Source organism: Pedobacter alpinus (genome assembly GCF_042684645.1).
Classification (GTDB): Bacteria; Bacteroidota; Bacteroidia; order Sphingobacteriales; family Sphingobacteriaceae; genus Pseudopedobacter; species Pseudopedobacter alpinus.
In genome coordinates, this window is the sequence record NZ_JBHULV010000025.1 from 67,015 (window position 1) to 112,029 (window position 45,015).

Annotated in this window: 40 protein-coding genes and 1 pseudogene (1 of these 41 only partly in view); 20 read left to right on the forward strand and 21 right to left on the reverse strand. The window is 32.0% G+C overall.

Going from position 1 to position 45,015, the window contains the following annotated elements; genetic code table 11:
- Both ACFSSE_RS08605 and ACFSSE_RS08610 read left to right on the forward strand, forming a co-directional pair.
- A protein-coding gene (locus tag ACFSSE_RS08605) for a sodium:solute symporter (protein WP_379042020.1) crosses the window boundary here: on the forward strand, nt 1-1,332 show its 3' portion. The gene continues 147 nt to the left of window position 1, outside the view; 1,332 of the gene's 1,479 nt are visible here — the last part of the coding sequence; its start codon lies off the left edge, out of view; it ends in the stop codon at nt 1,330-1,332.
- A gap of 18 nt (nt 1,333-1,350) precedes the next feature.
- On the forward strand, nt 1,351-4,179 hold the full coding sequence (locus ACFSSE_RS08610) for an FAD-binding and (Fe-S)-binding domain-containing protein (RefSeq protein WP_379042018.1): 2,829 nt from the start codon (nt 1,351-1,353) through the stop codon (nt 4,177-4,179).
- A gap of 43 nt (nt 4,180-4,222) precedes the next feature.
- Here the strand turns inward: ACFSSE_RS08610 and ACFSSE_RS08615 are convergent, their stop codons facing one another.
- The 6 genes and pseudogenes from ACFSSE_RS08615 to ACFSSE_RS08640 all read right to left on the reverse strand — a co-directional run bounded on the left by ACFSSE_RS08615 (nt 4,223) and on the right by ACFSSE_RS08640 (nt 7,312).
- Nucleotides 4,223-4,804, reverse strand: a complete 582-nt coding sequence (locus ACFSSE_RS08615) for a YqaA family protein (RefSeq protein ID WP_379042016.1) — start codon at nt 4,802-4,804, stop codon at nt 4,223-4,225.
- Between the two features lie 181 nt (nt 4,805-4,985).
- Nucleotides 4,986-5,861, reverse strand: a complete 876-nt coding sequence (locus ACFSSE_RS08620; protein ID WP_379042014.1) for a pirin family protein — start codon at nt 5,859-5,861, stop codon at nt 4,986-4,988.
- Nucleotides 5,862-5,877: 16 nt separating this feature from the next.
- Nucleotides 5,878-6,093: pseudogene (locus ACFSSE_RS08625) on the reverse strand (zinc-binding dehydrogenase); the annotation flags it as partial.
- A gap of 21 nt (nt 6,094-6,114) precedes the next feature.
- Nucleotides 6,115-6,375, reverse strand: coding sequence for a zinc-binding dehydrogenase (locus tag ACFSSE_RS08630; protein ID WP_379042126.1), 261 nt, complete (start codon nt 6,373-6,375; stop codon nt 6,115-6,117).
- Nucleotides 6,376-6,384: 9 nt separating this feature from the next.
- Complete coding sequence (locus ACFSSE_RS08635) at nt 6,385-6,894, reverse strand: alcohol dehydrogenase catalytic domain-containing protein (protein ID WP_379042012.1); 510 nt, start codon at nt 6,892-6,894, stop codon at nt 6,385-6,387.
- 19 nt (nt 6,895-6,913) lie between these two features.
- Nucleotides 6,914-7,312, reverse strand: a complete 399-nt coding sequence (locus ACFSSE_RS08640; RefSeq protein WP_379042010.1) for a DoxX family protein — start codon at nt 7,310-7,312, stop codon at nt 6,914-6,916.
- Between the two features lie 236 nt (nt 7,313-7,548).
- On the opposite strand from ACFSSE_RS08640, the gene rpiA reads away from it, so the two are divergent.
- The gene (rpiA, locus tag ACFSSE_RS08645; protein ID WP_379042008.1) at nt 7,549-8,214 is read left to right on the forward strand and encodes a ribose-5-phosphate isomerase RpiA; all 666 of its coding nucleotides are present in this window, start codon (nt 7,549-7,551) and stop codon (nt 8,212-8,214) included.
- On the opposite strand, the gene ACFSSE_RS08650 is transcribed toward rpiA, so the two are convergent.
- The 6 genes from ACFSSE_RS08650 to pdxH form a co-directional block, all read right to left on the reverse strand.
- Nucleotides 8,211-8,819, reverse strand: coding sequence for a histidine phosphatase family protein (locus tag ACFSSE_RS08650; RefSeq protein WP_379042007.1), 609 nt, complete (start codon nt 8,817-8,819; stop codon nt 8,211-8,213). The genes rpiA and ACFSSE_RS08650 overlap by 4 nt on opposite strands.
- A 539-nt stretch (nt 8,820-9,358) precedes the next feature.
- A complete protein-coding gene (locus ACFSSE_RS08655) occupies nt 9,359-9,604 on the reverse strand; it encodes a hypothetical protein (protein ID WP_379042005.1) in 246 nt (81 codons plus the stop codon).
- A gap of 32 nt (nt 9,605-9,636) precedes the next feature.
- Entirely contained in the window at nt 9,637-10,317 is a 681-nt protein-coding gene (locus tag ACFSSE_RS08660) for a DUF3291 domain-containing protein (protein WP_379042003.1), read from the reverse strand.
- Between the two features lie 229 nt (nt 10,318-10,546).
- Nucleotides 10,547-11,671 carry an NADH-quinone oxidoreductase subunit D gene (locus tag ACFSSE_RS08665; RefSeq protein WP_379042124.1) on the reverse strand — a complete coding sequence of 375 codons (1,125 nt, stop codon included), beginning with the start codon at nt 11,669-11,671 and terminating at the stop codon, nt 10,547-10,549.
- An 84-nt stretch (nt 11,672-11,755) separates the two neighbouring features.
- Complete coding sequence (locus ACFSSE_RS08670) at nt 11,756-12,256, reverse strand: NADH-quinone oxidoreductase subunit C (RefSeq protein WP_379042001.1); 501 nt, start codon at nt 12,254-12,256, stop codon at nt 11,756-11,758.
- Nucleotides 12,253-12,906, reverse strand: a complete 654-nt coding sequence (gene pdxH, locus ACFSSE_RS08675) for a pyridoxamine 5'-phosphate oxidase (RefSeq protein ID WP_379041999.1) — start codon at nt 12,904-12,906, stop codon at nt 12,253-12,255. The genes ACFSSE_RS08670 and pdxH overlap by 4 nt, the downstream gene beginning before the upstream one ends.
- A 119-nt stretch (nt 12,907-13,025) precedes the next feature.
- On the opposite strand from pdxH, the gene ACFSSE_RS08680 reads away from it, so the two are divergent.
- From ACFSSE_RS08680 to ACFSSE_RS08695, 4 genes are all read left to right on the forward strand, one after another.
- Entirely contained in the window at nt 13,026-13,505 is a 480-nt protein-coding gene (locus ACFSSE_RS08680) for a hypothetical protein (RefSeq protein WP_379041997.1), read from the forward strand.
- A gap of 94 nt (nt 13,506-13,599) precedes the next feature.
- Entirely contained in the window at nt 13,600-13,911 is a 312-nt protein-coding gene (gene rplU / locus ACFSSE_RS08685) for a 50S ribosomal protein L21 (RefSeq protein ID WP_379041995.1), read from the forward strand.
- A gap of 47 nt (nt 13,912-13,958) precedes the next feature.
- Entirely contained in the window at nt 13,959-14,390 is a 432-nt protein-coding gene (rpmA, locus tag ACFSSE_RS08690; protein WP_379041993.1) for a 50S ribosomal protein L27, read from the forward strand.
- 167 nt (nt 14,391-14,557) lie between these two features.
- Nucleotides 14,558-15,673 carry an adenylate/guanylate cyclase domain-containing protein gene (locus tag ACFSSE_RS08695; protein ID WP_379041991.1) on the forward strand — a complete coding sequence of 372 codons (1,116 nt, stop codon included), beginning with the start codon at nt 14,558-14,560 and terminating at the stop codon, nt 15,671-15,673.
- A gap of 90 nt (nt 15,674-15,763) precedes the next feature.
- Here ACFSSE_RS08695 and ACFSSE_RS08700 read toward each other — a convergent pair whose 3' ends face one another.
- The 3 genes from ACFSSE_RS08700 to ACFSSE_RS08710 form a co-directional block, all read right to left on the reverse strand.
- Nucleotides 15,764-16,231 carry an ankyrin repeat domain-containing protein gene (locus tag ACFSSE_RS08700; RefSeq protein ID WP_379041989.1) on the reverse strand — a complete coding sequence of 156 codons (468 nt, stop codon included), beginning with the start codon at nt 16,229-16,231 and terminating at the stop codon, nt 15,764-15,766.
- Between the two features lie 52 nt (nt 16,232-16,283).
- A complete protein-coding gene (locus ACFSSE_RS08705; RefSeq protein WP_379041987.1) occupies nt 16,284-18,452 on the reverse strand; it encodes a catalase in 2,169 nt (722 codons plus the stop codon).
- 92 nt (nt 18,453-18,544) lie between these two features.
- Nucleotides 18,545-19,003 carry a PA2169 family four-helix-bundle protein gene (locus ACFSSE_RS08710; RefSeq protein WP_379041985.1) on the reverse strand — a complete coding sequence of 153 codons (459 nt, stop codon included), beginning with the start codon at nt 19,001-19,003 and terminating at the stop codon, nt 18,545-18,547.
- A 221-nt stretch (nt 19,004-19,224) separates the two neighbouring features.
- Between ACFSSE_RS08710 and ACFSSE_RS08715 the strand changes: the two genes are divergently transcribed.
- The 5 genes from ACFSSE_RS08715 (at nt 19,225) to ACFSSE_RS08735 (ending at nt 26,986) form a co-directional block, all read left to right on the forward strand.
- Complete coding sequence (locus ACFSSE_RS08715) at nt 19,225-20,907, forward strand: FAD/NAD(P)-binding protein (RefSeq protein WP_379041983.1); 1,683 nt, start codon at nt 19,225-19,227, stop codon at nt 20,905-20,907.
- 77 nt (nt 20,908-20,984) lie between these two features.
- Nucleotides 20,985-21,752, forward strand: a complete 768-nt coding sequence (gene ku / locus ACFSSE_RS08720; RefSeq protein WP_379041981.1) for a non-homologous end joining protein Ku — start codon at nt 20,985-20,987, stop codon at nt 21,750-21,752.
- 3 nt (nt 21,753-21,755) lie between these two features.
- Complete coding sequence (ligD, locus tag ACFSSE_RS08725; protein ID WP_379041979.1) at nt 21,756-24,242, forward strand: DNA ligase D; 2,487 nt, start codon at nt 21,756-21,758, stop codon at nt 24,240-24,242.
- 307 nt (nt 24,243-24,549) lie between these two features.
- Nucleotides 24,550-25,710 carry a DUF2817 domain-containing protein gene (locus ACFSSE_RS08730; RefSeq protein ID WP_379041977.1) on the forward strand — a complete coding sequence of 387 codons (1,161 nt, stop codon included), beginning with the start codon at nt 24,550-24,552 and terminating at the stop codon, nt 25,708-25,710.
- A 43-nt stretch (nt 25,711-25,753) separates the two neighbouring features.
- The gene (locus ACFSSE_RS08735; protein ID WP_379041975.1) at nt 25,754-26,986 is read left to right on the forward strand and encodes a nucleoside recognition domain-containing protein; all 1,233 of its coding nucleotides are present in this window, start codon (nt 25,754-25,756) and stop codon (nt 26,984-26,986) included.
- A 291-nt stretch (nt 26,987-27,277) separates the two neighbouring features.
- Here ACFSSE_RS08735 and rlmH read toward each other — a convergent pair whose 3' ends face one another.
- Together rlmH and ACFSSE_RS08745 are read right to left on the reverse strand one after the other, a co-directional pair.
- Nucleotides 27,278-27,751 (reverse strand): 23S rRNA (pseudouridine(1915)-N(3))-methyltransferase RlmH, encoded by a 474-nt coding sequence (gene rlmH, locus ACFSSE_RS08740; protein WP_379041973.1) that lies wholly within the window; start codon nt 27,749-27,751, stop codon nt 27,278-27,280.
- Between the two features lie 72 nt (nt 27,752-27,823).
- Nucleotides 27,824-28,204: a response regulator gene (locus ACFSSE_RS08745; RefSeq protein ID WP_379041971.1), complete on the reverse strand. Its 381-nt coding sequence runs from the start codon at nt 28,202-28,204 to the stop codon at nt 27,824-27,826.
- A 213-nt stretch (nt 28,205-28,417) separates the two neighbouring features.
- On the opposite strand from ACFSSE_RS08745, the gene ACFSSE_RS08750 reads away from it, so the two are divergent.
- On the forward strand, nt 28,418-29,011 hold the full coding sequence (locus ACFSSE_RS08750; RefSeq protein WP_379041969.1) for an OmpA family protein: 594 nt from the start codon (nt 28,418-28,420) through the stop codon (nt 29,009-29,011).
- A gap of 75 nt (nt 29,012-29,086) precedes the next feature.
- A complete protein-coding gene (locus ACFSSE_RS08755) occupies nt 29,087-30,892 on the forward strand; it encodes a MutS-related protein (protein WP_379041967.1) in 1,806 nt (601 codons plus the stop codon).
- A gap of 75 nt (nt 30,893-30,967) precedes the next feature.
- Here the strand turns inward: ACFSSE_RS08755 and ACFSSE_RS08760 are convergent, their stop codons facing one another.
- Entirely contained in the window at nt 30,968-34,213 is a 3,246-nt protein-coding gene (locus ACFSSE_RS08760; RefSeq protein ID WP_379041965.1) for an amidohydrolase family protein, read from the reverse strand.
- 504 nt (nt 34,214-34,717) lie between these two features.
- Between ACFSSE_RS08760 and ACFSSE_RS08765 the strand changes: the two genes are divergently transcribed.
- Nucleotides 34,718-36,607: a RecQ family ATP-dependent DNA helicase gene (locus ACFSSE_RS08765; RefSeq protein ID WP_379041963.1), complete on the forward strand. Its 1,890-nt coding sequence runs from the start codon at nt 34,718-34,720 to the stop codon at nt 36,605-36,607.
- A gap of 226 nt (nt 36,608-36,833) precedes the next feature.
- Nucleotides 36,834-38,033 (forward strand): sodium/glutamate symporter, encoded by a 1,200-nt coding sequence (gene gltS / locus ACFSSE_RS08770; protein WP_379041961.1) that lies wholly within the window; start codon nt 36,834-36,836, stop codon nt 38,031-38,033.
- Nucleotides 38,034-38,279: 246 nt separating this feature from the next.
- On the opposite strand, the gene ACFSSE_RS08775 is transcribed toward gltS, so the two are convergent.
- Nucleotides 38,280-39,158, reverse strand: a complete 879-nt coding sequence (locus ACFSSE_RS08775; protein ID WP_379041959.1) for a glycosyltransferase family 2 protein — start codon at nt 39,156-39,158, stop codon at nt 38,280-38,282.
- Between the two features lie 279 nt (nt 39,159-39,437).
- Here ACFSSE_RS08775 and ACFSSE_RS08780 point away from each other — a divergent pair, with 279 nt between their 5' ends.
- The 4 genes from ACFSSE_RS08780 to ACFSSE_RS08795 all read left to right on the forward strand — a co-directional run bounded on the left by ACFSSE_RS08780 (nt 39,438) and on the right by ACFSSE_RS08795 (nt 42,561).
- Nucleotides 39,438-40,751, forward strand: a complete 1,314-nt coding sequence (locus tag ACFSSE_RS08780) for an aspartate kinase (RefSeq protein WP_379041957.1) — start codon at nt 39,438-39,440, stop codon at nt 40,749-40,751.
- A gap of 2 nt (nt 40,752-40,753) precedes the next feature.
- Entirely contained in the window at nt 40,754-41,926 is a 1,173-nt protein-coding gene (gene lysA, locus ACFSSE_RS08785) for a diaminopimelate decarboxylase (protein WP_379042122.1), read from the forward strand.
- 127 nt (nt 41,927-42,053) lie between these two features.
- Nucleotides 42,054-42,281 (forward strand): hypothetical protein, encoded by a 228-nt coding sequence (locus ACFSSE_RS08790; RefSeq protein ID WP_379041955.1) that lies wholly within the window; start codon nt 42,054-42,056, stop codon nt 42,279-42,281.
- Complete coding sequence (locus ACFSSE_RS08795) at nt 42,265-42,561, forward strand: hypothetical protein (RefSeq protein WP_379041953.1); 297 nt, start codon at nt 42,265-42,267, stop codon at nt 42,559-42,561. Before ACFSSE_RS08790 ends, ACFSSE_RS08795 begins: the two co-directional genes overlap by 17 nt.
- 280 nt (nt 42,562-42,841) lie before the next feature.
- Here the strand turns inward: ACFSSE_RS08795 and ACFSSE_RS08800 are convergent, their stop codons facing one another.
- A complete protein-coding gene (locus ACFSSE_RS08800; protein WP_379041951.1) occupies nt 42,842-43,618 on the reverse strand; it encodes an amidohydrolase in 777 nt (258 codons plus the stop codon).
- Between the two features lie 30 nt (nt 43,619-43,648).
- Nucleotides 43,649-44,803 carry a methionine aminotransferase gene (locus tag ACFSSE_RS08805; protein ID WP_379041949.1) on the reverse strand — a complete coding sequence of 385 codons (1,155 nt, stop codon included), beginning with the start codon at nt 44,801-44,803 and terminating at the stop codon, nt 43,649-43,651.
- Nucleotides 44,804-45,015: the final 212 nt, after the last annotated feature.

Genomic DNA, 45,015 nt, shown 5'->3' on the forward strand with positions numbered 1-45,015 from the left:
ATGATAGGGACTGCTTTATCAGGAGTAACTTTTATATCTGTACCTGGTGCGGTAGAAAAGAGTGCATTTGGTTATTTTCAGTTTGTATTAGGCAATGCGGTAGGTTTTATATTTATAGCAACCGTATTATTGCCGTTGTATTATAGAATAAATCTGATATCTATTTACACCTATTTAGAGAAAAGGTTGGGGTACTGGAGTTACAAATCTGGTTCTATGATTTTTTTAATCTCTCGTACAATAGGTTCTGCATTCAGACTTTATTTAGTAGCAATTGTACTTCAAAAATTCATTTTTGATGCTTGGAATGTTCCTTTTTGGGTAACTATTGTTATCTGCTTGTTATTAATTTGGTCTTATACTTTTAAAGGAGGTTTAAAAACAATCATCATAACAGATACCCTACAAACGGTATTTCTACTGTCATCAGTAGTGCTTTCAATTTATTTTATTTCTAGCAGTTTAGATTTAAATATTGCACAAACCTTTGAAACCATTAAAGAAAGTTCGTATTCAAAAATATTCTTTTGGGATAATTTCGCCACCAACAAAAACCACTTTCTAAAGCAATTTTTAGGTGGTTTGTTTATCACTATAGCCATGACAGGGCTTGACCAAGATTTGATGCAAAAAAACCTAAGCTGTAAAAATATTGGCGAGGCACAAAAAAACATGCTCACTTTTACAGGTGTTTTTGTTTTGATAAACCTGTTTTTCTTAAGTGTTGGTGCACTGTTATACATTTATGCACAAAATAAAGGAATTGATGTTACTCAATTGGCAACACCAGATCATCTTTTTCCAGAAATTGCTTTAAATCAGTTAGGTGCTTTACCTGCTACAGTATTTATGTTGGGTTTAACAGCAGCAACTTTTGCCACTACAGACTCGGCTTTAACAGCTTTAACTACATCTTTTTGTGTAGATTTTTTGCATTTTGATAAAAAGGAAGATTATAATTCAAAGCAATTAATAAACACTCGCCATACCGTTCACGTAGTTTTCTCTTTCCTTATTTTTTGCGTGGTTTTGGTTTTTAAACTAATTAATGATGATTCTGTTGTTAACGCAATTTTTAAAGCTGCTGGTTACACTTATGGGCCACTATTAGGTTTATTTGCGTTTGGTATGTTATGTAAACGGTCCGTTAAAGATGTTTTAGTGCCATTTATTTGCATTTTAGCGCCCGTTTTAACTTTTGTGATTGATAAAAATTCAATAGCATGGTTTAATTATGCAGTTGGGTTCGAATTAATTATTATTAATGCAACAATTACAGCAATATGCTTGTTATTAATTAGTAAAAAATCAACAACTGCAACTAATTTTTAATTTCTCATTTTATAATTAATGCTTTCCATACCTCAACTTTTAAATTCTGTTTTACCAGAAAATAGAATAAAATCGAGATTGATTGACGTTGTAGCTTATGCTGCTGATGCTGGTTTTTATCATTTGCAGCCAATCGCGGTAGTTCAGCCAGTTTCAGAATTGGAAATAGTTAATTTGTTTAAATTTTCTCATCAGTACCAAATCCCATTAACTTTTAGAACTGGCGGTACAAGTTTATCAGGTCAATCAATTACAGATGGTATTTTGGTTGACTTAAGTCAGCATTGGAATAAGATTTGGATAGAAGAAAGCGGTACTCATGTTAGGGTACAACCCGGCATTATTGGAGCTACCGTAAATCATCATCTTCATAAATACGGTAAAAAAATAGGTCCCGATCCTTCAAGTATTAGTGCCGCAATGATGGGCGGTATATTGTCTAATAACTCAAGCGGAATGTGCTGCGGAGTGCACCACAACTCTTACCATACCACCAAGCATATCAAATTTATTTTGCCAAACGGTAAAACTTATTCAACCGAGTTTGAAGCTGATTATGATCGTTTTTATGAAGAATGTCCAGAAATATTCAATCAATTACAAGCTTTAAAAACTAAGATTGAAGCAGATGATGAACTAAAATCACTCATCAGAAATAAATACAAAACAAAAAACACCGTTGGTTATGCTGTAAACGCTTTTATAGATTATGAAAAACCTTTAGATATACTTGCCCATTTGTTAATTGGTGCCGAAGGTACTTTAGGTTTTATTAGTGAAGCCGTTTTAAATACCGTTGATGATTATAAAGAAAAAGCATCAGCTTTATTGTATTTCCCTGATATTTACGAGGCTTGCAAAGCAATTCCTTCATTAACTTTAAGCGGTGCAGAAGCGGTAGAACTAATGGATAGAGCTTCTTTACGTTCTATAGAGCATATAATTGGTGTGCCAGATATTCTTAAAACTTTACCAGCATCAGCAGCAGCTTTATTAATTGAATATCAAGCAAATGATATAGATCAGTTAAATGAAAAGATTAATTACTTTTTAAAGGTTGCGCCAGAACTTACTTTATTAAATGACGCTGTTTTTTCTTATGACGCTAACGAGCAAGCCTTTTTATGGAAACTAAGAAAAGGAATGTTTCCGTCTGTTGGGGCAGTAAGAGCAAGTGGTACAACAGTAATTTTAGAAGATATTGCTTTTCCTGTAGATGTTTTAGGCGATGGTATTTTAGCATTGCAAGATTTGTTTAAAAAGCATGATTACGAAAACGCAATTATTTTTGGACATGCAAAAGATGGAAATATACATTTTGTTGTAACACAAGCTTTTAATACTCCTGATGAAATTAAAAGATACGATGCTTTTTTAAGAGATGTTGTTAATTTGGTGGTTAAAAAGTTTAATGGTACGCTAAAAGCAGAACACGGAACTGGCAGAAATATGGCTCCTTTTGTTGTAACCGAGTGGGGTGAAACTATTTATGGGATTATGAAAACTTTGAAAGAAGTGATAGACCCAAAAGCTTTATTAAACCCAGGTGTAATTATCAATAGCGATGCAAATGCGCATATAAAAAACTTGAAAGATTTGCCAAGTGTTGAGGAAGAAGTTGATAAATGTATGGAATGCGGTTATTGCGAGCCTGTTTGTCCAAGTAGAAATCTTACTTTAACGCCACGCCAACGTATTGTAACGCGTAGAGCATTATTAAATTTCAAAAAGAGAGGTCAAACAGAAAAACACCAAGAATTATTGGGGCAATACCAATATGATGGTTTAGAAACTTGTGCAGTAGATGGTTTATGTGCAAGTGCTTGCCCAGTAGATATTAATACGGGAGATTTGGTAAAACGATTGAGAAGAGAAAGCCATAACGATTTTGCTAAAAAAGCAGCTTTAACAGTGGCTAAAAACTTTGCTTTTATACAAGGAGTTGCTGGTTTAGCGGTACAAACAGGAGTAGGTGTAAATAACTTATTGGGTAAAAATACCATGTACCAATTTACCAAAGCAATAAAAAAGATAGTTCCAGTATTTCCTATATGGAGCAACCAATTAAGGCCTTTAGGTAAAAATCAAATACAGACAATAGCAGGAGAAAACGCTAAGGTTGTTTATATGCCAACTTGTATCTCTCGGATGATGGGAGGGTCAGTTACAAATCCAGAAGATAATATAATTACAACGATGGCTAAAATATCTGCTAAAGTTGGAATAGAATTTAAGTTTCCTAAAAATTTGAGCGCATTATGCTGCGGACAAATTTTTAGTTCAAAAGGTTACCATGATGCTTACGTATATAGCACCAACAAAACCATTGAAGATTTATGGGAAACAACTAACTTTGGTCAATTTCCGATAGTTTTAGATGTGAGTTCTTGCACCCAAACTTTATTAGCCAGCAGAAAAGTACTGTCAGAAATTAATATAAAAAGGTTCGACGATTTAAAGATTATTGATAGTATTACTTTTATTGCCGACTATATAGTACCTAAAGCTAAGGTATTAAGAAAAAAGAAAAACATAGTTCTGCATCCGGTTTGTTCTTTAAAAAAGATGGGTTTACAAAATCAGTTTTACAATATTGCTAAAGCTTTTGCCGATGAAGTAACCATTCCTTTTAATGCTGGTTGTTGTGGTATGGCTGGCGACAGAGGTTTCCTTTTTCCTGAACTTACAGCATCCGCAACACATTTTGAAGCCAAAGAAGTAATGGCAAGTGGCGATTTTGATGGACATTACTCTAGCGCAAAAACTTGCGAAATGGCAATGTCTGAAGCGGTTGGTAAAAACTATGAGTCAATAGTTTATTTGGTGAAAGAATGTATTGTTGATTAGGCTTTGAAGAAGTTAACTGTTAGTAAATGTGATATAATCATTTTTATATCACATTAAAAATTACAACTCCGTAAATATAAAAGCGTAAAAATCTAAATAAAGCCCATAACAGGTAATGTTTAAAATCGTATTTAATCAATCCACAGGCAAAACTAACAATGGAGTGGGGTAAAGGCAGCATGGCACCCACAACTACAAAAATACTTCCCCATTTTCTTAAATTAACTAAATGAATGGCTATTTTATTTTCCAAATAGTTTTTAACTACCGGAATTTTGAAAGTTAATTTTCCTAAGTAATAAGCTGTGATGCCTCCTAAATAAGATAGGGAAGCTAAACCAGTAAGGTAAAGCCACGGATTGCTCATTTTGGCACTCCAAGCTATAAAAATTTCTGGAGGCAATAAACCTAAAATAGTTTCGGATATGTAGAAAACTAAAAAAATAAATTTAGGAGAGTAATCATTTACCAAAGATTCAAATATTGCTCTGGTATCTAAAAAGAAATAATCTACAATAATAAAAATCAACAAAAAGATAGCTATAGTAATAGCACCTTTTATTGCCGTTTCTCTTAAAAAATTATAAAACTTTGTTATTTTGTAGTAGCGATTTAGTGCTACCATTTTATTCATTTTACTCACGATACGATATTCAAATAAAGGTAAATCATTAAAATATAACTAATTTAATGTTAATTTTTTTGTTCATATAAAAGCTATTAATAAACTTATTAATAGAATTTTATATGTACTTATCAAATAGGTTTTTTTTATTTTCCTTAAAGCTTTTAATTTAAAATCTTAGCTATGCTAAATAACCAAATTTACCTGCTCTAAAATCCGAATTGGCTTGTGCTAGTTCTTCTCTTGTATTCATTACAAAAGGTCCTTGATTAGCAATCGGTTCTTTAATTGGTTCTCCACTTAACACTAATACAATCGCATTTTCACTTGCTTCTATTGTAAAATTTTCACCCTCATTTGCTAATAAAGCTAAATTATCTGTAGGCACTTCTATGGTTTCATTAATAAAAATACTTCCTTCTATAACTAAAACAGCAGTATTAAAATCAGCTGGAAAACTAAAGTCTGCAATTGTTCCCTCTTTTAACTTTGCATTTAACATATTTATTGATGAAAATGTTGAAGCAGAACCTTTAACACCTTTATAACTTCCTGCAATTACCTCTATTTCTCCACCAATATCTGGTAAAACATATCTATTAATATTTTTATTATCTAAAGCTTGATATTTAGGAGTACTCATTTTATCTTTTGCTGGCAAGTTAACCCAAAGCTGTACCATCTGAAATAAGCCGCCAGTTTTACTAAAGTTTTCTTCGTGGTATTCTTTATGTAAGACGCCTGATGCAGCAGTCATCCATTGTACATCACCTTCGCCAATTATCCCGCCACCACCACTGCTGTCATGATGAGCAATTTTGCCTTGGTAGGCTATGGTAACAGTTTCAAAACCACGGTGTGGATGTACTCCAACACCTTTTGGAATATCGCTTGGTGCAAAATTAAATTTAGAATTATAATCCAACATAATAAATGGATCCATCCTTTGCATACTTAATCCTTGTGCACTTGGTATAAAATTATGTACTCTAAAACCATCACCTACAAAATGTGGCTGGCTTGGTGCTATTACTTTTTCAACGTTTTTTGTTCCCATTTTATTCAATTTATTATCAATTAAAATTGATTCCTATTTTGCCAATGGTTTTACCAGATTCTAGCATTTCATGTGCTTTCTTTAAGTTTTCTACAGTAAAACCTTCTAGAACTGTATTTAAAGTTCCTTTAAGCGTTTTGTTGTCTATTAAATCTGCAATGTTATCTAATATAATATGCTGTTTTGAAATGTCATCCGTTTGAAACATAGAACGGGTGTACATAAATTCCCAAGAAAAAGTGGCGCTTTTGGTTTATAATTTATTTAGAGCAATAGGCATATTGCTTCCTGTAATAGATGCGATATGGCCTTGTGGTTTAATAAGCTCCACCATGGCGTCCCAATAAGCGTTAGCATCAACAAAATCTAATATAAAATCTACTTGTGGGTAACCAGCGGTTTTCATGTTATTCACTAAATCATGAGGGTTTACAGTAACATCAGCCCCAAAATATGTACACCATTGCGCACTTTCTGGTCTGGATGCCGTTGCAATTACATTTAAACCAGCAATTTTTTTTGCTTACTGAATCGCAATTGAGCCCACACCACCAGCACCACCAATAATTAATAAGTTTTTGCCTTTATCTAAATCTTTATTAATTCTTAGCCTGTCGAACAAAATTTCCCAAGCTGTTAAACTGGTTAGTGGTAATGCAGCAGCCTCTGTGAAGTTTAAGCTCGATGGTTTTTTGCCTACAATTCTTTGGTCAATAGTTTGGTATTCTGCATTACATCCAGATTTCGTGATATCGCCAGCATAAAATACTTCATCACCAACATTAAATAAATCTACTTTTTCTCCTACAGCAACCACAATACCAGCAGCATCCCAACCAATAATTTTAGGCGTTTCTAAAACTGTATCAATAGCACTATTTTGTCTAATTTTATAATCTACCGGGTTAACAGCTATGGCTTTTAGTTTAACCAATAAATCTTGCGGACCAGGTTTTGGAATCTCTGTTTCAAATACAAAAAAACTATTTTCTTCCCTTATTGGTAACGATGTTTTAAATCCTATCGCTTTCATATTACAAATATCAATTTAATTAATCCCATTTATTTGCTGATGATAAAGCTAACTTTCCACCGCCTGTAAAAAACAAGGTTAATGCACCAAAAGTGTATAATCCTAATAACTCAACTCCCCAACCACCACTACTTGTTAAGGTTAAAATATCGGCAGAATGTACCAATAACATAGCAAATAAAGTCCCAGATATAAAAACGAGGGCTGCAAGCCTGGTTCTAAATCCTACAATTATTAAAAGTGGAGCAACAATTTCTGTGATATAAACGCCGTAAGCTAAAAGGCTTGGCAACCCTTTAGAAACTAGCATTCCTTCAATAAATTCAATACCACTTAGTTTTGCTATTCCATGTAATAACATTAAGCCTCCAATTGCTATTCTAAGAATCAGCAATCCTGCATTTGTGTTTTTATTCATTTTATAATTTATTAATTATCCCTAATTAAATGATTTAAAAAGCATATTCTAGTTGGAAAATGCGTTTGCAATTTGGTATCAATAATTGTCCCAAAAAACAAATTTTGAGTTGTTTTAAAGTAAAATTGATAAATGTTTGATTAAATAGTTAACACATTCTATTTTTTGATGAATTCAAAAAAATCAGTAATTGATTTAACCATATTTATATATTTGAAAAAAAATCAAAAAAAAACATGAATCCAAAGCAATTAGTAGGCGAAAAAGCAACCACTTATATTAAAGATGGAATGATAGTAGGTTTAGGAACGGGCTCTACAGCTTATTTTGCGATTATGAAAATTGGAGAATTGGTTAAAAATGGTTTAAGCATTAAAGGCGTACCTACCTCTAAAGCTACTGAAGAATTGGCTATTAGTTTAAATATTCCGCTATTGGCCATTGAAGATGTGGTAAAAATTGATGTTACCATTGATGGTGCAGATGAGTTTGATGCCAATAAAAACTTGACAAAAGGAGGAGGAGCAGCTTTATTAAGAGAGAAAATTATTGCTTCTGTAACCGATTTTTATGTGATAATTGCTGATGCAGCTAAAGGATCACAGTTTTTAGGAAGTTTTGCTGTGCCAGTTGAGGTGACAGCTTTTGGTAAGGAAATAACCATTGCACAATTAAAAGCCTTAGGTTGCATTCCAAAATTACGCTACAAAGAAGGAGAGTTGTTGCTTACAGATAATCAAAATTACATTGTAGATTGTAAATTTGAGAAAATCGAAAACCCTGCACAACTATCGGCACAAATGAATGCTTTGCCCGGTGTGGTAGAAAATGGTTTGTTTGCAGGCATGGCAAATGTAATTATTAGTGAAGATGGAAAAGGGAGTACTATTACTATTGATTAATCTTTCACTAAATTTTTAAAGCTATTAGGAGCGAAATTTATAAGTTCAATTGTGCTTAATTTTTGCGCTTCGTTATAGGCTATTTTAGAAATACTGCCGTAATCTATTTTCAAATTAAATACGTTTTCTAAAGGGAAATCTAATACATAAGAGAGTATAGAACGGATGTTGCCAGCATGGCAAATAATAACTATGTTTTCTTTATTTGTGGTACTACAAACTTCTTCGTAAAACGCTACACTACGCTCAAATAAATCAGCAAAATTTTCTCCTTTTTTTGTGCTGTAATTCACAAAATCGTCTTGCCAAAGTTTAACTTCTTTTGCAGGAATTTTATCCCAACCCTTCATTTCCCAATTGCCAAAATTTAGGTCATTTAATCTGCTCTCAATAGTGAAATTATCATCACTTAAATAGCTGGCTAATTTAGTACATCTCCGCAAGGGACTACTATAAAAAGCACAATTTTCAGTTGTGTTTAATTGCTCTTTTATCCAATCAAAACTTACTGTAAAGTTTTCTTCTAACGGTATTTCCGATTGGCCAAAACATAATTTTGTTGGATTGTAAACTGATGTATGTCTCACTAAATATATGCTTTTCATGAATTAATGCTTTAATTTTTATTAAGGATGAAATTGTATTTTTAGTTATATTAAATATACTAAGCTATTTATTGTCACTTTTTTTTAAAAACTGCATTACTTTGAAATTGGATTTTTTTAGCCTTGTAATAAATATTCAATTACCAAATTCTAAGTATATGTTAAATAGGAGTAATGATTTGAACTTGCTTAAAGTCTTTTTTAATCTGATACTTTCGCAAAAAAAATAGTGCTATTTCTATACGTATTTCTAAAAAAAAATAATTCTTCTAGGCTTCATTAAATATTTATATATGTTTAGCTAAAAAACAATCTACTTCTTAATTATTTGGCAAATTGACAAGTAAAAATTTAATTTTGTAACTAAACATAAAATATAGTAATACAGTTGTTTAAGTGATTTAATGAAATTTTTTGTTTAAATTAAAGATAAATTGGATATTGATTTGTTTAAGCATAGCAAAATATTATTCTGTTTAATCGATATTTAATATTTAAATTGTTAATAAATAGACACTTAAGTTTGGTTACTTATATTGTTAGTTATATTTATTATACGTTGCTATGAAATCAGTTCTCATTAGTTTAAATCGCTGTATTACGGTTGCAATAAATGCTTCATCTAAAATTTCGAACACACCATTTACACCGTTCAAAATATCCATTTCGGCAAGTTTATAAGTTTGCTCCAAAGTGCCCTGCTCAAATTTGATGATGAATTTGTTGTTCATAGAAAATATGGTAATCTTACATTCGGGGTGTGGTAATTCTGCTACAATTCTCATTTTATAAATTTATTTTTACACTAAGCTAAATTTTAATTAACCATACTAAACAAGCTTCCTTCTGATGATATGATTTTAAACCTTGCAAAAAGTTCTTCGCTATACCAGTTTTCGTCCCTGGTTAATTTAATCACCTTAGCATGTTCGGCATCTTTATAAGCAAACTGTATGACATCTTCTTGGCTCTCCCAAATAGAAAAAGTTGCTTGCATAAAAAATGGTGCTTCGCCAATTCCAACCGAGGTAATAAAGCCTTTTGCATTGCCCATAATACTTGCAACAGGAGATACGTTTTTCCAGAAGTTTTTTAATTTATTTGGGCGAATTGTTGCCCTAGTTATTACGGCAATTTTGCCTTCCAAAGTTTTGGTTTTTGGGTTACCAAAAGGTTGTTTGCCACTCCATTTTCCATGGGCAGTTGTGGGTTCTAAAAGTATGGCTGATTGTTCTTCGCAAAAGAAATTCCACCACTTTTGAATAAACGAATTTTGCTTAAAATTATCGTAATCTTGAGGGCTGTCCCAAACCGCTAATAAACCCCATTGTTGGTAATCTGGGTTTACATCAAATGTGCCGTTTTTGCCGCAGCCTAAAAGCTTCCAAAAGCTACAGCCTTTTGTGAGAAATAAGGGCAAACGGTGCACAGCCATTGCTAAAAATGCAAAAGGAATATATCTTTTGGGATATCTTACAATACTTATAGAAACTAACATATTGTGCTAATTTCGATAATTTAAAGCGCAGCTATTGTAATGGTGGATAAATAGCTAAATGTGGAAAGGTTTAGCGCATTAGGATGTGATTTACAACATGAATTGTAGAATGTTAAAAGAAAATTTAAAAACTATTTGAAAAAATTGAGCTGCAAAAAGCTTTGAACAATACTTTGTAAGTAATTTTTAAAATTCACCTTTTTTTAAGATCTATAATAATACTGCTCACTTACCTATCAACCTCTCCCAAAACAATATCTAAAGAGCCAATAATAGCCACTAAATCTGCAATCATTACATTTTTAGAAATTTCTGGCAATACAGAAAGGTTACAGAAACTTGGTCCTCTAGCTTTTACCCTAAAAGGTTTATCAGACCTACCATCGGCCATAAAATAAAAACCAATTTCACCTTTTGGGTTTTCTGCTCTGCTGTAAAAATCTTGCACTTTAGGAATTATCTTTTTAGGGCAAAGCGCTCTTGGGTCAAACTCCTTAGTGCGTTTATGTTCTTTGGTTAGTTTTTCTACGCAAGCCTCAATTATTTTTAAGGACTCTTCAATCTCAACAATCCTCACTTTGTAACGGTTCCAGCAATCGCCAACGCTGCCAATTTCTCCTTTGCCATAGGCAACTTCAAAATCTAACTCTGGGTAAACAGAATATTCATCCACTCGGCGTAAATCATATTTTAAACCAGAACCACGTAACATTGGACCAGAGCAACCATAATTAATGGCAACATCTAAAGGTAAAATACCAACGTTTGCAGTACGAGAAATAAATATTTGGTTATCTGTCAATAACTCATTAAGCTCTTTCATTTTAGGCTTAAAGTAAGCTACAAACTCGGCACACCTTTGCTCAAAACCAACTGGCACATCATAAAATAAGCCACCAACCCAAATATAGTTATACAACATTCTTGCGCCAGAAGCCCATTCTAACATGTTCATAATATGCTCACGGTCTCTAAAGCACCACAAAAAAGGAGTGAAGGCACCAATATCAATCCCATAAGTACCTATGGCAATTAAATGAGAGGCAATTCTATTCAGTTCGCAAACTAAAACCCTTATATATTCAACTCTTTTCGGAATGTCGTTTTCAATCCCAAGCATTTTTTCAACGCCCATTACAAAAGCATGGTTGTTATTCATAGATGCCAAATAGTCTAATCTATCTGTGTAAGGGATAATTTGAGCATAATTTAAGGCTTCGCCGTGTTTTTCAAAACAACGGTGCAAATAACCTAAATGTGGAATTACTTCTTTTACAATTTCGCCATCGGTAATTAATTCTAAACGTAAAACGCCATGCGTACTTGGGTGTTGTGGCCCAAGGTTTAAAACCATTTCTTCTGCGGTAACAGCATTTATTTTTTCCTGATAGCGATTTAATGCTTCTTGGTATTTTGGGTTTAATGTGTTTTGCAAAGCTTACAGTTCTATTTTAATATTACGATAACTTTCTGCGTTTTGATAATCTTTTCTTAACGGAAAGCCTTCCCAATCATCTGGTAAAAGTATTCTTCTTAAATCTGGGTGGTTTTCAAAAAATATTCCAACTAAATCAAAAGCTTCACGCTCATGCCATTCGGCCGCTTTATAAACAGCACTTATACTTTTAAAAGAGGGTAAATTATCTGTTGCTCTATCGTTTTCTTGTACAACTTTAAGCACCAATGTATGGTTTTTTATAATTGAGCTTAAATGATAAATAACACCAAATTTTTGTTGCTCCACACCGTAATCAACCCCAGTTAAGCAAGATAAAAAATCGAACCAAGTTTCAGGGCAGTCTCTTAAAAACAGGCAAACATCAGCAATTAAATCAGCCTTAATAATTAACGCTGGTTGTTTTTGCGCTGCTTCTTCGGCTAAAATTACCTCTTCGCCAAATTTGCTAATGAGCAATTGTTTTACCTCTTCAAATATCATGGCGCAAGTCTTTCAAATTTCCAACTTTGATCTTTTTCTTGTACGTAAGCAAGTCTATCGTGTAAACGGTTTGACCTGCCTTGCCAAAATTCAATTTTATTAGGAATTACCCTATAACCGCCCCAATGTTCTGGTTTCGGAATGTCTTTTACTCCATATTCTTCAACCAAACTGTTTAGTTTATCTTCTAAAAATTTTCTATTTGGTATGGTTTGGCTCTGTGGCGATGCTAATGCACCTAATTGGCTACCTTTTGGTCTGGATTGAAAATATTGTGTTGATTCGTCATCACTAACTTTCTCTACTACACCTTCAATACGTATTTGTCTTTCTAAATCTCCCCAAAAAAACAATAATGCAGCATGAGGGTTTTCTGCAATTTGCTTTCCTTTAGCGCTATCGTAGTTGGTATAAAACACAAAGCCTTGTTCAGTAAATTCTTTTAAAAGCACAATTCGGGCTTGTGGAATGCAATTAGCATCTGCAGTTGCCAATGTCATGGCGTTTGGTTCTAATACTTTTGCGTTTAAAGCTTCAGAAAACCATTTTTCGAACTGTAAATATGGGTTTTGGTTTACATCTTCTTCATTAAGCGATGCCGAACGATAATCTTGACGTAAATTTTGGATGGTTGATTTTTCAATACTCATGATGTGCAAACTTAATCAATGTATGTATTGTTTTAAAGTAAAGCATAAATTATTAACAACATTAGTCTTAATTCTTTTATATTTGGATAGATTAAATCAATAGTTTATTAGATATAATTATGGATAAAGTAATTATTGCCGTAATGGTTATTACGTTTCTTTATAAAATGTACAAAAATTTTAAAAAGGAAATGCAAACCGCTGCAGAAAGAACAAAAAAAGCTGTAGAGGCTTTAAAAGATAAAGTGCCAACAATTGCTACGGTAGTAACTCATCCAAATTATAAAACTACTTATGACAAAGCTTTGGCTGATGATTACGTTTTAGAACCTGTTTTTGACAATAATAAACAAGATTATTTTAAAGAAAAAACAAAAGCTAAGCAAGTACGAGATGAATTGTCAAACAGCCGTAAAAAACCTGGTTATGATTATTATAACCCAGAAACACCTGCTCCAGAAGTTATAAAAAACAGAGCGATACATAAACCACACAATCACAATTTTGAGTTTCCTAAAAAAGAAAAACATTTAGCTGCTGATTTTAATTTTAGACAAGCTTTAATTTACGATGCAATTTTAAGAAGACCAGAATACTAAAAGATATAAATTAAAATTTCGAAATGCTGTTTGATTAAAAAAATATAATTCTTATATTTGCACCTCATTTTAAAAACATATAAATTAATTAATAATGTACGCAATAGTAAATATAGCAGGGCAGCAATTTAAAGTTGCAAAAGACCAGCACCTTTTTGTACACAGATTACAAGGAGATGAAGGCGCTAGTATTGAATTTGACAATGTTTTATTAGTATCAAATGATGGTAAATTTACAGTAGGCACCCCTGCAGTAAAAGGAGCTAAAGTTTCAGCTAAAATCGTGTCTCATTTAAAAGGTGATAAAGTAATTATTTTCCACAAAAAGAGAAGAAAAGGTTATAAAAAGAAAAACGGTCACCGTCAATCTTTTACCAAAATACAGATCGATAGTATCTCAATTTAATTTTTAACATTCAATAGCTTTTTTTAAAGCTAGATAGATATAAAACCATGGCACATAAAAAAGGAGCCGGTAGCTCGAATAACGGTAGAGAATCACATAGCAAGCGTTTAGGTATCAAAATTTTTGGTGGACAAGCTGCGATTGCAGGAAATATTATTGTTCGTCAACGTGGTACCAAACACCATCCAGATACAAATGTTGGAATGGGTAAAGATCATACACTTCATGCATTAATTGAAGGTAAGGTAATGTTCAGAAAGAAAGCAGACAATAAATCTTATGTTTCTGTTGTTCCCTTTGATTTTTCTGCACCAGTTGTTGTTGAAGCAGCACCAGTAAAGAAAGCAGCAAAAAAAGAAGTTGTAGCTAAAGAAGAAATTACTAAGGAAGAAACAGTAGTTGAAGCTACCGTTGAAACAGAAGAGAAAAAAGCACCAGCAAAAAAAGCAGCAAAAAAAGCTGAAGATTCTGCTGAATAATTAAAACTCAAAATAACTTAAACCCTGATTGTATTTCAATCAGGGTTTTTTTATGAAAAATTTTGCCATCTTTATTTATATACATAATTATTGCATTTGATTAATATTGTTATAAATTTAAGTTTGGTGTACATACCAAATAATAAAAGTATCATTTTTGAATTAATATGAAATTGAATTACGCTGCCCAGGTCAGAAAATTTGCATTTGAGCATCCATTACTTAGTGCAATTTTAGTTCAGGTAACTTTTTGGGTAATTGCTTTTTTGCTTTTAGGATTAATACTTCATTTTAATGCTTTAGCAACTGGTAGCATACATTTTATAGAGGTTCAATTATCGTTTACCCCAATTTTAATATTTTGCGCATTAATTGGCTTGTTGTATGGAATTTTATTGGGTTGTTCAGATTTTTATTTATCCAAAAATTGGTTAAAAGTTAAGTCGCCCGGCTTAATTATTCTGATTAAAACCTCCTATTACTTTATAGTCATGTTAATCATGTTTTTAATTGTTAAAAATGTGGTTTGGGAAATGGTTTTACACCCCACTTATTTCAAAAATATCATTCTATCATTACCTTCAAAAGCATGGCAATACTACTACTACTTAACTTTGGTGTATGTTTTATTTATGAGTGTTGTAGTTAGTTTTGTAATTCAAATTAGTTCTAAATTTGGGCCAGGTATATTAATTCCATTGCTTTTAGGCAAATATTCAAAACCACAAGAAGAGGAAAGGGCTTTTATTTTTGTAGATCTAAAATCGTCAACTACTCATGCAGAAAACCTTGGTCACTTTAGGTATAGCAGTTTAATTAGAGATTGCTTTTTAAACATCAACCATATATCAGTAAAATACGGCGCAGAAATTTATCAATACGTTGGTGATGAAATTGTTTTAAGTTGGCCTGTTAAACATGTTAAAGATTTAAGCGTTTGCATTGACTTCTTTTTTGCTTGCCAAGATGATTTTGTTAAACGGAAAAATAAATTTATCAAAAAATATAATATTTTACCAGAATTTAAAGCGGGTTTACATTTAGGTGTAGTAACTGCTGTGGAAGTTGGAGATGTTAAAAGAGAACTGGCTTACCATGGCGATACCTTAAATGTGGCTGCTAGGATACAAGAAAAATGTAATGAATGCGGTGCAGATTTAATAATTTCAGAAGATTTTAAAAAAACTTTAAAAAGCAATATTTACCATTTCGAATCTTTGGAATTGGCATCGTTAAGAGGTAGGGAAGAGCAAATGCGAATTTTTAAGGTTTCAAGAGTATGATATTATTAAATTCAATTTAGGTGGTAATTTGTTTTTTAAAAATAATAGCGCTAATGATTATTAAGCGCTATTAAGATTGATTTTTAATATTTAAGCAACGCAAGAAAGTATTTCAACACCTTCTTTATTGCCCTGTAAGCCAGCATGATCAATTGCCATATTACCTTTTCTGTCAACTACCATTAAATTAGCGCCATTTTGAAGTAATAAAGTAATAATATAATTTTGTCCAAACATTGCTGCAAACATAAGCGCAGTGCCTCCGTTTCCGTGTTGTAAATTAACATCTGCACCATTTTTAAGCAATAACTCAACAACATCCTCATAGCCTTTAAAACAAGCGCCCATTAAAGCAGTATTACCTCCATTATCTTGAGCGTTAATATTTGCACCTTTATCAATTAATAATTTCGTAGCCTCAATTTGATGATTATAGGTAGCAATGATTAAAGCGGTGTAACCTTTTTCATCCTTAAAGTTAACATCAGCACCTTTATGCAAGCAATCATTAATTTGAGTTAAATCTCCATTTCTGGCAGCGTTAATTAATTCTTTCATATATGTGTAGTTTAACCCGAGAGAAACTCCCGGGTATTTTATATTTTATTATTTAAGCTGGAACTTTATCTCCATTTTCTCTTTCAAAAAATCTATGAGCAGCAATAGCACCTATAAAGTCTTTGATTAAACCATTATCCAATTTTTCGGAAACAAGTAATCCAAATTTAGCAGCATCTTTTTTCAGTTTTGAAGCAACATAACTGTTTTCAACTAATTTACGTCCTTCTGAACTTGTAGCAATAGCTTTACAGTGTAAAAAAGATTCATCTATAAAATGAATTGCATCTGGTATAGTTAATAGTGTTTTTAAACTTTCGGCGCCACCAGGTACATAAACGGCATCAAATAGCACTGAAGAACAGGTTAAAAAGCTTTTATCAACTTTAATTTCTGCACCGTCATTTGTTTTAACAGAACCAGCATTTGGACCAATAATTTTCACCATTGCGCCTTCTTTTACTAGCGCAGCTTTCATTGTATTTAACTCTTTACCATTAACTCCGTTAGCAGTTAAAAATGCAATTTGACGAGTTTTAATAGAACCATCACCTTTATTATTAGTCATACTTAAAGCTGGTGATTTTTTTAACGATGAATTCACTTTAGTAGATTCAAAATCTTTAGGGTTATCATCAGCACCGTGTTGATGGTTAATTGGTTTTTGATTTGGAACTTCCAAACCTAAACCATCAGCTACTTTTTTAGCTAAATCTTTATCAACTTGTTTTAATAAAACAAGCATTCTTTCTCTAATCTCTATAATATCTACTTTACCTAATTCAAAACGGAAAGCGTCAATAATATGATTTTGTTCTGCCACTGATTGACTTTGGTAAAAAAGTGTGGCTTGGCTAAAATGATCTAAGAAACTTTTACTTCTGCTTCTTATTTTATTAGCATCAATTCTTTCTTGGTAAGATGTAAAACCGCCTTCAGTTTCTTTTGCTTGCTTAGGAAAACCATCAGACATAGAGTTTGGATGGTAACTTGTTTTGCCTTTGTTTATTTGCATGCGAGCTATACCGTCTCTTTGGTTGTTGTGTATTGGCACTACTGGTCTGTTAATTGGAATTTCGTGGAAATTTGGACCTCCCAAACGACTCAATTGTGTATCTGTGTAAGAAAATAATCGACCTTGTAATAGTGGATCATTTGTAAAATCAATTCCAGGAACTAAATGCCCCGGGTGAAATGCCACCTGCTCTGTTTCTGCAAAATAATTATCAGGATTACGGTTTAAAGTTATTTTACCAATTTTTTTAACTGGTACTAATTCTTCTGGTATAAGTTTAGTAGGGTCTAATAAATCAAAATCAAATTTATGTTCATCTTCTTCTTTCACAATTTGCACTCCTAATTCCCACTCAGGAAAAGCACCATTTTCAATAGCCTCATGTAAATCTCTTCTGTGAAAATCAGGATCTTGTCCGTTTACTTTTAGTGCTTCGTCCCAAACTACAGCATGAACACCCAAAATTGGTTTCCAATGAAACTTCACAAAATGCGATTCACCTTTTTCATTAATTAAACGGAAAGTATGCACTCCAAAACCGTCCATCATTCTTAAACTTCTTGGAATTGCTCTATCAGACATTGCCCACATTACCATGTGTGCAGATTCTGGAGTCATAGAGATAAAATCCCAAAAAGTATTATGTGCTGAAGCTGCTTGTGGAATCTCGTTATGAGGTTCTGGCTTAACAGCATGAATCAAATCAGGAAATTTTATAGCATCCTGAATAAAAAATACTGGCATATTATTGCCTACCAAATCATAATTTCCTTCTTCAGTATAAAATTTTAAGGCAAAACCTCTCACGTCTCTAGCTAAATCTGCCGAACCTCTAAAACCGGCTACCGTACTCATTCTTGCAAATATTGGCGTTTCAATATTTGGATCAATTAAGAAATTAGCTTTGGTAAACTCCTTCATGCTATCGTTGTAAACTTTAAATACGCCATGAGCACCTGCTCCTCTAGCATGCACAATTCTTTCAGGAATTCTTTCATGATCAAAATGTGTAATTTTCTCTCGTAAAATAAAATCTTCTAAAAGTGTAGCACCCCTTTCTCCAGCTTTTAGAGAATGAGTGTCATCGTTAATTAACAAACCTTGATCTGTTGTCATTTTAGAGTTTGCAGAGTTCTCTGTATTTAATTTTAAATCGTCTAATTTTTTATTAGTGTTCTTTTGCTGGTCTGGTTTTGAGTTTTTCATTATATGAATGTTTTGTATTTAAATTGAGTTTTTGCTGTAAGTTTTTGAATTAAAAAAAAACCGATAAAATGTATCTTCGGTTCCTTAAAGTATTAATAAGAATTTTGATCTCTTAATGCTTTTATTTGATCATGCGATAATTTTAAGCTGTGTTTTTGCTCAGTAATTAATTGGCGTAAATGAGCAGGTATTGCTTCTTCATCTAAAGCCATTTCATAAGCTTTTTGAGCGGCATCCTCACCAAACTCACAATTAGATAGTACAGTTTTTCTATCATGTCCGGTAAAAAGTGCTTTTATATCCATCCAGGCTCTATAAATTTTTCCACTAGTAGTTGTATCGGTTTCAGTATCTGCACCTAAAACATTTAGTTCTGTGGATAGAGCCATTTTGTATGATCTACTTTCGTGTATCATACTTAAAAACAGTGCTTTTAAATCTCCGTCTTCGTTTCTTAACTCAGCGATAGCTTTTTCATAACCTTCAACTCTGTCGTTATTAATTTGAACTAAGTCATTTAAAATTTCACTTATTTGTTGATTCGTTTCCATGTTTTTTTTATTTAAAAATTAAATTGATTAAAAACATTTTTACAAACTCTGTTCCAATTACAAGTTGATTAAAAATTAAAAATAGTCTTATTGATGTTTAAAATGTCTCAAATACTAAAACTTTAAATATTTTGGTTTAAAAATTGTGTAGTGAAAAATCAATAATTTACCAGATGTGTTTTGATAACATATCAAACTATTTTTAAAAGCACAAAAAATCTATGAAAAAAAGCAATCTTAAAATTGGCATTATAGGCGGAGGCCCAAGTGGTTTATTCATGCTTAAAAGATTAGTTGAAAGCAGACAAGAAAATTTAGAAATACATATTTTTGAAAGAAAAGCCAAACTTGGTGTGGGAATGCCCTACAGTGAAGAAGGTGCTTTACAAGAACATGTAACTAATGTATCTGATAATGAGATTCCAGAATTGCAATATCATATAGAAGATTGGGTGAACAAGAACCAAGGCGAAGCTGATAAATATAAAATTACTCCAAATAATTTCAATGAATATAAAGTGCTTCCACGTTTACTCTTTGGAGATTATTTATCATCACAATTTGATGAGATATTAAAAAAATCTAAACATAATGTCATTATTCATACAGAAACTATTGTTGATGATGTGTTATATAAACCAGGGCAAGTAACCGTATTTGCAGCAGAAAATGAATACACTTTTGATATAGCTATTTTATGCACTGGGCATAACTGGCCTAAAACCCATGAAGGAAAAATTGATGGCTATTTTGATTCACCTTATCCTCCCGTAAAGTTGAATTTAAAGCTTAATCATCCTGTAGCATTAACTGGCTCATCATTAACAGCTATAGATGCTATAAGAACTTTGGTAAGAAATAATGGTATTTATGTTAAAAATTGGGAAGGAAAATTAGTTTATCATTTAGCAAAAGGCAGTGAGGATTTTAAAATTGTGATGCATTCTAGAAATGGATATTTACCTGCTGTGAGATTCCACTTAAACGATACACATTTGCAAAATGATGCTATTTTAACCGAAGAAGAAATTGTTAAACACCGCGAAACTAATCAAGGATTTTTATCATTAGATTATATTTTCGAGAAGAATTTTAAAAACCTATTTATAGAACAAGACCCTGCTTTTTATCAAAAAATTAAAGATTTTTCATTAGAAGAGTTTGTGGCATGGGCAATAGAATTACGAGAAAAATTAGATGCTTTTCAGCTACTTAAAGCAGAATACGCCGAGGCAGAAAAATCTATTAAAAGAAAACAATCCGTTTATTGGAAAGAAGCATTGGGCATTTTAAGTTTTGCGATGAACCAACCTGCAAAATATTTTTCGGCAGAGGATTATCAAAGATTGAAAACTGTTTTACTTCCTTTAATATCTGTGGTAATTGCGTATGTACCGCAAAGTTCATGTGATGAATTATTAGCCTTGTATAATGCGGGAGTTTTAGAATTGATAGAAGTTGGTAATGATAGTGAGGTAGTTCCTTTAGAAGATGGCGGTATAACTTATAAATATTCTGGAAAGTCTGTCGATTTTAAAACCTATGTTAACTGTATAGGGCAGCCACAAATACCTTTTGAGAAATTCCCTTTTAAAGGTTTGTTAGACGGTAAAAGCTTGTGTAAGGCAACTTATAGGTTTCAATCTGCGGAAGAAGGGCAAAAGGCATTAACCAACCATCCTGATGATGTTCAATTGATAAATGATGAATATTATTTAAACGTTTCTGGTCTTGCTATTAACGATTATTTTCAGGTACTGGATAAACATGGTGCCTATAATCCTCATTTGTATATCATGGCTGTGCCTTATATAAGTGGTTATAATCCAGATTATTCTGGTTTAGACTTTTGTGAAGCAGCATCTGAGAAAATTGTAAACGGTATATTTAGTAATTTTAGCTAATGTTATGATAAACAACGATTTAATGCTTCAATTTATCATCTTTAAATTTCTTTATCCACTTTTTTAATATCAGAAAAATGAGATCTATTTGGAACGGCACCATTACTTTTGGATTAGTAAATATCCCAATAAAACTTTATTCGGCGATAGATAATAGCAGTCTTGATTTAGATATGCTTGATGGAAGAGATCATAGCAATATAAAATATCAAAAAATTAACGAAAAAACACGTAAGGAAGTTCCTTACGAAAAGATTGTTAAAGGTTACCTAATTGGTGATAAATATGTGATTTTAGAAGATCAAGATTTTGAAGACGCCAGTCCAGAAAAGAACAAAACTATAGAAATAGAAAATTTTGTTAAAGTAGCAGAGATTAATCCGATGCTATTTGAAACCTCTTATTACGCTGAAGCAACCAAGCAAGGGAAAAAAGCTTATGCGCTTTTACTAAAAGCACTAGAGAAAACTAAATTAGCTGGTTTTGGCTCTTTTGTTTTAAGGCAAAAAGAAGCTTTGTGTGTTATTTACCCACAAAATAATGTAATTGTAATTTCAAGAATAAGGTTTGCCCAGGAAATTAGAAAAAGCACCGAAATTGAAGTTTCAACTGATATAAGCATCCCTAAAAAAGAAATGGATGTAGCATTGGCACTCATAAAACAATATACTTCTGATTTCGATATTGAAAAATATAAAGACACTTACACCGCAGAACTTTTAAAAATTATTAAGGCAAAAGCAAAGGGCAAAAGACCAACCATTAAAAAATTAAAACCTAAAAAAGCCAAAAGCGACGATTTATATGACCAGTTAATGGAAAGTTTAACCAAGAAAGGGGCATAATGAATGAGTATCCAAAAATATTTCGAGAAACGAGATTTTGAACAAACCACAGAGCCAAAAAGCGATTCCAAAAAAACCAATAAGAAATTAATCTTTGCAATTCAGAGGCACCATGCCTCACATCTGCATTATGATTTTAGGCTAGAAATGGAAGGCGTTTTAAAAAGTTGGGCAGTGCCTAAAGGGCCATCATTAAACCCTAAAGATAAGCGCTTGGCTATGATGGTAGAAGACCATCCTTACGATTATAAAGATTTTGAAGGTGAAATTCCAAAAGGAAATTATGGCGCTGGTACGGTAACTATTTTTGATAAAGGCAATTACCAATCTTTAGCTACAACTAGAAAAGATGATGAAAAAACCCTTTTAGAAGGTTTAAAAAATGGTAATCTTAAAATAAATTTAAAAGGAGAAATATTAAAAGGAGAATTTGCGTTGGTGCGTTTAAAAAATGGCGAACAAAATGCCTGGTTGCTTATAAAACATAATGATGAGTTTGCAGTAAACACAAAATTTGATATTGAAGATTTGGTATCATCAGAAATAAAAAAGGCGGGGAAAGATTTTAAAAAGAAGAAAACTGCACCTAAAAAAAAACCAATATCGGAAGCTATAATTGAAGAAAATAGCTATAGCCCCATGCTTGCCACTTTAGAAAAACATATTTTTGATGATAAAGATTGGATTTATGAAAGAAAATGGGACGGATACAGAATATTAGCCCACCTTAATGAGTCTGTTAAATTATATACCCGTAACGGAAAAGACTATACTGATAAGTATGATATAATTGTAGAACAGCTTAAAAAAATCAAAGAAAATGCCGTATTAGATGGAGAATTAATAGTTTTTGATAAAGTAGGAAAGGAGAGTTTTCAACTATTACAAGATTTTGGTCAGCATAAAAATTCGGATTTAAATTTTTACGTTTTTGATTTATTACAACTTAACGGATATGATATATCGTATTTGCCACTTTTGCAAAGAAAAGAATTGCTTAAACAACTTTTAAAAAGCTACCAATTAAAAAATATTTTTTATAACGATCATACGGTTGAAAAGGGAAAACAATTGTATGAAAAAGCAAAACAGCATAAATGGGAAGGCATAATTGCTAAAAAGGCTATTGATGAATATTTTATCGGAAAACGTAGTAATTCTTGGTTGAAATTTAAATTTATTGATACAGAGGATGTTATTGTTTGTGGTTTTACAAAACCTACAGGTAGTAGAAAATATTTTGGAGCACTAGTTTTTGGTTTAATGAGTGATGATAAAAAGCTACATTATATAGGAAATTGCGGTTCGGGATTTAAGGATAATGACTTAAAAAATATACACCAAATACTTTCCGCTAAAATTATTAAGACCAAACCATTTCAAGAAAAAGCTGCACAGGAAAGTTCCATCACTTGGGTTAAACCGGAATTAATTTGCGAGGTTAAATTTAGTGAATGGACAAAAGATAAGCACTTAAGGCATCCAGTTTTTATAGGTTTAAGGTTAGATAAGGAAATCAATAATGATGTTATTTCTGCTAAAGATGATAGCTTAGAGGAAGTATTAACGCCTGATGAGGATCAAAAAGAAATAAAAATTGATGGTAAAAGCGTTAAGCTTACCAATTTAAATAAACTGTATTGGCCTAAAGAAAAAATAACAAAAGCAAGCCTAATCAATTATTACCACCATACTGCAAGTTTTATTTTGCCATATTTAAAAGATAAACCGCTTTCTCTTAATCGCCATCCAAACGGCATTACTGAAGCTGGTTTTTATCAAAAAGATGTAAATACAGATCAAATACCTAAATGGACTAAAACCACAAAAGTATTTTCAGAAAGCACAAATAAAGAAATTGATTATTTAATATGTAATAACGCGGCAACATTAGTTTTTATGGCTAATTTGGGATGTATTGAGTTAAATCCTTGGTTAAGTTCTTATAAAAAACCAGAAAATCCGGAATTTATGGTGATTGATTTAGACCCAGATGATAATAGTTTTAAAGAAGTGGTTGCTGTGGCCTTATCTGTAAAAGCAGTTTTTGATAGTCTAGGCATAGTTTCTTTTGTCAAAACATCAGGCTCATCTGGCATCCATATTTATGTGTATGTGGGTGCAGTGTATGATTACGAATTTATTAAGGTTTTTGCTCAATTTATAGCGCAAAAGGTGCATGAATTGAATACATATAATACAAGCATAGAAAGATCTCCTAGCAAAAGAAAAGGAAAAATTTATATTGATTACTTACAAAATAGAAGGGGACAAACTATAGCTGCACCATATTCTGTAAGACCAAAACCTGGTGCAACAGTTTCATACCCATTAAGTTGGGATGAGTTGAATGATAAATTGGATATGAATGATTATCACATTAATAATGTGCCTAAGTTATTATTAGAAAGGGAAAATCCTTGGAATTCTATTTTCGAGAAAAAGCAAAACTTAAAAAAGGCGCTTTACAACCTAAAAAATAAAAATTGATTATTTTTATCCTTTATTTATCAAAAATTGCCACTACCAAAGTTGCTGTTATTTAAGCTAAATAGATTTAATTGTTCGTTGGCAAAAATCTTAGATTCTGGAAAGTTAAAATTGTAATTCCAAGCAATCTTATTGGCTTTTCGTTTTTTAAGTCTAAAGTTTCTAAAAGTTTTTATGCACTTTTAAAAAATTTTCTCTTCTACGTTAATGTATATATCAAACGAATTTTAACTTCGAATGATTATTTAAAATTAAAAAATCTTATGTTTTTCTTAATTTTAATCTCAATTTCAATACAACATCTTACATGAATAAAGAACAAATCTTAGGTATAAATTATGCCCTATATAAAAATCCTAAAATCACTAACCGCACTTTCAATTTTTCTTTAATTAACGATTTAATTGAAAAAGATTATGTAGAATTGAACTGGCAAACAATTGGTTATTCTTTTGAAACGCGACTTATTAGAATGTTAAAAATAGGAGAGGGTAAAACCAAAATTTTGCTTTGGAGCCAAATGCATGGTGATGAGCCAACTGCAACAGCCGCAATATTTGATTTGATAAATTACTTACAATCTGGCGAAAGCCAGTATTTATTAAAGCACTTAAGTATTTATTTTATTCCTGTGATAAATCCTGATGGTTTAGAAAATTTTACCAGAAGAAATGCACAACAAATAGATATTAATAGAGATTATTTAGTTTTACAATCGCCAGAAGCTAATGTTTTAAAAAGTATTAAATCAGTAATTAAACCTGATTTTGCTTTTAACCTTCATGATCAAAGCAGTTTATATTGCACATCGCAAAACAAGCCTGTAGGAATATCATTATTAGCTCCAGCTACTGACATTCATTTAACTATTAATTGGAGCCGTAAGAAGGCTATGAAATTGATTGTAAGCATCAATTACACTTTGCAAGAATTAATTCCTAATCATGTTGCAAGGTTTAAAGATGAATATGAAGCAAGAGCGTTTGGAGATAATTTTCAAAAAACTACTCCAACTATTTTAATAGAATCTGGTAATTTATCAGGCGATGAAGAAAGGCAATTCATTAGGGAATTAAATTTTTACGCCATAATAACAGCTTTTGAGGCCATTGTGGATAGCGGCTATCAAGAAAATGATGTAATAAATTATTTAATGATTCCGCTTCAAAGCCAAGAGATGTTTCACATTAAACTTACCAATTGTAAAATCGAGACTGGTGATAAATCTTACACCGTAGATTTAGGTTTAAATTACACCGAAATTTTTGATACCACCAGCAGAACTTTAAAAAAATGTTTTACGTTAACCAATGTTGGAGATTTAAGCACTCAAAATGCTTATGTAGTAATTGATTCGTCAGAATTTTTATTTAACGGCTCGTTAATGTTAAATCATCCGGCAGAAATTGAGCTAAGAAATGAGCATGCACAAATAGTATTTGAGTGGAAATATGGCTTAAGAATTTGAAATGCGTAAAATCTTTTTAACCTTTAGCAATATTTAATTTTACATGGCTTTAAATTACGTTTGGATTGCATTCTTTTTAGTCTCTTTTACGGTGGCTTTATTTAAACTGATATTTTTTCAGGATTATCAAATTTTCCAAACCATTGTTAATAGCACATTTGACATGTCTAAAGCTGGTGCCGAAATTTCTTTAGGTCTAATAGGTTTAATGACTTTTTGGTTAGGCATAATGAAGGTGGGCGAAAAAGGCGGAATGATAAATATTTTCGCTAAAATAGTAGCTCCATTTTTTAGTAAAATTTTCCCAGAAGTACCTAGAAACCACCCTGCAATGGGTTCTATATTGATGAACTTTTCTGCAAATATGCTGGGTTTAGATAATGCAGCAACACCTTTAGGTTTAAAAGCAATGAAAGAATTGCAAGAACTTAATCCCGAAAAAGAAACTGCCTCAAATGCTCAAATTATGTTTTTGGTGCTTAATGCCTCTAGCTTAGTGTTAATACCCACAAGTATTATGGCTTTTAGAAAAGCAGCAGGAGCAGCAGACCCCTCAGATGTGTTTGTTCCGTGTTTATTAGCAACTTTTTTTTCTACACTAGTAGGTTTAGTGGTGACAGCTTTGTATCAAAAAATTAATTTATTCCAAAAAACAATTATTATATACTTAGGTACAGCGGCAGTAATTATTTGTGGTACGCTATTTTATTTCACTACACTTTCACAAGATCAAATTGCAATAGTATCTAGTGTTGTAGGCAACGTTTTGTTATTTAGTGTAATTATTTCCTTTGTTTCTTTAGCACTTTTTAAAAAAGTAAATGTTTTTGAAACGTTTATTGAAGGGGCAAAAGAAGGTTTTGAAATTGCTGTAAAAATTATCCCTTATTTGGTGGCCATATTAGTGGCTGTAGGGGTTTTTAGAGGTTCGGGTGCTTTAGATTTTTTGGTAGATGTAATAGAATATGCTGTTGCATTTGTTGGTTTAGATACAGGTTTTGTACCTGCTTTACCAATTGCATTTATGAAGCCATTAAGTGGGAGTGGCTCCCGTGGTTTAATGGTTGAATTAATGAATACCACAGGTGCGGATAGTTTTGCATCTAGGGTTGCTTGTGTGATACAGGGTTCAACAGAAACAACATTTTATGTTTTAGCTATTTATTTTGGATCTGTTTCTATAAAAAGAACTCGCCATGCTTTACCTGCCGCACTTATGGCCGAACTTGCAGGTGTTTTAGCCGCTATAGTAATTGCGTATATATTTTTTAAATAATCAGAAAATATATTTTAGAATCAATTGTTTTAACCTGTAGCTATTGAGAAAAATAAAACTCTTGTTGTTTTTAGATAGCAATATTTAGGTGTTTTAGTGTGCTTAAGGTTTTGTTTTGTTAAGGGGGGGAATTATTGCTAATGTTATCCCGAAGCAATTAACATTACCCTAAACGTAACGTGATAATACAATAAAAAAAAGGCTCACAACAATTATCAAAATCCAGAAAATCCGCTTTTCATTAGTGTTTGTATCACTTTTAAATTTATAATTTCTCTTATTCATAATGTTTTATTCGTGGTGATAAGGTTCTCCTTTTAAGATAGTGAAAGCCCTATAAACCTGTTCAACAAAAAATAACCTAATCATCTGGTGTGAAAATGTCATTTTAGATAATGAAAGTTTGTGATTTGCTCTTTGATATAATGCGTTATCAAAACCATAGGGTCCACCAATTAAGAAAACTAAATTGGCCACGCTACCAATCATTTTTTTATTAATTAAGTCAGCAAAGTGGGTCGAACTCATTTCAACACCTCTTTCATCTAAAATAACTACAACATCATTTGGGTGAATATGTTTTAAAAACAACTCTGCTTCTTTATACTTTTGTTCATCCTGACTTAAATTTTTTGTTTTCTTTAAATCTGGGATAATTTGAATATCAAACTTGATGTAATGCTTTAATCTTTTAAGGTATTTATCTACGCCTTCAAGAATATAAGAGTCGTCTGTTTTGCCAATTGCAATAAGTGTAATCTTCATAGGTAAATTAGATTAAATAATGCATTATTAGCAAAGTTAAAGCCAAAAATTTATTAAGAAACAAACATCAAACTAAATTAGCTTATTGGCATCTCTCTCGTCTAATGCATTCTTTACGGTTTCTAAAATAACATTAGGATAAATAGGTTTATTAATAAAGTCGTAAGCACCCATTCTAATTAACTCATTAGCTAAGTTTGGATCTCCAAAACCGCTCACCATAATTACAATAACTTCTGGGTAATCAGATTTAATTTTACGTAAAATTTCTCTTCCGTCAGTATCTTCTAATCTAAAATCACTTAACACAAGGTCAAATTTTTGGTTTTTTAGATGTTCAAAAGCTGCAGCCCCACTTTCGGCGGTGGTAGTTTTATATCCGTTTTTCGTGAGAAATTTAGACATGATTAAGCAAATTCCTATCTCATCGTCTATAATTAAAATATTATGCATATTTGGTTTAACTAAATACTTAACTGCTAATTAAAGTATGGAACGAATAAATGTAAGAATTTATTTTAAACCGTAAAACTTGAGTTTTAAACATTTCTTGTTTTATCAATATTATCTTTATTTTAACTAAAAATTTTTAGAGAATAATAAGTTTTTAAGAATATTGGTGTTATCATTGTAAAAAATAAAGAATAAATAAAAAAATATAATTTTATGATTAAAATTAATTTAAAAAACTTAGTTATAGTATTTAGTCTTAGTTTAATAAGCGTTTATTACAGTTCTTGTAAATCAAAAAAAGCTGCTATTAAGCCAGCGGAAGAACCAGTTGTAGTAGTTGAAGCCCCAAAACAGGTTGAGCCTGTAAAAGAGGTTGACACGGATGGAGATGGTATTCCTGATTCAAAAGACGAATGCCCAGAAGTTAAAGGTGATGCAGCTAATAATGGTTGCCCTAAAGAAGCGGCGCCAATTTTTAACTCAAAAAACATACAGTTCGAATTTAATTCATCAGTATTAAAAACTTCATCTTATGCAGTTTTAGAAGTTATAGCACAACAAATAAAAAAGTACGGTGACGCTAAGTTTTTATTAAACGGACATTCATCTGCAGAAGGTACAGAACAAAGAAACATGGCTCTTTCTGTTGATAGAGCAAATGCTGTAAAAGCTTACTTAGTTAATAACGGCATAAAAGCAAGTATTTTAATTACAGAAGGTTATGGTGAAGCACAGCCAATTGCTGATAACAGCACAGAGGATGGAAGAGTAATAAATAGAAGAGTTGAAATTAACTTACAGAAGTAATAATCAATAATTTGCATAATTTTGAAACCGCTGAGTTGATTTACTCAGCGGTTTTTTTTATGGTTAACTATTAATATGATTGATAAAAATATAATTGAAAATTACAATTTGCTTGTAAAAGAGCTTGATGTTAATATTACAGAAATTAAAAAGGCCATCAATAGTTTATCCTATTTAAGACTAGGTGTTTTTGCATTTGCTGTTTTGTTGTCGTATTTATTTTTTGAAAGTGGGTTGCAAGCACTTTCAATTATTTTCGTTTTAATGCTATTGGCTTTTTTAATTTTGGTTAAAAAGCAAGTTAAAAAACAACATCTTTTTAACTTATATAAAACGAAATTACAATTGGTTCAAAATGAACTAGATATGATTAACGGAAATGCGAATATTTATAACAATGGTTCTGAATATCAAAATCAGGCTCACTTTTACATGGATGATTTAGATGTTTTTGGAGCGCATTCTATCTTTGCTTACATAAATAGATGTGTTAGTTTTAAAGGTTTAGATTTGTTAGCTAATTGGTTAAAGAAACCTTCTGCTAAAGCTGAAATAGAACAAAGACAGGTTGCTGTTGAAGAATTATCAAAACTTGAAAACGAAATTTTAAATTTCAGAACTCAATTATTTAGTCTTGAGAGTGATAAAGTAAAAGTAATTGAATATTTTTTTACCGCTTTTTTACCTAAAAAATTAGATTTTATAAAAGTAATATCAGTTATCATATTTATTAATGCAATATCTGTTTTAAACGTTTTGGTTTTTATAATTGCAGCAATTTACGGTAGTTTTTTTTGGAGCATTTTAGGAATATGTTTAATAATGAGTGCTGTTGGTTATTTGTTATATAAAAAGCAAATAGACAGTATTCACGAAAATATTGGTAATAGTGTTTCCATTTTAAATAGTTATGCAGATAATATTAAGTGGATTGAAAATACTAATTGGCAAAGCCAGTTGCTAGTCAGTAAAGTAAATACTTTAAAATCAGATAAATCTTTACATGCGGAAATAGCCGAATTAGCAAAAATTTTAAACTCACTTAATACCCGGCTAAACCCAATAGTAGGTTTGTTTTTGAACCTATTTCTACAGTGGGATTTAAGATGTTTAAAAAGATTAGCTAAATGGGAACAATCCAATAGTGGTTTAATAATTAATGGTTTAAACGTAGTTTCTGAATTTGAAGCTTTAATTAGTTTGGCAGTTTTATCAAACAACCACTCGGCTTGGATAAACCCTAAAATAGTTGATAGTTACCATATCAAAAGTATTGCATTAGGCCACCCATTAATTAAAGAAAAAGATAGGATTGTAAATGATTTCTCTTTAGCACAAAACATCACTATTGATGTAATTACAGGTTCTAATATGGCTGGTAAATCTACCTTCCTCCGTACTTTAGGTGTTAATATGGTTTTGGCTTTTGCCGGAGCTAAAGTGTGTGCAAAGGTTTTTGAAACCTCTGTTTTTAATATCTTAAGTTATATGCGTATAAAAGATTCTTTATCAAACCAAACATCAACTTTTAAAGCAGAAATAGATAGGTTAAAGATGATTTTAGAACACACCAAAATTGATGCAAATAGTTTTGTTTTAATTGATGAGATGTTGAGAGGAACAAATAGCAGAGATAAATATTTGGGTTCCAAAGTTTTTATCAAAAAATTAATCGCTCAACAAACGCCAGGCTTAATAGCCACTCACGATTTGCAAATTGCCGAACTTGAAAAGGAATTTCCGCAACAATTAAGAAATTACCATTTTGATATTCAAATAAAAGGCGAAGAAATGTATTTTGATTACTTAATGAAGGATGGAGAATGCAAAACTTTTAATGCTTCAATTTTATTGAAAAACATTGGCTTGCAAATAGATTAATTTTTAAAAGCGCAAAGCTTAAAGCATAAGGCCCAAAGCTAAAAAAGGCTCAATTTACATTGAGCCTTTTTAATTTTAGTCACATTCTGGTACCGTATAGGTATGCGTTTCAATCTCACTATCTGGTATGATAAAGTTTTCTGATTTGCTAAACTGCCACCAAAACTTATTAATCATACTTTCTTTGTTTCCTATTTCGTTCATGTTTTCACTATTGAATAGCCTACCGTTAACCATAGTGTAAGAAATTTTTTCAGAGTTTCTGATGTCATCTAAAGGGTTTGCATCTAAAACAATTAAATCTGCCAGCTTTCCTTTTATTAAAGAGCCAATTTCTTTATCCATTCCCAAATAACTTGCTCCATTAATGGTTGCTGCTTTTATACAATCTAATGGTTTCATTCCACCTTGCGCCAACATCCACAATTCCCAATGTGCACCTAAACCTTGTATTTGTCCGTGAGCACCTAAATTAACTTTTGTGCCAACATTAGAAAGTTGATTTACCGCTCTTGAAACATCAATATGCCCATAATCGCCATATTCTGAGGTCATCCTTCTGCGGCTTCGTTCATCAACAATACTTTTAGGCGTAAAGTTTAGCAAATGTTCATTTTCCCAAACGTTAGTTCTATCGTACCAATAATTTTCTCCAGATTGCGAACCATAGCTTACAATTAAAGTAGGCGTATAGCCAGTTTTACTTGCACCCCAAAAGGTAGTTACATCTTTGTAAACTGGTAAAACCGGAATGTTATGTTCAATACCCGTATGTCCATCAGTAATCATGCTCATATTGGTGAAAAAAGTTGAGCCACCTTCTGGTACTACTTCCATATTTAATTCTCGGGCAGCTTGTATAATTTGTTGTCTTTGCTCTCGTCTAGGTTGATTGTAAGATTTTACTGAAAATGCACCAACCGCTTTCATTCGTCTTAAATGCGAGCGGGCATCTTCTAAATTGTTCACAACAGCTTTAAAATCGCCATCAGCTCCATATAAAATTGTACCAGTAGAAAATACTCTTGGACCAACCATTCTACCTGCTTTAACCATTTCTGCTTGACTAAATACCATTTCTGTGTTGCTAGAAGGGTCATGAGAGGTGGTAACACCAAAAGCCAAGTTTGCATAATAAGACCAATCTTGTTGTGGTGAAACACCATCAGGGCTAGTTCTTAAATGTGCATGTACATCAACTATTCCGGGCATTATTGTTTTGCCGTATAAATTGTAAACTTTAGCATCCGCAGGGATTTCAACGTCATTTTCATTCCCAATTTTTTCAATTTTATTTTGGTTAACGATGATTGTACCTTTTTCAATCACTTCTGTACCGTCCATCGTAATGATGCGAGCACCTTTTAACGCTATTTTACCTTCTGGTTTATAGGTTGGGAGCTTTAAGCCAATGTTTATACCGGTTGTATCAACAGCAGGTAATTTATCATCTGTGTTTTCAATAAACGGAAAAGCATTTTTTATTTCTTTAGAAAAATAATTAGGTCCTAATGTCCAGTGTAAAACTTTACTGTTAGCACTCCAGTGAATGTATGAGCCAGCATCTTTGGTTAATTTTTTTAAGGGTAAAGTTTTATTTGTTGATGATAAATCCAAAGCGCTACCTGTGCTAACCATTGGTGTGATGTAAACATTAAATAGCTCATTAAAAGCCATCCAATTCTCATCCGGACTAAGTATAAAATCGTTAGCATAGGTTGATGTGTAATGTGTTTTAATATCGCCACCACTTAAATCACAACTTTTAAAAGCCTTTTTACCACCCTCAGAAGACTGAAAAAATATCCGATTATCTAAACTGTTAAATTGAGGTTTTATACCAGATTTTGTAATTAATTTACTAGTGCCTTTTTCGGGTTCTATGGTGTAAATGCCTGGGTTTTTACCATAAGAATAACCCAAAGTCATGTTGCCAACTCCTTTATTATACACTATTAAATTGCCTGCTTTATTATATTTTGGCGAGTAATAAAATCCCCGTTCAAATGTTACATTATTAAGTTTTTTTCCTTTAAAATCAAACTTCATAATTGCACCTTTTGTTTCATCGTTCCAAGTTGTAAAAACTACTGATTTTCCATCGGGGCTAAAGCTGGGTTCAAACTCCCAATCTGTTCCTTCTGTTAGTCTTTCCACTTTTCCATTAGGTAAATCTTTTGTGTACAAATATCCAGCAGCATTAAAAATAACTTTTTTCCCATCTGGTGATGTTACCAATTGCCTAATCATTTTAACATCAAACTCATCTTTAAAAACTTGTTGCTCAAAGTGCAAAGCTTCTTGTATGGTTTGTTTAACATCAACAGAAAAGGGGATTTCTTCTTCATACAAAGTAATACTATCTACTTTTCTTATTTTTCCCTTAGCATAAAAAACAATATGTCTATTGTCTGGCAGCCAATTAAAATTTGGGTAAACACCAAAAATTGCCCAAGCCTCTTGCTGGTCTTTAGACAAATCTGAGTAAAGTGCTTTTTCTTGTCCAGTTGCTAAATCTTGGAGGTATAAAATTGTTTTTAAACGATCTCTTTTTACATAAGCTAAATGAGAACCATCTGGTGAAACCTGCGGACGCACAGCACCACCAGCACCACCAGCAACTTTACTAAAATCTCCTGTGGTAAGGTCTAATTTTCTGATGGCATATATTTCTGAATTAGGGTCTTTGTTATATTCAAAATTTGGGCCTTCACTTACATCTTCACTAAAATAAACGCTTTTTCCATCTGGGGCAACCCAAGGTTCGCCTTGGTCTTGTTGGTCATTTTTTCTTTTGGTAAGTTGCACACCTTCTAAGCCACCAGCTATATGGTACATCCATAACTCGCCAGCACCTAAAGAACGCCTTGCTGTAAAATGTTTACGGGCAATTAAATATTTGCTATCTGGTGTCCAAACAGCGTTATTTAACAACCTAAAAGTTTCTTTTGTAACTTGACGCTGATTGCTGCCATCAACATTCATAATCCAAATATTATCTGCACCACCTTTATCACTGGTGTAAGAAATATATTTGCCATTTGGCGAAAAGCGAGGTTGAACTTCGAAAGCCATTCCGCCCGATAGTAAAGTAGCTTTACCGCCTGCAATTGGCATTTTATAAATATCTCCCAATATGTCAAAAACAATCATTTTGCCATCTGCACTTACATCCAAATTCATGTAAGTACCTTCATCTGTAGTAAAGTTGATGGTTTTTGTAGTGCCAGTTGGCTTTTCAACATCCCATTTTTTTTCTTGAGCCATTACACTCATCCCACAAAACAGTAATAAATAGAAGTTTAAAGATATTTTTTTCATTATGCGTAATTAATGCAGCAATTTAAGAATTTTAAAATTTTGGGGAGGAGTAAGAATGGAATTATATGCTTTTTTTACATTTGGTTTAAGTTTGATTAATTTTTCCACTTTAAATATCTGCGATAATCAGCTAAATCTGCGGGATAAATTTAACACCAAAGTGCGTAGAGAAATGAAATCAAAATGTAGTATAAAGTGTTGAAGTTTTTTCGTGTTAAAATATTTTGCTCCTTATTAAGAGCCTGTTTAAATTTATATTGTGAAAATGTTTATAGCTTATTTTTTAGCGAAAAGAGGCAAATTTTGGAGAGATAGCAAAGCTACTATTTCGAAAACTGCTTTAGCACTCTTGAGTTCCTTTTAAAAAATTAATGTATCGAAAAAATTTAACGAATTTGTAGCCGAAAAGAAGCATGAACAAATTATTAGATAAATTTTAAACAGGCTCTAAATACAAATCAAATTCATATAAATAATCACTTTCTTTGTTTAACAACTTAAGCAATGCCGATTAAAGAGATTTTAAAACAATATTGGGGACACGACGAATTTAGGCCTTTGCAAGAAGACATCATAAATTCTGTAATGAACCAGCAAGATACCTTAGCCCTATTGCCAACTGGCGGAGGTAAGTCTATCTGCTTCCAAGTTCCTGCAATGGCAATGGACGGCATTTGTTTGGTCATTTCTCCTTTAATCGCTTTAATGAAAGACCAAGTAGAAAACCTGAAACATAGAGGGATAAATGCCATTGCTATTGTTTCTGGAATGGGTAAAAGAGAAATTGATATTGCTTTAGATAATTGCATTTATGGCCCAGTAAAGTTTTTATACATTTCGCCTGAAAGGCTGCTTTCTGATTTAGTAAGAGAGCGTGTAAAACACATGAAAGTAAACCTTTTAGCTATTGATGAAGCTCATTGTATATCGCAATGGGGTTATGATTTTAGGCCTCCATATTTACACATTAAAGATTTTAGAGAAATACACCCAAACGTACCGGTTTTAGCCTTAACAGCATCTGCAACAAAAAAAGTGCAAATAGATATTGTAGAAAAACTGGAGTTTAAAACTAAAAATATATTTAGAAAAAGTTTTGAACGCAAAAACCTAAGTTATGTAGTAATTAATCAAGAAAATAAATTACAGAAACTTTTAGATGTTTGCAAAGGTGTAAATGGTAGCGGTATTTTATATGTACGCACCAGAAAAGATACTGTAGAGCTGGCTAAATACCTTAATCAGCACCAAATACCTGCGCAATATTACCATGCTGGTTTAGATTTAGATGAAAGAGCCGAAAAGCAAAATGCTTGGATAACTGATAACGTGAAAGTGATGGTGGCCACCAATGCCTTTGGGATGGGTATTGATAAGCCAAATGTAAGGTTTGTGGTGCATTATGAAATTCCGGAAAGTTTAGAAGCTTATTACCAAGAGGCTGGAAGGGCAGGGCGAGATGAGAAAAAAGCCTATGCAGTGGTTTTGTTTCAACCCAGAGACCGTTTAAGTTTTGAGAAAAAGTTTGAACAAAACTTTCCGCCAACAGAAGAAATTAAAAAGATTTACCATTTTATTTGTAATTACTTGCAAATTCCTTTTGAAATGGGAGAGGGCGTTACTTACGAATTTAACATTGCCGATTTCTGTTCTAAGTTTCAGTTGGATGTAATTACCACCATTAGTGCCATTAAGTTTTTAGAACATGATGATTATTTTGTGCTAAATGAAAGTGCGCTGATGCTTTCCAGAATTCAGTTTATAGTAAACGGCGAAGATTTATACCGTTTTCAGGTAGAAAATTCTAAATATGATGGGTTTATAAAATCTGTTTTGAGAAGTTATGGTGGTGCTTTTGATCAGTTTATAAACATTAAAGAAAAAGAAATTGCTCAAAAAAACAACATGAGCAAAAAAATAGTAATTGATTATTTAAAAGAACTGGATAAGTTTGAAATTATAAGCTATCAGCAACAAACCAACCAACCTTTATTAACTTTTATTAAGCCACGCTATAAAACCGAAGATTTGTTAATTGATAGAAAGTATTTTGCCGAACGTAAAGAAAACTACGAACAAAAAATGCAACATATTTTAGCTTTTGTTGAAAAAGAAAAATGTAGAAGCATACAAATACTCAATTATTTTGATGAAGCAGATGCTAAAGAATGTGGCGTTTGCGATGTTTGTTTAGCGAAAAAAAGAAATGAAGACGGAAGTTTAGAAAGTAAGATTACTGCCCAAGTTTTGAGGATTTTATCTAATGAAAAATTGACTATTGATAGTTTGTTGAAATTGGTGAAGTTTGGTAACGAGACTGAGAAGTTAGCTGTGATAAGAACCTTGTTGGATAGTGGGGTTATAAAGGTGAAAGATGGATTTTATGGTTTGTAAGGATTTTAACCGTTATAAATAGTCAATATTTCCCAATGCAAGTTAACAGAGAGTAAGAAATCATCGGCCAAATTTAAAATATTTATAAATGCATTTAACTTTATAGGCGTAGCTCAGTAGCAGGTTGAGGGTTGCGTTATAAGAAATTGAGGTACTATTTATGCCTTTCAATTATATAAAATTATTAACTTGGACTCCATCATAACCAATCAAATTAATATATACGATGTCATTTAATATTTTTGAAACGCTAGCTGCTGCTTGTATTGTTTTGTTATTAGGTTTTTTTATCGTTAAAAAAGTCAAGTTTCTACAAGACTATAATATTCCAGAGCCAGTAGTTGGTGGCTTTTTAGTTGCCATCATTTTATACGCACTTTACCTTACCATGGGTTTAAGTTTCAAATTTGATGTTGCGTTGCAAACCGCAATGATGCTCTTTTTCTTTACTTCTATAGGTTTAAGTGCAGATTTTGCGAGGTTAAAAAAGGGAGGTAAACCACTACTCGTATTTGTAACTATTACAGGTGTTTTTATTTTATTACAGAATGTATTTGGTATTGCCATTGCAAAAATTCTTGACATAAATCCAGCTTATGGCCTAATTGCAGGCTCCATCACATTAACCGGTGGACATGGAACTGGTGCAGCTTGGGCCGAAAGCTTAACCAATATTTTTCAAATTGAAGGTGCAATGGAACTTGCTATGGCTTGTGCTACTTACGGACTAGTAATGGGAGGATTAATTGGAGGACCTGTTGCAAAAGCACTCATTAAAAAAAGCAAAATAAAGCCATCAAATACTGTCGAGCTACATGAACAGCCAATTGAAACATTTGAAAGCCCGCTTTCAAAAAGAAGAATAAGTGTTCGGAATATGATTGAAACCCTAACAATGATGTCTTTAGCGTTGGCCCTAGGTTTGTTTTTATATGAGCAAGCAAAGGGAACATGGATAGAGTTACCCAATTTTGTTTGGTGTTTATTTGTAGGTGTTGTAATTAGAAATGCCGTTGCTCATTTTTCTAATTACATTGTAAATGAACATGCAATAGATATCCTTGGAAATACTGGCTTATACCTCTTTTTAACCATTGCCATCATGTCTTTACAGTTATGGCAACTTCAAGGCTTAGCTACTCAAGTTTTGGTGATATTAATTTTACAAACTGTTTTACTTATTGCTTTTGCAAGGTTTGTTACTTATAAATTTATGGGCAGTGATTATGATGCAATTGTATTAAGCGCTGGACACTGTGGTTTTGGCTTAGGCGCTACTCCAACTGCTGTTGCAAATATGCAAGCTATTACAGATAGATATGGACCATCGCATAAAGCATTTTTAATTGTGCCAATGGTGGGTGCTTTTTTTGTAGATATTATAAATAACGTATTTATAAAACTATTTGTAAGCTTTTTGTCTTAAAATTTAACCAGTAAAAGATTTAAAATAATTGATTGGAGCTTTTGGTAATTAATTTCTTATTATTGGCTTTCTATTAAAAAGTAAAATGCAATTTAAAAGTTTATGGTAGTATTGATTGCTACATGTTAGTTGCACAATCTAAGACTTTAATTTTTGAATATTAAAGATTATTACATTTAAGAACTTTAATATCTCCCTAAAATCTATTATGAGGGTGGTTTAGAACTCTTTGCTCCCTCATTACTTTTACATGTGATTTATTCCTATAATAGCATGAAAATAATACAGCTTATAAATAGCAAGTATAGTATTCTTAAACTTAATCTTAGAATCCATTAAAATCTGCTCAAGGTTTTTCAAAACAAATTTATTCCCAAAATTTAAGAAGTGTGTAATACCAAATGCTCTAAGTTTATAGTACTGCTTAACTAGTTTAACTTCTTGCTGTAAACCTGCGTTTGGTTGTTGCTTAAGCAAGAAAACCAAATTTTGTAAGGCATTTTGGGTATCATTCAAAAACTGTTGATTGCTTTTTAAATCAATATGCATTACTGGGTTATTGATATTGAAAATTTGATAACCATATTTTTTTGCTTCAATTCCAAAAACCACATCTTCATATCCGTATTTGGTTAACACTTCATTAAACTTTACAGTACTAAATACCTGTTTTTTTATGAGAAAATTATTTGAATGAAAGTTAGTTTCTGCGTTTTGCTCAATCTTAATTCCGTAATTCCAGTGTAGTAAATATTGGCTATTGGGTTTTAGGGCATCATAAATTCTTCCTCCACAAACTATGTCAGCATCAATATATGGTAAATAGTTTTTTATAAAATCAGGTTTTAAAATTTCAGCATCGGCATCCAAAAACAATAAGCTTTTATATTTTGCTTTTTTTGCCAATAAGTTTCTTATAGCTGCCCTGCCAATGTTATCTTCTAAAAATAAAATGTTAAAATAGGGTAAGGCTATGGCTGTTAAATATAATTTATTTTCTGTTTCAGATGCGTCATCAATAATTAAAATCTCGAATTCTATATCCAAAGCTAAACATTGTGTTGCTAATGCTTCAAAAAGTTTGGGGTTTTTAAAATTATAATGGGGAATACAAATGCTTAGCATTGTTAAATTAATGTTTTACATTTTAAATATAGGTATTAGGAATGAAATTGAAGTTTCAAAATTATTTGACGGTAATTTATGTTTCTGTTTTAAACAAAATCATTAATAATAGTGTTAAAACTAATAACATTTTCTTTCAATAATAATAAAATGGTTTTTAGTATAAAAAGGCTTTTTAGATTAATTATGTTAGGTTTCTTTTAAATAATCTAAAGCTTTTAGCTAATTTAGCCTCCGTTTAAAAAAAAACGTATATAAATATTCAAATCACAGCGCAAAATGAAAGTTTTAAAATTTGGAGGGACATCTGTAGGTAGTCCGGAGCGGATGAAAAAATTGTTGGATATTATAAATCCAAAAGAAAAACAGATTGTGGTTTTATCAGCAGTGTCTGGCACAACTAATAATTTAGTGGAAATTTCTCAGGCTTTTTTAATGGCTGATAAACCCAAGGCAAATACATTAATTAAAGCTTTAAAAGATAAGTACGAAGTTTTTATTAAAGAGTTATTTAGCAATCCAGAATATTTAGCGCAAGGCAAAGAAGTAATAGATTATCATTTTGATTTATTATATGCTTTTTCTAATGATTTATTTACTGTTATTGAAGAAAAAGTTGTTTTGGCCCAAGGCGAGTTGTTATCAACTACTTTGTATCATGTTTATTTGAAAGAAATTGGTGTTCCTTCGGTATTATTGCCGGCATTAGAGTTTATGAAAATAGATGCAGATAACGAGCCAATTGTAGATTTTATTACCGAACAATTGACGCCTTTGTTGGCAGAAACTCATGAAAATAATTTATTCATCACTCAAGGTTTTATCTGTAGAAATTCTTTTGGCGAGATTGATAATTTAAGAAGAGGTGGAAGTGATTACACAGCATCTTTAATTGGCGCTGGCATTAAAGCAGAGGAAGTTCAAATTTGGACAGATATTGACGGTATGCACAATAATGACCCTCGTATTGTTAAAGGAACTAAACCAATTGCCAATCTTTCTTTTGATGAAGCTGCTGAATTGGCATATTTTGGTGCTAAAATTTTGCATCCACAATCGGTTTTTCCAGCACAAAAATATAAAATACCTGTTCGTTTATTAAATACCATGGAGCCACAAGCTTTTGGCACTTTAATATCTAGCCATAGCGAAAAAGGTAAAATAAAATCTATTGCGGCAAAAGATGGTATTACAGCTATAAAAATACAAAGTAGTCGTATGTTGTTGGCTTATGGGTTTTTACGTAAAGTATTTGAAGTTTTTGAGCGTTATAAAACGCCGATAGATATGATTACCACTTCTGAAGTTGCCGTTTCTGTTACCATTGACGAGACTAAATATTTAGGAGAAATTACCAAAGAATTGAGTGATTTTGGAGTTGTAGAGGTTGATGTTAACCAATCTATTGTATGTGTTGTTGGAGATTTATCTGCAAATTCACATGGTTTTGGAGCCAGAATTTTAGAATCTATTAAACACATCCCTTTAAGAATGATTTCTTACGGTGGTAGCGAGCACAATTTATCTTTCTTAATTAAAACCGACGATAAAGTGGAAACTTTAAGAAGTTTGCACAACCGTTTATTTGAATAATGATGACAAAAATGTTTAATCAAGATATTGTTTCTTCTTTTGAAAATAAAGAAACACCATTTTATTATTATGATTTAAGTTTGCTGAAAAACACATTAAAACAATGTGCTGAGGCAGCTAATCCTTATAAATTTCATGTTCACTTTGCTTTAAAATCAAACTTTAATCAGCAAATTTTAACGATTATCAAAGAAAATGGTTTTGGCGCTGATTGTGTATCTGGCGGTGAAATTAAAAAAGCAGTACAGGTAGGTTTTAATGCAGCGCAAATAGTTTTTGCCGGGGTTGGGAAATCTGACACAGAAATTAACTATGCTTTAGACCAAAATATTTTTTCTTTTAATGTAGAATCTGTTCAAGAGCTAGAGGTAATTAATGAACTTGCTGCTGCTAAAGGTAAAACCGCTAAGGTTGCTATCAGAATTAACCCAAATGTTGATGCACATACGCACCATTACATTACTACCGGTTTAGATGAAAATAAATTTGGTATAAACTCTTGGGATTTGCCATTAGTTGCCGAAACTTTAAAAAAATGTGCGCATTTATCTTTTATAGGGATACATTTTCATGTTGGGTCGCAAATTATGGACATGAATGTTTTCAAAAGCTTGTGCATTAAAGTAAATGAAATGCAGCTTTGGTTTGAAGAACGTGGAATGCCTGTAAAAGTATTAAATGTTGGCGGTGGTTTAGGGGTAGATTATCAAAACCCTGATAAAAATCCAATACCTGATTTTAAAGCTTATTTTAAAATATTCAACGATTTTCTAACAGTTAAACCTCATCAGGAAGTTCATTTTGAATTAGGTAGAGCTTTAGTTGCTCAATGCAGTAGTTTAATATCTAAGGTGTTATATATTAAAAATGGGATAAAAAAGAATTTCGTCATATTAGATGCAGGAATGACAGAATTAATGCGTCCAGCTTTATATCAAGCTTTTCATAAAATTGAGAACTTGAGCAAGTTGGAAAGTGAGTCTCAAATATCTTACGATGTTGTTGGCCCTATTTGTGAATCTTCTGATTGTTTTGGAAAAGAGGTTGCATTGCCAGAAACTAAAAGAGGAGATTTAATTGCTTTGAGAACTACGGGTGCTTATGGTGAAGTGATGGCTTCGGCTTATAATTTAAGACCTGATATAAGGCATGTTTTTTCGGAAGAATTATCCTAGTTCATTAGTTTAATGTTTAAACAAAAAAGGACACAGATTATTATTAGTGAAGATGTAAAAACTGAAAGGGGGAGTTATTGATTTTAGTATCAATATTTCTATTTTAATTGGAAGCTTATTATCAATTATGTTATCTGTTATTGCATGGTTTATTAGACAATTGCACCAAGATTTTAAATGTGTACAAAAAGAAGTGAGTGTTTTGCAAAACACAGCAAATTTGATACAATTAGAATCTAAAACGGCAAATGAGTTACTGTTATTGAAAATTAGCTTTTTAGAATGGAGAATGGAAGGCGAAAAAAACTCTTTTCATAATCGACTTAAAAAGCAAGACAATGAAAAAAGCAATTAAAGGAGTGAGTGTAAAAAAGCGTTTAAGCTCACCATCACCTAATTTTTTTAATAAAATTGTTAACACAGGTTTGATAGTTGGAGGGATAGGAACTGCAATTTTGGCCAGTCCGATTTTGTTGCCTACATTATTAACTACCATAGCGGGTTATTTGGTTACAGCAGGGCTAGTAGCTAGTGTTGTTGCAGCAGTAACAATTGAAGAAAAGGTATTTAGTAATTTTTATTATTATTTTAAATTTGAGAGGTGTTTTATGAGCAACCTCTTTTTTTGTTGCTAAGATGTAATGCGTTAACGATAGTAGCGATACCCCGGATTGAGCAGCCATTTGGCGGGCAAACGGAGTTTAGCGTATAGCGTGTTAAAACGCTCATAAAATAAATAATAATATTATAAAATGGTAAATGTATCTTAAATTATGATTTTTTTAGAAAGAAAACTGGCGGTTTGGGAAGCCGTTTTATTAATTAAACCGAATTAATAAAACGGCTTCCCAAACCACACAATAGAAACAGCATTAGCTATTATTAATCAACAACTTATAAAAAAAAAACAATTAATTATAAAATCTCAAAATCATCCGCATCTTTTAAAAAGGGCATTGCTTCGCGGGTTTTAGCCACTTCATCTTTATAAATGGTAAAAGTATAAAGGTCTTCTTCGTCTCTTTTGTAATACACTACATTTCCTTGAGGGTCAAGACAGGTGGTGTCTCCGCAATAATAAATCTCGTTACCATCATGGCCAACTCTGTTTAGTGCGATGATATAAGCTTGGTTTTCTATCGCTCTTGCTGGGATAAAGGTGTTCCAGTGTTTAGCTCTTTTTTCGGGCCAGTTTGCTACAACTAGCAATAAATCGTAATATTCTTTGTGGTTTCTTAACCAAACTGGGAATCTTAAATCGTAACAAATTACGGGCATAATTTTCCAGCCGTTTAGGTCAACAATTAACTTTTTATTACCTGCTGTAAATACTTCATCTTCTTTTGCCATTCCAAAAAGATGTTTTTTATCGTAGTATTCATAAGTTCCGTCGGGTTTCATCCAAATTAGCCTGTTGTAGTAATTTCCATTTTCTGAAATGATGATTGTACCGGTAATTACAGCGTTGTAACGGTTGGCTTTTTCTTGCATCCATTGCATTGTTTTACCACCCATTTCTTCGGCTAAACCCTTTACATTCATGGTAAAGCCAGTAGTAAACATTTCAGGTAAAATGATGATATCTGTTTTTTCTCTGATTGCCGATAGCTTTAAACTTAAGTTTTGAAGGTTTTTATCTATGTTTTCCCAAAATAAATAAGCTTGTAGTAACGTTACTTTTAATGCATTCATGGTAATTTATTTTTAATTACAGCGGTGAAACTAAATAGATGTTACATTCAATAAATAATTAGCGGCTTTTTCTAATGTTTCTTCCTTTTTAGCAAAACAAAATCTAAGCGTTTTAAAGTCGGTATTGTTAAGGTAAAAGCTTGAATTTGGTATGCAGGCCACTTTGTGGTTTTTAACCAAGCGCATAGCTATATCAACGCCTTTTTCGTCAGATATATTTTCATAACTTACATTTTGGAAGTAAGAACCTTGGCAACGCAAGAGTGTGAATTTGGTTTGTTTCAATAATTTTCTAAAAAAATCTCTTTTATCTTGAAAAAAAGCAGTTAGTTCTTCAAAAGATTCTTTTGATTTCAAGTAATCATCAAATGCGTATTGGATAGGAGTGTTTACACTAAAAACCATAAACTGGTGTATTTTCCTAAACTCTTTCATTAAAAATTCTGGCGCTAAACAGTAGCCCACTTTCCAACCTGTACAATGAAAAAGTTTACCAAAACTGGCGGTTATAAAAGCTCGTTCTTTTAATTCGGGATATTGGGCAATGCTTAGGTGTTTTTGATTGTCAAAGATGATGTGTTCATAAACTTCATCACTTATTATTAAAATATCGGTGTTTTTGGTGATGATGATTAACTGCTTCATATCTTCTTCTGTGAAAATACGTCCGCATGGGTTTTGAGGTGAGTTTATGATAATGAGTTTGGTATTAACTGTAACCAATCTTTTTACCATATCCCAGTCTATATCGTAAAACGGAGGAGCCATTTCAAATGCTTTTACCAAGCCACCAAAGGCTTTTATTGTTGGCGCATAACAATCATAAGCAGGGGCAAAAACGATAGCTTCATCATTGGGCTTTATAATGGTTGCAATTGCGGTGTAAATAGCTTGTGTGCCACCTGCTGTAATTGTTATTTCTGTTTCTGCCGAATAATAGGAGTGGTGTAAGGTTTCTACTTTTTTGGATATTGTTTCTCTTAAGCTTAACAAACCTGGCATTGCTGCATATTGGTTATTTCCTTTTAACATTTGTTTGTTTACCAGTTTTATTAATTGAGGGTCAATATCATAGTCTGGAAAACCTTGAGATAAATTAACGGCATCATGTTTAATGGCTAAAGCCGTCATTTCAGAAAAAATGGAGTTTTGAGTTTGCGGTAGTTTAGAAGAAAAGTTAATCACGATATTTTATTGTATTAATTTTATAATGAGGGTTGCTTTAGATTAGCAATTTATGCTAAATATTTAAAATTATACTGATAAAATAGAATTTTGGCCTTTTGAAAAGATGAGCAAAAGGTTTTGTGATTTTAAAAGTATATTAAAGTTCATAACTGTCCGAACAAATAATATACAAAAAAGGCCTGTATAATTCTAATTTTGAGTTGCGAAAC

Excerpts from the sequence above, each read along its gene's own strand:
- ACFSSE_RS08610 (WP_379042018.1), top strand. The coding sequence starts at position 1,351 with ATGCTTTCCATACCTCAACTTTTAAATTCTGTTTTACCAGAAAATAGA.
- ACFSSE_RS08615 (WP_379042016.1), bottom strand. The coding sequence starts at position 4,804 with ATGGTAGCACTAAATCGCTACTACAAAATAACAAAGTTTTATAATTTT.
- ACFSSE_RS08620 (WP_379042014.1), bottom strand. The coding sequence starts at position 5,861 with ATGGGAACAAAAAACGTTGAAAAAGTAATAGCACCAAGCCAGCCACAT.
- ACFSSE_RS08635 (WP_379042012.1), bottom strand. The coding sequence starts at position 6,894 with ATGAAAGCGATAGGATTTAAAACATCGTTACCAATAAGGGAAGAAAAT.
- ACFSSE_RS08640 (WP_379042010.1), bottom strand. The coding sequence starts at position 7,312 with ATGAATAAAAACACAAATGCAGGATTGCTGATTCTTAGAATAGCAATT.
- rpiA (WP_379042008.1), top strand. The coding sequence starts at position 7,549 with ATGAATCCAAAGCAATTAGTAGGCGAAAAAGCAACCACTTATATTAAA.
- ACFSSE_RS08650 (WP_379042007.1), bottom strand. The coding sequence starts at position 8,819 with ATGAAAAGCATATATTTAGTGAGACATACATCAGTTTACAATCCAACA.
- ACFSSE_RS08655 (WP_379042005.1), bottom strand. The coding sequence starts at position 9,604 with ATGAGAATTGTAGCAGAATTACCACACCCCGAATGTAAGATTACCATA.
- ACFSSE_RS08660 (WP_379042003.1), bottom strand. The coding sequence starts at position 10,317 with ATGTTAGTTTCTATAAGTATTGTAAGATATCCCAAAAGATATATTCCT.
- ACFSSE_RS08665 (WP_379042124.1), bottom strand. The coding sequence starts at position 11,671 with ATGGTTTTAAACCTTGGGCCACAACACCCAAGTACGCATGGCGTTTTA.
- ACFSSE_RS08670 (WP_379042001.1), bottom strand. The coding sequence starts at position 12,256 with ATGATATTTGAAGAGGTAAAACAATTGCTCATTAGCAAATTTGGCGAA.
- pdxH (WP_379041999.1), bottom strand. The coding sequence starts at position 12,906 with ATGAGTATTGAAAAATCAACCATCCAAAATTTACGTCAAGATTATCGT.
- ACFSSE_RS08680 (WP_379041997.1), top strand. The coding sequence starts at position 13,026 with ATGGATAAAGTAATTATTGCCGTAATGGTTATTACGTTTCTTTATAAA.
- rplU (WP_379041995.1), top strand. The coding sequence starts at position 13,600 with ATGTACGCAATAGTAAATATAGCAGGGCAGCAATTTAAAGTTGCAAAA.
- rpmA (WP_379041993.1), top strand. The coding sequence starts at position 13,959 with ATGGCACATAAAAAAGGAGCCGGTAGCTCGAATAACGGTAGAGAATCA.
- ACFSSE_RS08695 (WP_379041991.1), top strand. The coding sequence starts at position 14,558 with ATGAAATTGAATTACGCTGCCCAGGTCAGAAAATTTGCATTTGAGCAT.
- ACFSSE_RS08700 (WP_379041989.1), bottom strand. The coding sequence starts at position 16,231 with ATGAAAGAATTAATTAACGCTGCCAGAAATGGAGATTTAACTCAAATT.
- ACFSSE_RS08705 (WP_379041987.1), bottom strand. The coding sequence starts at position 18,452 with ATGAAAAACTCAAAACCAGACCAGCAAAAGAACACTAATAAAAAATTA.
- ACFSSE_RS08710 (WP_379041985.1), bottom strand. The coding sequence starts at position 19,003 with ATGGAAACGAATCAACAAATAAGTGAAATTTTAAATGACTTAGTTCAA.
- ACFSSE_RS08715 (WP_379041983.1), top strand. The coding sequence starts at position 19,225 with ATGAAAAAAAGCAATCTTAAAATTGGCATTATAGGCGGAGGCCCAAGT.
- ku (WP_379041981.1), top strand. The coding sequence starts at position 20,985 with ATGAGATCTATTTGGAACGGCACCATTACTTTTGGATTAGTAAATATC.
- ligD (WP_379041979.1), top strand. The coding sequence starts at position 21,756 with ATGAGTATCCAAAAATATTTCGAGAAACGAGATTTTGAACAAACCACA.
- ACFSSE_RS08730 (WP_379041977.1), top strand. The coding sequence starts at position 24,550 with ATGAATAAAGAACAAATCTTAGGTATAAATTATGCCCTATATAAAAAT.
- ACFSSE_RS08735 (WP_379041975.1), top strand. The coding sequence starts at position 25,754 with ATGGCTTTAAATTACGTTTGGATTGCATTCTTTTTAGTCTCTTTTACG.
- rlmH (WP_379041973.1), bottom strand. The coding sequence starts at position 27,751 with ATGAAGATTACACTTATTGCAATTGGCAAAACAGACGACTCTTATATT.
- ACFSSE_RS08745 (WP_379041971.1), bottom strand. The coding sequence starts at position 28,204 with ATGCATAATATTTTAATTATAGACGATGAGATAGGAATTTGCTTAATC.
- ACFSSE_RS08750 (WP_379041969.1), top strand. The coding sequence starts at position 28,418 with ATGATTAAAATTAATTTAAAAAACTTAGTTATAGTATTTAGTCTTAGT.
- ACFSSE_RS08755 (WP_379041967.1), top strand. The coding sequence starts at position 29,087 with ATGATTGATAAAAATATAATTGAAAATTACAATTTGCTTGTAAAAGAG.
- ACFSSE_RS08760 (WP_379041965.1), bottom strand. The coding sequence starts at position 34,213 with ATGAAAAAAATATCTTTAAACTTCTATTTATTACTGTTTTGTGGGATG.
- ACFSSE_RS08765 (WP_379041963.1), top strand. The coding sequence starts at position 34,718 with ATGCCGATTAAAGAGATTTTAAAACAATATTGGGGACACGACGAATTT.
- gltS (WP_379041961.1), top strand. The coding sequence starts at position 36,834 with ATGTCATTTAATATTTTTGAAACGCTAGCTGCTGCTTGTATTGTTTTG.
- ACFSSE_RS08775 (WP_379041959.1), bottom strand. The coding sequence starts at position 39,158 with ATGCTAAGCATTTGTATTCCCCATTATAATTTTAAAAACCCCAAACTT.
- ACFSSE_RS08780 (WP_379041957.1), top strand. The coding sequence starts at position 39,438 with ATGAAAGTTTTAAAATTTGGAGGGACATCTGTAGGTAGTCCGGAGCGG.
- lysA (WP_379042122.1), top strand. The coding sequence starts at position 40,754 with ATGACAAAAATGTTTAATCAAGATATTGTTTCTTCTTTTGAAAATAAA.
- ACFSSE_RS08790 (WP_379041955.1), top strand. The coding sequence starts at position 42,054 with ATGTTATCTGTTATTGCATGGTTTATTAGACAATTGCACCAAGATTTT.
- ACFSSE_RS08795 (WP_379041953.1), top strand. The coding sequence starts at position 42,265 with ATGAAAAAAGCAATTAAAGGAGTGAGTGTAAAAAAGCGTTTAAGCTCA.
- ACFSSE_RS08800 (WP_379041951.1), bottom strand. The coding sequence starts at position 43,618 with ATGAATGCATTAAAAGTAACGTTACTACAAGCTTATTTATTTTGGGAA.